Source organism: Nostoc linckia z4, from assembly GCF_002608075.1.
Lineage (GTDB): Bacteria > Cyanobacteriota > Cyanobacteriia > Cyanobacteriales > Nostocaceae > Nostoc > Nostoc linckia.
Genome location: NZ_LAHA01000002.1, coordinates 115344 through 173014, shown reverse-complemented (window position 1 = coordinate 173014; position 57671 = coordinate 115344). Strand labels below are relative to the sequence as shown.

45 protein-coding genes and 1 CRISPR repeat array (2 of these 46 cut by a window edge) are annotated in these 57671 nt (G+C 41.9%); of the genes, 24 read left to right on the top strand and 21 right to left on the bottom strand.

What is annotated here, in order from left to right:
• Positions 1 to 1242: the 5' portion of a DNA repair protein RadA gene (gene radA, locus VF06_RS03015; RefSeq protein WP_099069787.1), read on the bottom strand. Its footprint begins 285 nt before the window's first position; only the first 1242 of its 1527 coding nucleotides appear in the window; its start codon is at positions 1240 to 1242; its stop codon lies beyond the left edge, outside the window.
• A 170-nt stretch (positions 1243 to 1412) separates the two neighbouring features.
• On the opposite strand from radA, the gene rpaB reads away from it, so the two are divergent.
• Positions 1413 to 2141, top strand: coding sequence for a response regulator transcription factor RpaB (gene rpaB, locus VF06_RS03010; protein WP_096542480.1), 729 nt, complete (start codon positions 1413 to 1415; stop codon positions 2139 to 2141).
• Between the two features lie 113 nt (positions 2142 to 2254).
• Positions 2255 to 2896 carry a cofactor assembly of complex C subunit B gene (locus tag VF06_RS03005; protein WP_099069786.1) on the top strand — a complete coding sequence of 214 codons (642 nt, stop codon included), beginning with the start codon at positions 2255 to 2257 and terminating at the stop codon, positions 2894 to 2896.
• A 255-nt stretch (positions 2897 to 3151) separates the two neighbouring features.
• On the opposite strand, the gene VF06_RS03000 is transcribed toward VF06_RS03005, so the two are convergent.
• On the bottom strand, positions 3152 to 4057 hold the full coding sequence (locus VF06_RS03000; RefSeq protein ID WP_099069785.1) for a M48 family metallopeptidase: 906 nt from the start codon (positions 4055 to 4057) through the stop codon (positions 3152 to 3154).
• A gap of 275 nt (positions 4058 to 4332) precedes the next feature.
• Between VF06_RS03000 and VF06_RS02995 the strand changes: the two genes are divergently transcribed.
• Entirely contained in the window at positions 4333 to 4851 is a 519-nt protein-coding gene (locus tag VF06_RS02995) for a DUF456 domain-containing protein (protein ID WP_099069784.1), read from the top strand.
• Between the two features lie 264 nt (positions 4852 to 5115).
• On the opposite strand, the gene VF06_RS02990 is transcribed toward VF06_RS02995, so the two are convergent.
• From VF06_RS02990 to dpsA, 9 genes are all read right to left on the bottom strand, one after another.
• Entirely contained in the window at positions 5116 to 5844 is a 729-nt protein-coding gene (locus VF06_RS02990; protein ID WP_099069783.1) for an LEVG family PEP-CTERM protein, read from the bottom strand.
• Positions 5845 to 6135: 291 nt separating this feature from the next.
• The gene (gene nblB, locus VF06_RS02985) at positions 6136 to 6801 is read right to left on the bottom strand and encodes a phycobilisome degradation protein NblB (RefSeq protein WP_099069782.1); all 666 of its coding nucleotides are present in this window, start codon (positions 6799 to 6801) and stop codon (positions 6136 to 6138) included.
• Between the two features lie 92 nt (positions 6802 to 6893).
• Positions 6894 to 7358, bottom strand: a complete 465-nt coding sequence (locus VF06_RS02980) for a CBS domain-containing protein (RefSeq protein WP_180267237.1) — start codon at positions 7356 to 7358, stop codon at positions 6894 to 6896.
• Positions 7359 to 7871: 513 nt separating this feature from the next.
• Positions 7872 to 8282 carry an 8-oxo-dGTP diphosphatase MutT gene (mutT, locus tag VF06_RS02975; RefSeq protein WP_099069781.1) on the bottom strand — a complete coding sequence of 137 codons (411 nt, stop codon included), beginning with the start codon at positions 8280 to 8282 and terminating at the stop codon, positions 7872 to 7874.
• 846 nt (positions 8283 to 9128) lie between these two features.
• Positions 9129 to 9473: a DUF760 domain-containing protein gene (locus VF06_RS02970; RefSeq protein WP_099069780.1), complete on the bottom strand. Its 345-nt coding sequence runs from the start codon at positions 9471 to 9473 to the stop codon at positions 9129 to 9131.
• A gap of 326 nt (positions 9474 to 9799) precedes the next feature.
• Positions 9800 to 10756 carry an RNA polymerase sigma factor, RpoD/SigA family gene (locus VF06_RS02965; RefSeq protein WP_099069779.1) on the bottom strand — a complete coding sequence of 319 codons (957 nt, stop codon included), beginning with the start codon at positions 10754 to 10756 and terminating at the stop codon, positions 9800 to 9802.
• Between the two features lie 439 nt (positions 10757 to 11195).
• Positions 11196 to 11420 carry a hypothetical protein gene (locus tag VF06_RS40220; protein ID WP_180267238.1) on the bottom strand — a complete coding sequence of 75 codons (225 nt, stop codon included), beginning with the start codon at positions 11418 to 11420 and terminating at the stop codon, positions 11196 to 11198.
• A gap of 3 nt (positions 11421 to 11423) precedes the next feature.
• Positions 11424 to 14705: a carbamoyl-phosphate synthase large subunit gene (gene carB, locus VF06_RS02960; protein WP_099069778.1), complete on the bottom strand. Its 3282-nt coding sequence runs from the start codon at positions 14703 to 14705 to the stop codon at positions 11424 to 11426.
• 552 nt (positions 14706 to 15257) lie between these two features.
• Entirely contained in the window at positions 15258 to 15812 is a 555-nt protein-coding gene (dpsA, locus tag VF06_RS02955; RefSeq protein ID WP_099069777.1) for a DNA starvation/stress protection protein DpsA, read from the bottom strand.
• A 271-nt stretch (positions 15813 to 16083) separates the two neighbouring features.
• On the opposite strand from dpsA, the gene VF06_RS40215 reads away from it, so the two are divergent.
• The 3 genes from VF06_RS40215 to VF06_RS02945 all read left to right on the top strand — a co-directional run bounded on the left by VF06_RS40215 (position 16084) and on the right by VF06_RS02945 (position 17300).
• Positions 16084 to 16320 carry a hypothetical protein gene (locus VF06_RS40215; RefSeq protein ID WP_180267239.1) on the top strand — a complete coding sequence of 79 codons (237 nt, stop codon included), beginning with the start codon at positions 16084 to 16086 and terminating at the stop codon, positions 16318 to 16320.
• Positions 16307 to 16564, top strand: coding sequence for an Asr1405/Asl0597 family protein (locus VF06_RS02950; protein WP_099069776.1), 258 nt, complete (start codon positions 16307 to 16309; stop codon positions 16562 to 16564). Before VF06_RS40215 ends, VF06_RS02950 begins: the two co-directional genes overlap by 14 nt.
• Positions 16565 to 16640: 76 nt before the next feature.
• Positions 16641 to 17300 carry a (2Fe-2S) ferredoxin domain-containing protein gene (locus VF06_RS02945; protein WP_099069775.1) on the top strand — a complete coding sequence of 220 codons (660 nt, stop codon included), beginning with the start codon at positions 16641 to 16643 and terminating at the stop codon, positions 17298 to 17300.
• Between the two features lie 213 nt (positions 17301 to 17513).
• Here the strand turns inward: VF06_RS02945 and VF06_RS02940 are convergent, their stop codons facing one another.
• On the bottom strand, positions 17514 to 18848 hold the full coding sequence (locus VF06_RS02940; RefSeq protein WP_099069774.1) for a TrkH family potassium uptake protein: 1335 nt from the start codon (positions 18846 to 18848) through the stop codon (positions 17514 to 17516).
• 462 nt (positions 18849 to 19310) lie between these two features.
• Here VF06_RS02940 and VF06_RS02935 point away from each other — a divergent pair, with 462 nt between their 5' ends.
• Positions 19311 to 20153 (top strand): methyltransferase domain-containing protein, encoded by an 843-nt coding sequence (locus VF06_RS02935; protein WP_099069773.1) that lies wholly within the window; start codon positions 19311 to 19313, stop codon positions 20151 to 20153.
• A 458-nt stretch (positions 20154 to 20611) separates the two neighbouring features.
• Here the strand turns inward: VF06_RS02935 and VF06_RS02930 are convergent, their stop codons facing one another.
• Both VF06_RS02930 and ald read right to left on the bottom strand, forming a co-directional pair.
• Positions 20612 to 21004 (bottom strand): hypothetical protein, encoded by a 393-nt coding sequence (locus VF06_RS02930; protein ID WP_099069772.1) that lies wholly within the window; start codon positions 21002 to 21004, stop codon positions 20612 to 20614.
• A 322-nt stretch (positions 21005 to 21326) separates the two neighbouring features.
• Positions 21327 to 23014: direct repeats of the CRISPR family, unit length 37 nt; unit sequence GTTTCAATCCCTAATAGGGATTTTAGTTAATTGCAAT.
• 303 nt (positions 23015 to 23317) lie between these two features.
• Entirely contained in the window at positions 23318 to 24409 is a 1092-nt protein-coding gene (gene ald / locus VF06_RS02925) for an alanine dehydrogenase (RefSeq protein WP_099069771.1), read from the bottom strand.
• Between the two features lie 581 nt (positions 24410 to 24990).
• On the opposite strand from ald, the gene VF06_RS02920 reads away from it, so the two are divergent.
• The 3 genes from VF06_RS02920 (at position 24991) to VF06_RS02910 (ending at position 27139) form a co-directional block, all read left to right on the top strand.
• Positions 24991 to 25161, top strand: a complete 171-nt coding sequence (locus tag VF06_RS02920) for a CAB/ELIP/HLIP family chlorophyll-binding protein (protein ID WP_099069770.1) — start codon at positions 24991 to 24993, stop codon at positions 25159 to 25161.
• Positions 25162 to 25505: 344 nt separating this feature from the next.
• Positions 25506 to 25799 carry a hypothetical protein gene (locus VF06_RS02915; protein ID WP_099069769.1) on the top strand — a complete coding sequence of 98 codons (294 nt, stop codon included), beginning with the start codon at positions 25506 to 25508 and terminating at the stop codon, positions 25797 to 25799.
• Between the two features lie 266 nt (positions 25800 to 26065).
• The gene (locus tag VF06_RS02910; protein WP_180267240.1) at positions 26066 to 27139 is read left to right on the top strand and encodes a WD40 repeat domain-containing protein; all 1074 of its coding nucleotides are present in this window, start codon (positions 26066 to 26068) and stop codon (positions 27137 to 27139) included.
• 857 nt (positions 27140 to 27996) lie between these two features.
• Here the strand turns inward: VF06_RS02910 and rsmH are convergent.
• On the bottom strand, positions 27997 to 28887 hold the full coding sequence (gene rsmH / locus VF06_RS02905; protein ID WP_099069768.1) for a 16S rRNA (cytosine(1402)-N(4))-methyltransferase RsmH: 891 nt from the start codon (positions 28885 to 28887) through the stop codon (positions 27997 to 27999).
• Between the two features lie 422 nt (positions 28888 to 29309).
• On the opposite strand from rsmH, the gene VF06_RS02900 reads away from it, so the two are divergent.
• From VF06_RS02900 to VF06_RS02870, 7 genes are all read left to right on the top strand, one after another.
• The gene (locus VF06_RS02900) at positions 29310 to 30494 is read left to right on the top strand and encodes an NAD(P)H-quinone oxidoreductase subunit H (protein WP_099069767.1); all 1185 of its coding nucleotides are present in this window, start codon (positions 29310 to 29312) and stop codon (positions 30492 to 30494) included.
• Positions 30495 to 30865: 371 nt separating this feature from the next.
• Positions 30866 to 34294 (top strand): helicase-related protein, encoded by a 3429-nt coding sequence (locus VF06_RS02895; RefSeq protein WP_099069766.1) that lies wholly within the window; start codon positions 30866 to 30868, stop codon positions 34292 to 34294.
• Positions 34295 to 35055: 761 nt separating this feature from the next.
• Entirely contained in the window at positions 35056 to 38586 is a 3531-nt protein-coding gene (locus VF06_RS02890) for an Eco57I restriction-modification methylase domain-containing protein (protein WP_099069765.1), read from the top strand.
• Positions 38587 to 38940: 354 nt separating this feature from the next.
• Positions 38941 to 39477 (top strand): GAF domain-containing protein, encoded by a 537-nt coding sequence (locus VF06_RS02885; RefSeq protein WP_099067221.1) that lies wholly within the window; start codon positions 38941 to 38943, stop codon positions 39475 to 39477.
• A gap of 177 nt (positions 39478 to 39654) precedes the next feature.
• Positions 39655 to 40044 (top strand): VOC family protein, encoded by a 390-nt coding sequence (locus VF06_RS02880; RefSeq protein WP_099067220.1) that lies wholly within the window; start codon positions 39655 to 39657, stop codon positions 40042 to 40044.
• A gap of 101 nt (positions 40045 to 40145) precedes the next feature.
• A complete protein-coding gene (locus tag VF06_RS02875) occupies positions 40146 to 40994 on the top strand; it encodes an OST-HTH/LOTUS domain-containing protein (RefSeq protein WP_099067219.1) in 849 nt (282 codons plus the stop codon).
• Between the two features lie 102 nt (positions 40995 to 41096).
• A complete protein-coding gene (locus VF06_RS02870; protein WP_099067218.1) occupies positions 41097 to 42377 on the top strand; it encodes a class I SAM-dependent methyltransferase in 1281 nt (426 codons plus the stop codon).
• A 72-nt stretch (positions 42378 to 42449) separates the two neighbouring features.
• Here the strand turns inward: VF06_RS02870 and VF06_RS40210 are convergent, their stop codons facing one another.
• Complete coding sequence (locus VF06_RS40210) at positions 42450 to 42620, bottom strand: hypothetical protein (protein WP_180267241.1); 171 nt, start codon at positions 42618 to 42620, stop codon at positions 42450 to 42452.
• 157 nt (positions 42621 to 42777) lie between these two features.
• Here VF06_RS40210 and VF06_RS02865 point away from each other — a divergent pair, with 157 nt between their 5' ends.
• The gene (locus VF06_RS02865; protein WP_099067217.1) at positions 42778 to 43656 is read left to right on the top strand and encodes an NAD(P)-dependent oxidoreductase; all 879 of its coding nucleotides are present in this window, start codon (positions 42778 to 42780) and stop codon (positions 43654 to 43656) included.
• A 203-nt stretch (positions 43657 to 43859) separates the two neighbouring features.
• Here the strand turns inward: VF06_RS02865 and VF06_RS02855 are convergent, their stop codons facing one another.
• On the bottom strand, positions 43860 to 45932 hold the full coding sequence (locus tag VF06_RS02855; protein ID WP_099067215.1) for a coiled-coil domain-containing protein: 2073 nt from the start codon (positions 45930 to 45932) through the stop codon (positions 43860 to 43862).
• A gap of 154 nt (positions 45933 to 46086) precedes the next feature.
• Positions 46087 to 46992: an Hsp33 family molecular chaperone HslO gene (hslO, locus tag VF06_RS02850; RefSeq protein ID WP_099067214.1), complete on the bottom strand. Its 906-nt coding sequence runs from the start codon at positions 46990 to 46992 to the stop codon at positions 46087 to 46089.
• A 70-nt stretch (positions 46993 to 47062) separates the two neighbouring features.
• Between hslO and VF06_RS40205 the strand changes: the two genes are divergently transcribed.
• Positions 47063 to 47203 (top strand): hypothetical protein, encoded by a 141-nt coding sequence (locus VF06_RS40205; RefSeq protein ID WP_180267242.1) that lies wholly within the window; start codon positions 47063 to 47065, stop codon positions 47201 to 47203.
• A gap of 178 nt (positions 47204 to 47381) precedes the next feature.
• Positions 47382 to 47768 (top strand): hypothetical protein, encoded by a 387-nt coding sequence (locus VF06_RS02845; RefSeq protein WP_099067213.1) that lies wholly within the window; start codon positions 47382 to 47384, stop codon positions 47766 to 47768.
• Between the two features lie 312 nt (positions 47769 to 48080).
• On the opposite strand, the gene VF06_RS02840 is transcribed toward VF06_RS02845, so the two are convergent.
• Both VF06_RS02840 and hisD read right to left on the bottom strand, forming a co-directional pair.
• A complete protein-coding gene (locus tag VF06_RS02840) occupies positions 48081 to 48506 on the bottom strand; it encodes a universal stress protein (RefSeq protein WP_099067212.1) in 426 nt (141 codons plus the stop codon).
• A gap of 572 nt (positions 48507 to 49078) precedes the next feature.
• Positions 49079 to 50380 carry a histidinol dehydrogenase gene (gene hisD / locus VF06_RS02835; RefSeq protein ID WP_099067211.1) on the bottom strand — a complete coding sequence of 434 codons (1302 nt, stop codon included), beginning with the start codon at positions 50378 to 50380 and terminating at the stop codon, positions 49079 to 49081.
• A gap of 817 nt (positions 50381 to 51197) precedes the next feature.
• Between hisD and rpsT the strand changes: the two genes are divergently transcribed.
• The gene (gene rpsT / locus VF06_RS02830; protein WP_099067210.1) at positions 51198 to 51494 is read left to right on the top strand and encodes a 30S ribosomal protein S20; all 297 of its coding nucleotides are present in this window, start codon (positions 51198 to 51200) and stop codon (positions 51492 to 51494) included.
• Between the two features lie 24 nt (positions 51495 to 51518).
• Here rpsT and VF06_RS41925 read toward each other — a convergent pair whose 3' ends face one another.
• On the bottom strand, positions 51519 to 51797 hold the full coding sequence (locus VF06_RS41925) for a hypothetical protein (protein WP_143863005.1): 279 nt from the start codon (positions 51795 to 51797) through the stop codon (positions 51519 to 51521).
• On the opposite strand from VF06_RS41925, the gene VF06_RS02825 reads away from it, so the two are divergent.
• From VF06_RS02825 to VF06_RS02810, 3 genes are all read left to right on the top strand, one after another.
• A complete protein-coding gene (locus tag VF06_RS02825; RefSeq protein ID WP_099067209.1) occupies positions 51771 to 52556 on the top strand; it encodes a TatD family hydrolase in 786 nt (261 codons plus the stop codon). The genes VF06_RS41925 and VF06_RS02825 overlap by 27 nt on opposite strands.
• A gap of 757 nt (positions 52557 to 53313) precedes the next feature.
• Entirely contained in the window at positions 53314 to 56613 is a 3300-nt protein-coding gene (gene rpoB / locus VF06_RS02815; protein WP_099067207.1) for a DNA-directed RNA polymerase subunit beta, read from the top strand.
• 152 nt (positions 56614 to 56765) lie between these two features.
• Positions 56766 to 57671: the start of a DNA-directed RNA polymerase subunit gamma gene (locus VF06_RS02810; protein ID WP_099067222.1), read on the top strand. It continues 972 nt past the right edge of the window; the window shows 906 of its 1878 coding nt (coding positions 1-906); it begins with the start codon at positions 56766 to 56768; the stop codon falls past the right edge of the window.

The following is a 57671-nucleotide window of genomic DNA, read 5'->3' as shown; positions in this document are numbered from 1 at the left end:
TGCTACTCCTAAGTCTACTGCTGGTTCTTCAACATTCAATCCACCAGCGGAAGCAACATAAGAATCTAATTTCGACATGGGAATTCCGACGCGTTTTTCTAAGACGGCGAGAATTTGCACGAGGCGGTTGTAGTCTATCCCTGTGGCTGCACGTCTAGGTGAGGGGTAGCTGGTGGGACTCACAAGGGCTTGCAGTTCCACAACGATGGGGCGAGTACCTTCACAAGCAACTACAATTGCTGTACCTGGCGCTGGGTCGTCACGGTTCCCTAAAAATAACTCTGAGGGGTTAGGAACTTCCCGCAATCCATGTGAGACCATTTCAAAGATGCCGATTTCATGTGTTGCCCCAAAGCGGTTTTTCACTGTGCGTAATAACCGATGGGAGGCGAAGCGATCGCCTTCAAAATACAACACTGTATCTACTAAGTGTTCCAACACTTTCGGCCCGGCGATCGCTCCTTCTTTGGTGACGTGTCCCACAATCAACATGGTAATATCTTCGTGCTTGGCCACCTTCATCAAAGCCGCAGTACATTCGCGTACCTGAGCCACGGAACCAGGCGCAGAAGTCAAAGCCGGAAAGAAAATTGTTTGAATACTATCAATTACAGCTACATTGGGTTTGAGGGAATCCACTTCCCGCAAAATCTCCTCTAAATCTGTTTCTGGCAATACGTATAAATCCGCGCCTACATTGTCTTGTGGTTGCGATTCGGGAGGATTTTCTACTGCTGATTCGTTGTCATCACCAACAACACTTAGAGGTTTTACTACTCCTAAACGAGAAGCTCTTAATTTTATTTGTTGTCCTGATTCTTCTCCAGAAATGTAAAGAATGCGGTATCTTTGCGCCAATTGATTTGATACTTGCAGTAACAAAGTAGACTTCCCAATTCCTGGGTCGCCACCAATCAATACCATCGAGCCGGGAACTACTCCACCACCTAGTACTCGATCCAATTCTCCATAACCAGACTCCCAACGAGTGACTTGGCGATCGCTAATTTGATCGAATGTCAATGAAGCCCTTTGTTTAGGAGCTTTAGCACTAGATTTACCATTATTCGGTGCGCTTTGCCAACCACTAACTCCTCCGCGAGTAGGTATATCTACAGAAGATTGGATAACAATTTGTTCTTCTAGAGAATTGTAAGTACCACAGGCGGGACACTTACCAAACCATTGAGGGGATTCTGCCCCACAATCGTTGCAAACGTAGAAAGTTTTTGGCTTTGCCATTCGTAAATCTTATTAAATAATCTTAATATTTACTTAAGTTTTTGAGAATACTAAAATCCAATCATAGTGGTATTCAGAGCATTTTCCAAATCAATTTATGGAATGATATCTTAATATTATGGTATTAAAAATTAATCATGTAAATTTTTAGTGAAGGAGCGTTGATTAACTTGGAAAGTCATAAAGAAAAAATCTTGGTAGTAGACGATGAAGCCAGCATTCGCCGGATTTTAGAAACGCGCCTTTCAATGATTGGCTACGATGTGGTCACCGCTGGTGACGGCGAAGAAGCTTTGGAAACTTTTCGCAAAGCCGATCCTGACCTGGTAGTTTTAGATGTAATGATGCCAAAGCTAGATGGCTACGGTGTTTGTCAAGAATTACGTAAGGAATCGGATGTCCCTATTATTATGCTAACAGCCTTGGGGGATGTAGCCGATCGCATCACTGGACTAGAATTAGGCGCTGACGATTATGTAGTGAAACCATTTTCCCCCAAGGAGCTAGAAGCCCGGATTCGCTCAGTGCTAAGGCGAGTAGACAAAACCAGTGCTACTGGTATTCCTAGTTCTGGTGTGATTCATGTCGCCAACATCAAAATCGATACCAATAAGCGACAAGTTTATAAAGGCGACGAGCGGATTAGATTGACGGGTATGGAATTTAGCTTACTAGAGTTGTTAGTCAGTCGCTCAGGAGAAGCTTTTTCCCGTTCCGAAATTTTGCAGGAAGTTTGGGGTTACACACCAGAACGCCATGTAGATACCCGTGTAGTAGATGTGCATATATCCCGTTTGCGGGCAAAACTAGAAGACGATCCCAGCAACCCAGAATTAATATTGACAGCCAGAGGTACTGGTTATCTTTTCCAGAGAATTATTGAACCGGGAGAGGAGTAGGAGGGGGACAAGGGGACAAGGAGACAAGGAGACAAGGAGACAAGGAGAAAGACTAATGCCCTGTTTAGCCGATGCCCCATGCCCAATGACCAATGACCAATGACTAATGACTCATGACTAAATCCGATCCCAATCGAGTTTTGCGGCGTCTACCCATTGTTGTAGGTGGACTAGGCGCTGTACTTTTGTTAATTAACCGCTTGTTGACGCCGCAACTAACTGAATCTCAAGCGCGTGGTGATGTGTTGGGTGTGATTTTGAGTGCGGTGTTAATTTTGACGGGTTTAATTTGGCAGCAGGTACAGCCCCGATTGCCGGATAGTGTAGAGCTAATTGGAGAAGAAGGTTTTGTACTCGCGCCAGATTTACCAGAAGCCGTAAAAACTGAACTAGCTTGGGCATCTCATTTATTGTTGACTAATACAGTCACGCGATCGCTAGTAGTTTTTTATCAAGGTAAAGTTTTGTTGCGTCGGGGAATTTTGGGTACAAAATCTGAGGTTGTACCAGGGGCAATCTTAAAACAGGTACTCGAAAAGCAAAAGCCGATTTATTTAGTGGCGCTAAATGTTTATCCAGGTAAGATTGAATTTGATTATTTACCAGAAAATACTCAAGGTGTCATTTGTCAACCCATTGGCGATAAAGGTGTTCTAATTTTAGGAGCTAATGCCCCTCGCAGTTACACCAAACAAGATGAAAAATGGGTCGCTGGAATTGCTGATAAATTAGCTGTTACTCTCAGTCAATTTTAGATTTTAGATTTTAGATTTTAGATTTTAGATTGACTATTTTCAATGGAAGACGCTAACATCCTTGATTTATCGTTGTAGAGACGTTGCACTGCAACGTCTCTACAGGGCACACAATCCTTGATAATTCGTTGATTTAGATAATTCACATCAGACGTAAATTATTTGGGATTGCTATATGTTTTTATTTGTCAATTCCCAATCCAAAATCTAAAACTTGTACTGAGCCTGTCGAAGTATCTAAAATCTAAAATTAAATCACCAAGAAGTTAAAAAATTCCACCCTTCTGTTTCTTCTGGTGTATTTTCTTGTTTTTCTTCTGATGTATTTAAATTTGGCTGTTGAATTACATTATTATAATCTCCAGAATCATACCATTTTAATAACTCGCCAGCCCGCATCACAACCCAAGGAATTGTGGCTTCTGTGTAACTTAATATTTTGGTTAACCGGTCTGCTGTATCAAGATTCTGAGATGCAAATTCACGCGCTTGAGTGAGGAAATCTTCAATTACAGCAGCACTCAAGTATTCTTCTGGTAAACCTGCAATTTTGATCAATGCGGTGGTTGCAACATCAATATCTTGGCAAGCTAATAAACCAGCGCGATCGGCGGTGAACCGAGCCATCATTTGCCAATTATATAAAGCCAATTCCATACCACTGGCTACCAAGCCACCAACTCCCAATGTAGTACTGCTCAACAAATTTTTTAAAGTCGGCATCACAAATGCCATTTGGTGATAAACCATGTGTTGACTTTTAATGCGAGCAACTTCATGTCCCAAAACATAAAGCAACTCATCTTGATTAAGCCACTCCATTCCATCTAAATTAATACCAATGAGAGGTTTTTCTACTCCCACAATATAAGTAACAATGTGCCCTGTAGCCCGAAACAGATATAGTTCAGGAAGTGGTTTAACATCAAGAATTTCACAGGTTTCTACTAATGCTTGATGCAATTGTGGAAAATTCCGAGGGGTAACTCTGATACTACTGCCAAGGCTTTGAATACGGAGTAGGCGATCGATACCGTATTCGTTAATTTTTTTGAGTAGCAGAGAGACACCAGGCATTTTTTGTAAAGATGCTAAGGCTTTGCGATCGAAAGGGTGTTCGTAAGTTTGTGAATTTAGTCCAGTTAATATTTTTCTCTGCATTGATTTCCTATTCCCAGGGCTAAGTGCTTTTATTTGCAGTTTAGTTTTTTAAATAGTATAAATCGCGTCTTTGAGAGGTGATTTATAAAGGTAAAGCCGTCCTGCACTTCGCTTAAGTACGGGGTTTTATACCCAAATTTTCGATAAAATTGTTAAACTCCGCCCTTAGGGTGGGGTCTCATAGATGGTGTTTTTTGGATGTAACACGTTCTGGGGTAGTACAGAGGTGCTACCCTACAAAAGACTAACTGATTGGGAAATTTCAAATTTTATCTATGCAAATTATCTATTGGCTATTAATTGCCGTAATGGTTGTGGGCATTATCGGCGCGGTAGTTCCTGCAATTCCAGGTGCTAGCTTAATTTTAATTGCAATTATCATCTGGGGAATCGTTAGCAGTTCCTTTGCAGTTATCAAGATTCCATTAATCGTGACAATTGTTGTTTTGTTACTCAGTGTCGGCGTGGATTTTTTAGCTAGTTATCTAGGAGCAAAACAAGCCGGAGCTAGTCAGTGGGGACAAATTGGCGCAGTTGTCGGTTTAGTACTGGGATTTTTGGGATTATTGCCGGCTTTACCCTTTGGAGGCCCGCTGTTAGGAATTTTACTAGGGCCACTATTAGGAGCAATTATTGGTGAGTATCTTTACCGACGTGAATTCGGTTTAGCGGTGAAAGCAGGTATCGGAATTGTCGTCGGTACACTGGTAGGGAATTTGATTCAAGGTTTGTTGGCGATCGCTGCTGTTACAGTATTTATAATTACAACGTGGTCGCAGGTTTACGGCGCTTAAAATTCATCGATTTATTCAACTTTCACCGCATTTACGTACATAAGAAAATTGAGTAGATAGAATAACTAAGTGGCGTAATTAGTTATTCATCTACTCAATATAACCGTGAAAAGCTTAATTTACTGGGAATACAATTTTGAATTTTAAACGAAAACAATACTTCCTATCCCAATTAGGTCTAAAACATACACACAAGCATTAAATTTTCGTCTACAAGTTGGGAATTCAAAATTAGACCCTACCCTCAAGGGTGGGGTTTAACAATTACACTGTTTGTGAATTTTTTATCCGCTTTTGCAAACCAAACAATGCTACTAATCCTAAAAGACCTAAGCTGATAGTTGTTCCTGGTTCAGGTACAGTTTGATTAACATCCAAACGCACACCATCACCAGTGATGAATTTACCACCAATATTACCAAGTTTGACTTCAAAAGAACTAACATTTGTCAAAGTCACTTTCTTGATATTGGCGTTATCTCCTGGAGTAACTGTTCCTGCAAAAGCACCGCCATTAACGCTCAGAATCGCAGTACCTATATCTTCGACATCGAAGAATGATAGTACTAACTCGCTAATTGTATTAGTAAAATCAAACTTGAACACACCAACTTCTAATTGACCATTTTCTGGGAAAGTTCCGTCTGTTTTGATAGCTACCGGACGGAACCAGTTTTCACCTGCAATTGTGTTAGTTCCTGCATCTGGGTTAGCGAAGGAAATACCAAAACCATAAGAATTTGGGGTTGCGCTATCATCACTAAATAACAGACTTGGTTTGTAATTTGCGTTGTAATTCTGACTGGTAACTGTGTAACCATAAGGAATTGTATCAATACAACTACCAGTTAAACAAGCAACGTTTGTTAGTTGAATTTCCCCTTCCACTGGAGGAACTAAAGAAGCAGCTTCAGCTTTAGATATACCAGCAATTAAATTTAAACCAATAGTAGATGCTGCAAATGTTGTTGCTAAGATAGTTAAATTTTTCATTAGACTTTCTTCCTCTAATTAGTAATGTTTTAGATGAAAAATTTTGTTTTCATTGTTTCTCTGTATTTGTATGTTAACCGCGCAATTACGTAAGTGCATCTACTCGCGTCTTAATTCACACAATCTTTATTGGTAAATCGCTATATATGAATATTTGGAAAATGAAAAATTTTAAAGGTTATTTTTTATACAATTTAGTGGCAACTTCGTGGGGTATACACATTTTTAGGGGCACAACATGTTGTGCCCCTAAGTTCGTATACTTCGTGAAATGTGAAGTAACTTATAAGCCTAAGCTGATTGCAAATATTTTCTAGCTTCAGTGGCGATCGCTTCTATATCATCATCAACAAGACTTTCTAATATAGATTTAGCTTCTGGAGTACCTAAATGAATTAAAGCTTGGACAAGTCTGTAGCGGACTTGGGAATCTGGATTGTTCGCAAAAGGAGCTAAGAGGGGAACGGCTTCTATATTTCCCAATTCACCTAAAGAACTAATAGCCGCAGTTTGGATTAATTCATTCTCTGAAGAGAGTGCCTGTTTAAGTAGTTCAAAAGCTCGTGGATCGCCCAACTCCCCTAGAGTGGCAATGATACTGAATTGTACTAGCCATTCATTGGTTGTATTGTAAACTTTTTCTAAGTCTTCCAGAGCTTCACCTAACTTCAGAGCGCCCAAGCAATCTGCTGCTGCTGCTTGTACATCTACTTCCGGGTCATTGAGCAAGCGATCGCGTAAAATTGTCCAAGATAACTGTAAATCCTCTTTTCCCAGTGTATCCATTTGACTCACAGCCGAGTACCGGACACGGGCATTGCGATCGGCAATTGCAATTTGAATCAATTCAAAACCAACAGCTGTTTCTAATTGACGAATTTGATTGACTGCACGCAAGCGATCGCCTACATCCTGAGAACTAAGCAATTCCTTAACCGACTCTGGAGTAATACTCATTTAATTATCCTTGATTTTCAAATGTATAAAAAACAGTCAAAAGCGAAAAACTCTTGACCAATGACTAATGACCAATGACTAATGACCAATAACTAATCTTGACTTGCTGCCATTGCCCGAACAATATCACCACGAGTGAGGATACCAATTACTTGCCCTGTGCTGTCAAGTACTGGCAAGCGGTGAACACTGCGATCGTGCATAACTGTAGCAGCTTCCCTTAAAGTTTTCTCAGGAGAAATAGTGATGGGGTTTTTACTCATCACTTCCCCAACCGTTTGCCCTAAAGCTTTATGCAAGTCACGTTCGTATGCAGCAGGGTTTTTCAAATAGATAACGCTATCAAGAAACATGATGTATGCAGGTGGAGTGACACCAGTTTCTTGCCACATTAAATCGGTTTCTGAAATAATGCCCACTAACTTACCGCCATCATCCACAACAGGTAGCCCACTGATGTGGCGTTCTGCGAGAATTTGGATAGCTTCCTTGAGTGGAGTTTGTGCCTGAACCACAATCGGATCGCGGCTCATCACGTCGCCAACGGTTTTAGGCATTTGTTTACTGACACCATTTATCAAAGTCCCTGGGATTATTGTAGAAAATTGCGGCACTCAACCTGATGCAATTAATAGATTGTTACGGGATTGGAAATGGGGATTGAAGAGTGGTGACTGGTCAATATGGTTCGGATAAGCACTATGAACTTCTCTTGTGGTCTGGGAAAAGGGGAAGGGGTAAGGGGGAAAGGTGAAAGGGGAAGGTGAAAGGGGAAAGGTGAAAGGGGAAAGGGGAAAGGTGAAAGGGGAAAGGTGAAAGGGGAAAGGTTTCAAATACATCAGACCTTTTGTACAAGAGTGCAAAAAGCACTCTTGTGGTCAAAGAGATGCATCTTTATTGGGGAAAGGGAAAATACCAAACATGCAACCCCTTTTCCCAACTTCTCTTAGAAGTCTATCCTTTCCCCCTTTCCCCTTCCCCTTTTCCCGACTTCTCTTAGAAGTCTATCCTTTCCCCTTTCCCCTTTCCCCAAACCATACTGGGTGAGTGGGGAGTTATTATTCTCTCCCTCATCTCCCCTTAAGAGCATCAATAATTTGAATATTTGCTTTCGGAAAATCAAACTTTTCAAGTTCTTTCAAGCTTACCCAGCGAATTTCGTCGCATTCTAAAGGTTGGGGAACACCTGCAACATGACGACACTGATGTACTGTTAGGGTAACGCGCAAATCTGTATAAGTATGATCGACAGTAATTAAATGTTCTCCCACTTCAATTGCTATTCCCAGTTCTTCTGTTATTTCTCTTTGAATACACTCTTGGATGGTTTCACCAGGCTCAACCTTACCACCAGGAAATTCCCACAAACCACCCATCGCTCCTTGTGGACGACGGCGGTCAATTAAGATTTGCTTTTGGTCATTCCAAATTACGGCAACACCAATGATTTTATGAGGCGGGAAAGAAGTAGTTGGATTCATGGTTTATGGAAGTGGAAGATGGGAAGTGTGGGGGATGTAGCTTTAGCTTCTCTTTAAGAGACGCTAGCGCCAATCCGTAGGGTGGGAGACAAGGGAGATGTGGTAGAGGGGCAAGGGAGTAGGGGAGAATAATAACTCCCCACTCATCCAATACGGTTCGGTTAAAGGGGAAAGGGGAAAGGGGAAAGGGAAAGGTTTCAAATACATCCAAATCCCCTTACGCCTTAACCTTTTCCCAGACCACAAGGGAAGTTCATACTACTGCTTATCCGAACCGTATTGACCAGTCAACAGTTAACAGTCAACACTCAACACTCCCAACACCTTATAACAAAACTCGGCAGACTAGTTTTAAATCTGCCGAGTTTGTATTGATTGCGAATCTGATTTATCGCTGATTGTTTATGCACACGTTTTTGTTATTCATTTAAAAATGCGCCTCTGATTTGACTAATTCCCAAATTAACCAGGTTTCGAGAAAAATGAATTAAAAATTCTGCATTCCTCTGCACTGTTTGAGTATCAATTTCAATTCAAGTTCGCTTGTACTTTGCTTTTGGTCAAATACTTATGTAATGCATTAAGGGAAATTCTATGCTAGCCATGACTGTGAGTGACTTTAGCCCAATCATATTAAATTTCCTGAATTTTACAGCGAACTATAGCCACAAACTGGAGATTGGGGACTGGTGATTGGGTAAAAAGTCTTTTGTGTCTGAGTTTTAGCATATGTTTGATGTCCTAAACACCTTGGTTGTTGCTATACAACTCAGGTCAAATACACAACCATGAGTCTCAAAATTAAGTGATAAATCTGTTTGACTTCCCAATTCTGCTGTAATGCTTTTAGTCAATTTCGCTGTTGTTAGTTTCAGTTCCTTGTAAGGCGATTTCAAAATTCATTCTTTGTTCAGCGTTACGCAAGAAATAACCGCTAATCATCGCAGAGGCCAAAAGCCGACCCAGACTTTCGCGACTTGTGGTTATTGCAACGCCAAAGTGTTCTGAAGGTAGGTTTCCCAATAGTCCTGTGATGTTACGTTCCATCACTTGAAAAACTTCGGGAGAAGTAGGTTTAGATAGTTGGGTAACTGTCTCAGGACTTAAGGATTTAACGTATTGCCATAGCAAATCGCTAGTTTCTGATTCCCCATTGAAAAATTCTGAAACGCGATTGGATGGATTATTCATTTTCTATCTCCTTGGCTAGAATTTTTAGCTACGGTATTGGTAATTTGGAGACTAAATGCCTTTTGGGTATTTGTTGTAACTAATTTACTTAGTCTTCCTGTTAAATAATGTAACAGGCTCTCCTATTGTTGAAAGTGGGTGTAACCGTACCAAAACCAGCGTATTTTCTCACCAATTGGTCAGTAGTTATGAGACATTGGGTATGGGGAGATAGGGAGATGAAGCAGAGGAGCACAGGAGAATATAATTCCCCAGTCACCAGTCAACAGTCAACAGTCAACAGTCAACACTCTAATGACTAATGACTAATGACTAATGACCAATGACTAACTTGCCAAGTATTCATCTATGTTGGCTTTGGATTTACGAAGTTTGGTCAAGGCTTCCCGTTCGATTTGGCGGACTCGTTCCCGGCTAATATTGAGGATTTCACCAATTCTTGCCAGAGTCAGTGCTTGGCCGTCAGTTAATCCAAAGCGCAGTGTAATTACTTCCCTTTGTTGTGGCGTTAGATCGCCCATGAGGCGTTCTAAGTCATAAGATAAGGAAGATTGCATGACAAATTCTTCTGGAGATGCTCCTGGATCTTCCAGCATTTCACCAAGTTCGGTGTCGTAGTTATCACCCAAGCGCAAATCCAACGAAAGAGGCAAACGCGCCTTTTCTAGATACTCTCGCACTTGCTTCGGGGTCAATTCCAATTCTTGAGCTAGCTCGCTGGCTGTGGGAGCGCGTCCCAATTTTTGAGACAATTGCCGCTGTGCTTTTTTAATTTTATTTAATTTTTCAGTTATGTGGATAGGCAGTCGAATAGTACGCGCTTTTTCCGCTATGGCACGGGTGATAGCTTGGCGAATCCACCAATAGGCATAGGTAGAAAATCTATAACCTTTGGTGGGGTCAAACTTTTCTACACCGCGTTGCATTCCGATACTACCTTCTTGGATTAAATCCAGTAAATCGACGTTGCGCTTAATGTACTTTTTAGCAACGGACACCACTAGCCGCAAATTGGCTTCTACCATCTTGCGCTTGGCAATTTCACCATCAGCGATCGCTTCGTTCAACTCTTCTGGTTCTAATAGTGCTGCTTTCGCCCACTCTTCTAGAGTTGGTTCGCGACCTAACTGGTTGGCAAGACTTTCCCGCGATTCGTGCAAAGCCGTTGAACGTTGCACCTGCTTACCATAGAAAATCTCTTCCTCGTGGGTTAAGAGTGGCACACGGCCAATCTCACGCAGGTAAGTCCGCACGAGGTCTGTGGCTGTCTGAGCGGTCTTCATGGCGCTACTCTTTGGTGATGATGGGTTTGATGGTAGGGTCATTCAGGGATAGATGCTCTCTATGGGTGCTACCCAGTGTGAGTGGGAACCCATACTTATGCTTTGCAACTTACGCGCCGGATAAATTCGGCTGCTCATAAATAATCAAAATTGAGCTTCTTAACTGCTAAAAGTTACAGTTTTTTCCTACTTTCCACAAGTATCTACAGTTAGATAAAAGGTAATTTCTTAAACATTCTTCTATTAGATTAATATTAACAATTGTAACCTTTCTGATAAGGTTTTGGCTATATATCTGAATAAATTTCCTGGTTATTCCAGTTTATGAAGTAGTTTTTTCCTTTCAATAAAGCCTCAAAGAGGATTTCACTACTTATCTGGCAAAAAGAAACTTCCTCATATTTGTTAAAATATCTCAATGAGAACTATAGTCATTCTCTTATAACAATTGTTTAATTTTTGGGCATGGGGCATGGGGAAAGGGAAAGGGGTAAAGGGTAAAGGGAAAGGGGTAAAGGGAAAGGGGTAAAGGGTAAAGGGTAAAGGGTAAAGGGGAAAGACTAAATTTATTCCTTTTCCCTTTAACCTTTTCCCCATCTCCCCATCTCCCCATCTCCCCATCTCCCCCATCTCCCCCATCTCCCCCATCTCCCGATCTCACCACTCCCTACTTTTTCGCAATCTTGCAATATTCTTGGATGACTTTTACATCCAAGGTCGTATTTTGTAAGGAACGAATGGCGGCGACGGTAGCTTTTGCGCCTGCAATGGTGGTTATGATAGGGATTTTGTAAGCCAAGGCTGTGCGGCGAATTAACCTGGCATCGGTTTGGGCTTCTTCTCCTGAAGGTGTGTTGATAATCAGTTGGATTTTCTGATTTTTGATTGCATCTAGGACGTGGGGTCGTCCTTCATGGAGTTTCAGTACTAATTCAACATCTAAGCCCTGTTCGCGAAGAACCCGGCGCGTACCAAGTGTGGCCATCACGTTAAAGCCCAAATCGATAAATTCTTTCACCACAACTGCGGCAGTTGCTTTATCGCGATCGCTCATTGAAACAAAGACGGTTCCGCTTAGTGGTAAACGCTCTCCAGCACCCAATTCCGCTTTGGCAAAGGCTCGGCCAAAGTCGCTGTCAATCCCCATCACCTCACCAGTGGAGCGCATTTCTGGGCCTAATATTGTATCAGTTCCAGGGAATTTATTAAAGGGTAATACAGCTTCCTTAACAGCAATGTGGGTGGGGATGATTTCCTCGGTGAAGTTTAGCTCCTCTAAGGTTTTCCCTGACATGATTAAGGAGGCTAGTTTGGCTAACTGGACGCCCGTTGCTTTAGAAACAAATGGCACTGTACGGGAGGCGCGGGGGTTGGCTTCGAGAATGTAAACTTGGGGAGAATAGCCGCTTGCACCAATGACGGCAAACTGAATATTCATCAATCCCACCACTGACAAGGCCTGGGCTAGTTGCACTGTCCATGTGCGAATTTGGTTGAGAACTGCTGGTGGTAAGGAAATGGAAGGTAGGGCACAAGCAGAGTCTCCTGAGTGAATTCCTGCTTGCTCGATGTGTTCCATAATACCGCCGATGACAACTCGTCCTGTATGGTCGGCGATGGCATCAACATCGACTTCAATGGCATTTTCTAAAAACTTATCAATTAAAATTGGATGGTCTGGTTCTACTTGCACCGCAAAGGTCATGTAGCGTTCCAACTCGGCATCGGAATAAACGATTTCCATCGCTCTTCCCCCCAACACATAGCTAGGACGCACCACCACTGGATAGCCAATGCGTTTGGCCACAATCAACGCATCTTCGTAACTGCGAGCAATACCGTTGGGTGGTTGAGCAATATTCAACTCCTTGAGAATTTTTTCAAATCGCTCTCGGTTTTCTGCCATATCAATGGAATCTGGGGATGTACCCCAAATTTTGGGAATTGGGCATTGGGAGTTTTCCTCAGTCCCCAGTCTTTGCAAATATTGTTGCAGTGGAACAGCTAACTTCAATGGTGTTTGTCCGCCAAACTGGACTATTATGCCGACAGGATTTTCAGCTTCGATGATATTTAGGACATCTTCTTTTGTTAACGGCTCGAAGTAAAGGCGATCGCTGGTATCATAATCAGTGGAAACTGTCTCTGGGTTTGAGTTGACCATAATCGTTTCGTATCCCGCAGCCTTCAATGCATAGGCAGCGTGACAACAACAATAGTCAAACTCAATTCCCTGTCCGATGCGGTTAGGGCCACCACCCAAAATCATGACTTTGGGCTTGGTTGCTGGTAAAACTTCTGTTTCTTCTTCGTAGGTAGAATAGTAGTAAGGAGTAAACGCTTCAAACTCCGCTGCACAGGTGTCCACAGTTTTGTAAACTGCGATGACTCCTAATTGTTGGCGATAGGTGCGGACTTCATCTTCGGTGGTTTTGGTAGCATAGGCAATCTGGCGATCGCTAAATCCATTCCGCTTCACTTCATAAAGTTGCTCTTTTGTCAATTCCTTTAATGATGTGCGCTTGAGGAATTTCTCTATATCTAAAATTTGCTGCATTTTATCCAGGAACCACGGGTCAATACCTGTGAGTTCGTAAATTTCCTCAGCAGTGATTCCTAGTTGTAGGGCATGACGCACAGCAAAAATGCGATCGGGGTTTGGTGTCCGTAGCAGCGCCCGAATTTGTTCGCCACTGGGTAATTTTTCGGCTTTGTCGCAACCCCAGCCAGCACGTCCGGTTTCCAGAGAACGCAGTGCTTTTTGGAAAGATTCGTTAAAAGTCCGCCCAATTGCCATTGCTTCCCCCACTGACTTCATTTGCGTTGTCAGCACTGGTTCCGAACCAGGGAACTTTTCAAAAGCGAAGCGGGGGATTTTTGTAACTACGTAGTCAATTGTTGGTTCAAAGGACGCCGGAGTTTTCTTAGTGATGTCATTTTTAATTTCATCCAAAGTGTAGCCTACAGCCAACTTTGCTGCCATTTTGGCAATGGGGAAACCCGTAGCTTTAGAAGCTAAAGCCGAACTACGGGACACGCGGGGGTTCATTTCAATCACCACCACATCTCCGGTGACAGGATTAACGGCAAATTGAATATTAGAACCGCCAGTTTCCACACCTATCTCGCGGATGATTTTAATTGCCATATCCCGCAGCCTTTGATATTCTTTATCAGTGAGGGTTTGGGCGGGAGCCACGGTAATGGAGTCCCCGGTATGGATGCCCATAGGGTCAAGGTTTTCGATGGAGCAGATAATCACCACGTTATCTGCAAGGTCGCGCATCACTTCGAGTTCGTATTCTTTCCAACCGAGTAAAGACTGGTCAATGAGAATTTGAGAAACAGGGCTAGCATCGATACCAACCTGTGCCATTTCCTCAAATTCCTCTTGGTTGTAGGCAATACCGCCGCCACTTCCGCCCATTGTAAAAGCAGGACGAATAATCAGGGGATAAGTACCAATTTCGCGAGCGATCGCTTTTGCTTCATCCAAGGATTCGGCTGTACCACTAGGACATACAGCTACGCCAATTTTTGCCATTGCCTCACCAAAAAGTTTTCTATCTTCGGCTTTTTCAATGGCTGGCAGTTTGGCTCCGATTAACTCAACGCCGTACTTTTCCAAAGCGCCATTTTTGGCTAAAGCAACAGCGATATTCAGAGCAGTTTGTCCTCCCATCGTTGGGAGTAGAGCATCAGGGCGTTCTTTGGCGATTACTTTTTCGACCAATTCCGGGGTCAGCGGCTCAATGTAAGTGCGATCGGCCGTTTCCGGGTCGGTCATAATCGTTGCAGGGTTAGAGTTGACCAACACCACCTCATAGCCTTCTTCTCGCAACGCTTTGCAGGCTTGAGTGCCAGAGTAGTCAAACTCACAGGCTTGTCCAATCACAATTGGGCCAGAGCCTAACAGTAGAATCTTCCGGAGGTCATCACGGCGGGGCATAGTATTTGCCTTGGAGTACGAGAATACAAATCCTGATTATTTTAAGGGTGTTTACCCCCTATCGTACTTTTTATTATTAAGTTTTCTAACTTGAACGGGGGCGGGGAGATTAGAGAGATGACAAAGATGAGGGGACAAGGAGAATAATTTCTCTGTCAACAGTCAACAGTCAACACCCCCATACCCAATGCCCCATACTCAATAGAGTATTTCCTATTTCTAAATTTTATTGAATTATGATGCTAAATTACTCCTGGCTCTTGCAAATAGTTTTTATTTACTTTGATGAAAATTTTCAATAAATGCCGATTGATGATGACAAATATTTGGCTGTTTATTTATAACAACTAGTTTAGCGATATCAAAATATATGTTGAATAACTAATTGCTAAATATTTTCAAGGTTAAATTCTGATGTAAATATGTTGACTTAGATTAAAAATGGCAGAGAAATAGGAATCCTACTCTCTGCCACCTTTTATAATCTTTTAAGAGTTAATACCGCTGATTTTTTCTTGCGCTGTAGGTAGAAAAATCTAGATTATGAGAGTTTTAGCTTTGAGCAGCTTGAACAAAGCCCAAGGTTAAGCTGTCTTTAGCGAGGAAGTGGGACAAATGATAAGCACGTTCCTCAGTTTTTAACAAAATCTTTTCGTAGAGATAGCGTGTAGCCCGATCCCCTAAACTCTCTGCCTGAGCAGCTTGGCGACGAATCACACCAATGATTGCTTGTTCGGCAGCTAGGTCATTTTCTACCATTTGGCGGGCAGAATATACGCCATCTGGTTCTTGTTCAAAACAGGTTAATTCTGCTAGTTTACTGAAGGTCGCAACTGGCACACCACCCAGTCCATCCAAGCGCTCTCCAATTTCGTGGATGTGGTCTTGCACTTCATTGTAGCTTTCGTTAAAAAACTCATGCAGAGAGTAAAATTCTGCACCTTCCACTACAAAATGATGCTTTTGGTACTGCAAGTAAAGTGCTTGAAAACTAGCTAATACAACGTTAAATCCTTCTGTAACTGGGGCAGTTACACTGCGATCTAGCAGTACAGGATTGTCATATACATGACCAAAATTTCGTAACAAAGTTTGCGTTTCAGACATTGTTCTCCTCGCTCTTTAACAGTTACAGTTTTTAACTGCTTAGTCTTTATATACTAACATTTTCATAATAATGGCAAGGCCTATTTGCTATGACGAAATTTTTAATTATTAGCTAGAAAAATTATCATTTTATTTATTTGTTGAATGTCAGAGATTGGGGCATGGGGCATTGGGCATAGGGCATGGGGAGGGAGAGAAGAGGACAACGGGACAAGGAAAATAATCCTTAACTCCTCACTCCTAACTCCTAACTCCTAACTCCTAACTCCCAATGCCCAATGCCCAATGCCCAATGCCCAATGCCCCATACCCAATGCCCAATGCCCCATGCCCAATGCCCCATCCCCAGCAATTATTTTTTTTCAAAGTTAATGAGAATTGTTTGCACTTAAGGTATGCTGGTTTTAAGAGGTTAAACTCCCATGACTTTCCAAAAGTAAGAAGTTATATCGCGGTATTTACTGCAAGTTTGTTGCACTTTGAGGGCAATTCTCTTGAAATCGTCTAGTTCAGAAGTCGAAAAAAAACACGTTGTAGAAGTTAATTGGGCAGACCGTTGGCAAGTCTATCAACGGCTACAGGAGTTGGACATTCCGTGTAGTTGTGTGACTAATCAGCCATTACAAGTTGAAATTAGTTCTCCCACTGCGGCTATTCAACTTTGGAGTGTGATGCGGCGATTTGCAGTTTCTCGTCAAGACCAAATCTCGACTCTTGAATGCTGCTGGAAAAGTCGTTATCAAAAGCCTTAATCTACGTGGCCAATTTTTACCTGGTGCTGAAAAAATCGCTGTAGCTAGCTTGTATGAGTTAAAAGGAGGTTAAAAAATGGGTGCATGTCAGAGTTTAGAAGTATCGGAATTTTGCCTTGAGGGCAGGTTTATTGATTTTGTTATGAAAGATGGTTATAAGCTAAAGGGCTTATTGCTGAGTACTCATGAGGGTGAATGTTATGTGAAACTGGCTAAACATTTACGGGCTGCTTTTGATTTGCGGCTACCACGAGGTACTTGGCTACAAGTTTTTGGTTACAAAAAATACGATATAAAAAAAGACAAAGTTACACTGAAAGCCGAACGAGTGATGGCGGCGCGTTCTGAAATGGCGAGAGTTCAAGCTATTGCTGCACCACAAGAACCCCCATCAATTGATAGTGGGAAGGTAAGACCACCGAAGACGAAAGCAACAATTTTGGTGTGTCAAAAGTCTGATTGCATGAAACGCGGTGGTAGAGGAGTTTGTCAGGCTTTAGAAGCTGCTTTAAGCGATCGCGGTTTAGAAGACCAAGTTACAATCAAGGGCACTGGTTGTATGAAAAACTGCAAAGGCGGGCCAAATGTAGTTATGCCCGATAAAACCCGCTACAGCCAAATTCAAGCATCACAAGTCCCAGCACTGATGAATAAGCATTTTGCTGACAAAGGTTTAGACCCCCAACCACCAGAAAGTTTTAAAGAAGTACCAATAATTAACCCCAAGTTTTGCTGAGGTCGATAGTAAGACCTGAACTACTTAATGAGAAAATCTAATAGTAAGTTTTTAGTGTGTTCCCTGGATACTCGGCAGTAGTCTTTGAAAGATTTTTGCAAGAGTTTGGAGTTTGGAGTTAGGAGTTATGAGTTTGGAGTTTGGAGTTAGGAGTTTGGAGTTATTCTCCCTTGTCTCCCCATCTCCCCATCTCCCTCGTCTCCCTCATCTCCCTCATCCCACCAGTAAGTTTTCTTCCGGATAATGAATTCTAGTAGGCCGCGGATCTCCTAGTATGGCGGACATTAGTAGCAAAACACCTACTCGTCCAACGTACATGGTGATAATTAAGATTAGTTTGGCTGCTATGGATACGGTTCCTGTGATACCTGTGGAAAGTCCTACGGTGGCGAAGGCTGATACTACTTCAAACAAAATTTGAATAAAATCCAAAGTTGGATCTGTGAGACTGATTAAAGTAGTCGCTAAAATCAGTGTGGTTACCGAACCCACTAATACACCCACGGCTTTCAAAATTAAAGATATTGCTATCTTGCGTTCGTATAATAAAACTTCTTCTTTGCCCTGTAGAATTGCTTTGGTGCAACTAGTTAAGACTCTCAGGGTTGTTGTTTTCATACCCCCTCCCGTACCACCTGGACTCGCACCAATAAACATGAGGGCAATTGTAATAAATAAACCAGCTGTGGTCATTTTGCTAATGTCAATGGTGTTAAAGCCAGCAGTTCTCGGTGTAACTGATTGAAACCAAGCTACTAATATTTGGTCGTAGAAATTTAACGAACCAAATGTTGCAGGATTTCTTACTTCTATACAGAAAAACGCAATAGTTCCGAGAATTAACAAGATAATTGTTGTGCTGGTGGCAACTTTAAAGTCTAGGGAAAATATTTGGCAACTAGTTTTTCTTAAAATGCGATCGCGCAACCAAAGATACATTTCTAATATTACTTGATAGCCTATGCCACCAAAAATAATCAACGTTGTGATGGTGAAGACTACTAAGAAAGATGACTGATAGCCAATCAAGTTATCTTTAAATAAACTAAATCCGGCATTATTCCAAGCATTGATACTATGAAAAATCGCTAACCACAGTCCATTTTGCCAACCATATTCAGGAACAAAAGCCAGCAAAAGTAAAAAGACACCAGTAATTTCAAAAATCAATGTTGTGGCAATAATTGAGCGGATAACTTGGCTACTACCACTCATTCCCGGTCGGTCTAAAGCCTGTTGAATTGCGATTTTTTGCCGCATATCAAACTTACGCCCTATGAGCAAAATCAGAAATGTGGTAGTTGTCATATAACCCAATCCGCCAACCTGAGCTAATAGGGCAATAAACAACTGACCCCAAAAGGAAAAATAAGTACCAGGGTCAACTACTGATAAACCTGTAACGCAAACTGCGGACGTAGAGGTGAATAATGCCACAATAAAGTTATTCCACGTACCACTGCTAGTGGAAAAAGGCATCATCAATAAGATAGTCCCTATAGCAATGACAGCCAAAAATCCCAAACAAATTGTCCGAGCAACAGTCATAATAAATTTAAAATTCAAATTTCAAAATTCACACATTAATAAAGCTAAATTAATATCGATTGGTACATGCTTGAGTTTTTAGCATTATTTGTAATTATCAAAAAGAATTCAGAAGTCAAGAGTCAGAATTCAGTCGGGTATTTTGTGCGACTGGCGTCTGAATAATCAGCGTTTTTGCACCCCCACAAAATCGTAGATTTGGTGGTCTACAATCAGTATTGGGTCTTCGAGCGTCTTGATTCTGAATTCTGAATTCTGAATTCTGTATTCTGTATTCTTCTTCAATGGTATAAATTAAGCTCAGAACAGTTGATTGAGGTAAAGTTGAGAAATGTTTCCCATGAGGATATATCATGGCTTACTTTCTCTGGAACAAAAATACCCTTATTTAATTAAAAACATACATGGTAGCCTAACGAATATGTTTTTTTAAACAATGCTTTATCTTGAGACTACTTTTTCATGAGTGCAACACCATACCAGCAAATTCAACAATTCTACGATGCTTCCTCTGGTCTTTGGGAACAGATTTGGGGAGAACATATGCACCACGGCTACTATGGGGCTGATGGTGGGGAGAAAAAAAACCGTCGTCAAGCACAAATTGACTTAATTGAAGAATTACTCAGTTGGGCAAAGGTGGAGGCGGCTGAAAATATTTTGGATGTGGGTTGTGGCATTGGGGGTAGTTCTTTATACTTGACAGAAAAGTTTCATGCTGAAGCTACAGGGATTACATTAAGCCCCGTACAAGCCGCCAGAGCAAAAGAACGTGCCCTAGAGGCGAATTTGGGTGAAAGAACCAAATTCCAGGTGGCCAATGCCCAAGAAATGCCTTTTGATGATAATTATTTTGACTTGGTTTGGTCGTTGGAAAGTGGCGAACACATGCCAGATAAAACCAAGTTTATGCAAGAGTGTTATCGGGTGCTGAAGCCTGGTGGTACGTTTATTATGGTGACTTGGTGTCATCGACCAACTGCTGAGTCACCACTAACGCCAGATGAGGAAAAGCACTTACAGGATATTTATCGAGTTTATTGTTTGCCTTATGTAATTTCTTTACCGGAGTATGAAGCGATCGCCCGTGAATTACCATTAAACAATATCCGCACTGCTGATTGGTCGCAGGCTGTAGCACCATTTTGGGATGTAGTCATTGATTCCGCTTTTACTCCCCAAGCCCTTTGGGGTTTACTCAACGCTGGTTGGACTACCATTCAAGGGGCGCTTTCACTGGGGTTAATGCGTCGCGGTTATCAGCGCGGGTTAATTCGGTTCGGCTTGCTGTGCGGTAGTAAATAAATCAGCTAATGCGCGCTAAAAAAAACTACTGGTGGTAGTTGACTGTTGACTGTTGACTGTTAACCGCAAACACATTTCACTGATGGGTTCGGTAAACATTGAGATAAAGCTTTTTTGCTTTGTTCTAAGAGCATGTTTGAAAAGTCATGATTGATGTATCAAATCTTTTTTACCCCTCCCTAGCCCTCCCCTTGGAAAGGGGAGGGGACTGGATTTTTCTTGTTTCCCCCCTTTACAAGGGGGGACTAAGGGGGGTAAGAACGTAATTAAAATCACAGCCAATCACTTTTCAAACAACCTCTAAAGCAGCCAGCATAAATATCTCATGCATTTTTTTGTATCAATTATTATAAGATATAGCGTTTCCTAGTGTGCTGAGGTAGAAATCTCCGCGTCCCTGGAGGGTTTAAAAATATTATCGATACCTCAGTTAACTGGGAATCGCAGACTTTTTATAATTAAAATTGAGTCACTGTTAGTTTAATGCCAGAATCAAGTTTAGGAACCTTGAAATATTCAACTGGTTCATAATTTTGATTTCTTCGGGCGTTTGTTAGCTGCGGACATTCCTTGAAGAATGACTCCGGGTTATTGAGGATTTCCAGGGGGTTGATTTTTGCACATTCTTGGTCTTGGACTCCTGAAATAGATTGAGAAGTTGGTCTGAGATTAAAAGTCTGTCCGCTAAAATTTCTCCACTTAGTATTAATGGAGGCGGGTTGAGTCAATAAAGCTTCAGCCTGATTGCCATCGCTTGTTGCATTTGGGACATTCTGTTCGTTACCATAGGCACTCTGGGGAAGAGCAAGTGCGCTCATTACAACAATTAAGGGAATAGAAAAGGATTTCATTGTTAAATTTCTCAAGTTTGTCAGTTTAATAATTACAATCGCTCAGATACGGATACCGAAAAATAGGAGCCTAGTTTTAATACTTCTTAAAGCATATCCAAAGAGGAAAGCGATCGCCATACACTGAATGGGTGAAATATTGTACTAAGTCTGAGGGCGATAAGGCAAAAATGACCTCAAATGCCAGTACTCCACCGATACAATCATAATGGCGATCGCTATTCAATAGACCTCTTGTTCTCAAATGCTTGCTATATCTTCCTCTGCATTGAGAATCCGCGTAACTTCAAGGCTTTTATTTCGTACAAACTCAAAAATCAGAGTTTCAATCCCTAATAGGGATTTTAGTTAATTGCAATCCGCCTTAAATTTTTGGCGATAAGTATTAAAATCGTTTCAATCCCTAATAGGGATTTTAGTTAATTGCAATAGTGCCAAGTATCGATCCGATGCTCGTGCTTTATGTTTCAATCCCTAATAGGGATTTTAGTTAATTGCAATTAGTAGTCGGTTTCTGCTTAATTCTGGTTAGCCGTTTCAATCCCTAATAGGGATTTTAGTTAATTGCAATCCAAAGCGCTAGCAACACTCGCTCGCATAAACCCTATGGTTTCAATCCCTAATAGGGATTTTAGTTAATTGCAATTGGGGGCCGAGGAAGGAGATGCCACACAAGATGTTTCAATCCCTAATAGGGATTTTAGTTAATTGCAATAATTGGCTGCACTTAGATAGGGTGCTCAACATGATGTTTCAATCCCTAATAGGGATTTTAGTTAATTGCAATTTTGATGTCAGGGTCGAACAGCGCAATTTGTTCTACAAAGGTTTCAATCCCTAATAGGGATTTTAGTTAATTGCAATGGCAATGCCCTCAAATCATTCCTGGTGGTAGGTGTTTCAATCCCTAATAGGGATTTTAGTTAATTGCAATTCGCTCCCTCGACGATTCTAATATCATCTTCCAAGTTTCAATCCCTAATAGGGATTTTAGTTAATTGCAATATTTTTGTGGTGATTAAGTGGCAGCCTGAGCCAGGTTTCAATCCCTAATAGGGATTTTAGTTAATTGCAATCTTCCACGGGTTACAGGTACACTTGTAAGGTCTGTGTTTCAATCCCTAATAGGGATTTTAGTTAATTGCAATCCGATCGTAGTAGCCAGGGAACCGCTCAGTACTTGTTTCAATCCCTAATAGGGATTTTAGTTAATTGCAATGAAGCGGGAACAGTTTCTCAAGTAAGAGCAGATGTTTCAATCCCTAATAGGGATTTTAGTTAATTGCAATATTTAGAGATTGCTAATACAGCAGATTTGATATTGTTTCAATCCCTAATAGGGATTTTAGTTAATTGCAATGATTGGGGATTTGAGTATATTAATTTTTCTGATTTGTTTCAATCCCTAATAGGGATTTTAGTTAATTGCAATTTGTGATAAATTGTCCTCTCCTTGCAAGTTAATATTGTTTCAATCCCTAATAGGGATTTTAGTTAATTGCAATTTAATAATTTATATTAAAAGGATAATAAATATGGGTTTCAATCCCTAATAGGGATTTTAGTTAATTGCAATCAGATTCATCAAGTATAAGTCCTCTGCATTCTCTGTTTCAATCCCTAATAGGGATTTTAGTTAATTGCAATAGCAAGGAAGGTTCCATTAGCCATTATCCTTTTGTTTCAATCCCTAATAGGGATTTTAGTTAATTGCAATTGCGCCTAAAGGTCATGTAAGCAACCCAGAGGGGCATGTTTCAATCCCTAATAGGGATTTTAGTTAATTGCAATCCTACAATCGCTACAAAGATTTGATTAATCCCTACCCACAAGTTTCAATCCCTAATAGGGATTTTAGTTAATTGCAATAACTGGCTTAAGTTGTGTCATTAGAAATTATCTGTTTCAATCCCTAATAGGGATTTTAGTTAATTGCAATAATGTTGTTGCATTGCCTGAAGCTCTGGGTCATTGTTTCAATCCCTAATAGGGATTTTAGTTAATTGCAATCGCCGGCACTAAAAAGACTTGCTGTATTTGGTTTTCAAGGTGCAGTTGCGCGGATGTACAGAATGATAACACAGGAAATGGTAGTCAAACAATTCAAAATTGCTGAAACTCAGTCTCCGTAAGGTGCGCGGATGGTTTAAAAGTTCTATAGTCGTCAAAACCTTGTACACATTGAGATGCAGCCATTTTTTGCTGGCTTTGATTTTCTACAGCTACCCATCCGCGCATTTGGTAACGAAATTAGTCTAATTGATGAAGATTGCCACCATTAGCATAGGCGATCGCCCAACACTTGCACAGCTTCTAACTCACTAAATCAGGAAAAACCTCTTGCACAGCAGGATGCACTAATTTATGATTTTGCACATTCACACCTTTAGCTAAAGCTGGGTTTACTTCTAATGCTTTAATTCCCAAGTTCGCTAACTGCACAACATAAGGTAATGTACTGTTATTGAGTGCCTGAGTTGCTGTCCAAGGTACGGCTCCTGGCATATTGGGAACGCCATAATGCACCACACCCTCTTCAATATATACAGGATTTGTGTGAGATGTGACATGTAACGTTTCCACACAACCACCTTGATCTACAGCAACATCAACTATTACTGACCCAGGATGCATTTGTTTGACCAATTCGCGGGATACTAAAGTTGGTGCCCTACGTCCCAGAACTAAAACTGCACCGATGAGCAAGTCGGCTTCTTTAACTGCGGCTTCAATATGAGCTGAGTTGCTGTAAAGAAATTCCACTCTAGAGCCAAATAAGGTTTCTAAATAAGATAACCGCTCGACGTTCACATCTAAAATTTGGACGCTAGCACCCATACCCACAGCAATTTTAGCTGCTTCTGTGCCCACAACACCGCCACCGAGAATTACCACTTTACCCGGTTTGACTCCAGGTACACCACCCAAAAGCACACCTCTACCGCCTTGCTGACGTTCTAGAAATCTGGCTCCAAATTGGACTGCAAGCCGACCAGCAATTACGCTCATGGGACTCAGCAGAGGTAATTTGTTAGCACCTGGTTGTTCTACAGTTTCGTAGGCAATGGCGCAAGTGCCACAATCAATTAAATGTTCTGTTAATTTGCGATCTGCTGCTAAGTGTAAATAAGTAAATAATACTTGCCCTTTTTGCAAAAAACTATACTCTGATTTTAACGGTTCTTTGACTTTTACCACCAATTCCCGATTCCAAGCCGCTTCTGCTGTGGGGACAATTTCTGCTCCCGCACTGACGTAGTCCTCATCTGTAAATCCAGCACCATCACCTGCTTGAGTCTGGACAAAGATACTATGACCATTTTCTCGCAACACCCGCACACTCGAAGGACTTAAACCCACCCGAAATTCTAAATCTTTAGTTTCCTTCGGAACACCAATTTCCATATACCGCCTCTGATAATTTTTTTGTTTAACTGTAGCCTGCCAATCTCAAGCTTGCTACCGATCCATAGGCGATAGCTGTATTAGAAATAGCTATTCTTTCTCTGGAGCCTGTAAATTTAATCTAAATAGCTGCAAATTCTCACTCTTGACTATTGCCTCAGTATTAATACAATATATAAAGAATAGTAACGATTTATTAAAAAAGTGGCTGCAAGCTGCTCTTTAGGAAGCCTTAGCTAAACTTATCGAGTCATCTTGCATCCCAGAACTGTCAAAATCAGCTAGGGAACTCCAAAAAATCAATTATTCCGATTTAGGTCGTTGACTGTTGACGGTTCACAGTTCACCGTCAAGAGTTAACAGTCAACGGTCAACACCAGCAACGGAATATTCTTTTACTTGGAAGTCCCCCAAAGGTGGAAGTTTTCTAAACAAGAACAGGGTCTAGGGTAAAGGATCTTGTTCGCACCTTAACCTTTGACACTCAACAGCCAACACCAAAAGATGTGCAATTTAAATGCACGACACCTAAGACAAAGTCCGATATTAAGTCCCGTTTGCCGAAAAGAGGTTTCTAAAAAATGACACAATCACAACCGACAATTACACCTAAACTAGACGAACCGAAGTTTGGCTTTAACGAATATGCTGAGCGGTTGAATGGTCGAGCTGCAATGATTGGCTTTGCCTTAATGTTGGTGATTGAATACGTCACTAATCAAGGGGTGTTATCATGGCTTGGTCTAAAATAGTGCCACCAAGAAACACGCAACAAACACACGTACAAATTGTAAGCTAGTATTTAGAGGAGTTTTAACCAGCTGGTATAACCAGTTGGTTTTGACTTTCAGGGCTGATATTTGTAAATTGTTATCCTAGAATGTAACCAAGAGAGGAATCTAAATATCTATTATTGACTAAAATATCCGAAAAGTTGCAATTAGCACATGTAACAACATTAAAGAGTAGACTTCCTCCCCTACTCAAGAAAGTCATAAATATTAGTTTATGCCTTCCATGAAAAAGGCAAAATATGGGTGAGGTATTCTTGGTCAAGAATATACACAAAAGGTGAACTGGAACCAATCAACCTGTGATGAATGCTGTATTACCTCGTTTTTTGAAATCAACCTACCGCAAAGAACCACTAATCACTATATTGATTACGATGGGACTGGTAGATGCCCTGATTGGCGGATTGGATGATAGCTGGTCGTTGTTTGCTTTTGGTTTGGGAACGGCGGGGATAGCGCTAGGCTTAAAGTTGTGGCGTATCCAACAGCGTCGTCCTCTACCAGAGGAGCCTATAGTACAACATTACTTGCCCTCTCGTTCCTCTAGTCCACCTTTACCAATGCTAAGTGTTTCTAAGAAAAAACCACCTCTTTAGGGAGTGTTGAGTTAAAAATTAGGAGTTAGGAGGTAGGAGTTAGGAGTTAGGAGTTATACCAATTCACCAAAATATTGATACACATACAATAACCTGTAGGGGCGAACGGCTGTACCCTGCGGGAAAACAGAGCCTACGCCCTTACCCTTGTATTTGTATCATTTATAAAGTGAAATGGTATTAGGAGTTATGAGTTATAGTTCATAACTCTCAGATTTTTGTATGTATATGTTTTTTTATACCTAATCAAAAAGTGAGGCAAAGTAGTGAGGAGTGAGGGAAGAGGAGGGGGTAATTTCCGGCGTAGGTATATTATTCTGGCATCAATAATAGCTGTTGCCCTTCCAGTAATTACTTGGGAAGGGTTTTATAGTCATCAAGCTAATGCTGTCATTGAATTTGCACCAAACTCCGAAACTACAAATAGGTTTGCCAATTTTCAATTACTTTATACCCTCAAAGGACATACCGGAACTGTTAAATCCCTAGCATTCACTCCAGATAGCAGAATTCTTATCAGTGGTGGTGCGGAAAATGAAGGTATAATTCGTCTGTGGAATCCAGCAAACGGCAAAAAATTCGGGGATATTAACAAAGCACACAAAAGTGCCGTGGAATCTTTAATAATTTCGCCAGATGGTCGAACCTTGGTTAGTTGTAGTACTGACAACACCATTAACCTCTGGAATGTGAAAAATTTTAAATTTAAATTTAGCCGCTCCTTTGTAGGACATACCAGTAACGTATTATCTTTAGCGGTATCCCCTGATAGTAAAGTTTTAATTAGCGGTGCTTTAGATGGAATTCGCTTGTGGGATTTATTGCAGCAGCGCCCACTGGGTAGTTTAGCACGCTTCAACAATTTGATTTATGCGGTGGCTATTAGTCCTGATGGGCAAACCTTGGCTAGTGGTGACGATAAAGGTGTGATTAAGTTGTGGAGCTTGAGTAGTGGTAAATTAATCAGTGAATCAGTGGCTCATACTAATTCCGTAACCGCAGTTGCTTTTACACCGGACGGAAAAACATTGATTAGTGCTAGCCGCGATCGCACTGTTAAAGTGTGGAATGTCAATAGTGGAGAATTATTCCGCACCCTCACAGGACACAATAACTGGGTAAATGCGATCGCCATTAACCCAGACGGACAAACCCTAGCTAGTGCTGGTAAAGATGGTATTAGATTGTGGAATATCACTTCAGGTGAGTTAATTAATACATTCAGCGCACATACAGACTGGGTAAGTGCGATCGCTTTTAGTCCAAATGGGCAAATTCTAGCCAGTGGTGGATTCGATCGACAAATCAAAATTTGGGGAATTCCAGTCCAACGTAAGTAATAGCAAATTACACAGAATGCGTGTCATAACTGTGGTAAAGATAACTTATTTCTTGACTTCAGATAACTCTTCACTTTGGATACCAATTTAAAGAATTCAGCACCCAAGAGTCACAATTTAGAAGTATCTAGTAGAACAGTAAATTTGTTTATCAAATATTTATCAAGAAAGAATTCAGGAGTCAGGAGTCAGAATTCAGAATCGAATTAAAGTCCGACTGGTGAATGAATAAGTGGGTTTAAGACCCCCTCCAAATTTAAAATTTGGTGGACTGCAATCAGTCGCGGGTCTGAATCCCCGACTGATAGCGCAGCGTTAGCGAGTCCGCGTTCGCGTAGCGTCTTGTAGGGAGCGTCTTGATTCTGACTCCTGTTAGCGGTAGCGGGGCGTTTAGCCCATTCTGACTTCTGAGTTCTTCTTCAATCTCGTTCTTTAACCCTTTTGAATCCTGGATTCTGACTCCTGAATTCTTACAAATTGCAAACTTCGTTACAGCAATTTCATTTATTAGCAAAGTAATCTGTAATTACCCTCCGATTGCTTAACCAAACCGTCCTAATTAATATAGTGGCGGTTTTTTTAATTGATTAATATTAATTTGGTTATTGCTGATTTCATCTATGAAAACGATTGTGTATATAAGTAGCTCAACCTAAAAAAACGTCATACGTAGATGTCAATAAATGTAGGGTGTGTTATGCCGTAGGCTAACGCACCTCTGTAGACTGTACTATAGCAATTGAGGTGCGTTACGCTTTGCGATAACGCACCCTACCATTGTTTTATGTTTAATTAAGTTGACCTACTTATCAAAATCTTTGTAGAGACGTTGCATTGCAACTTCTCTACATGTCGATTCACTCTTGCTTTCTTTCTGCTATCCTCAACTTGGCCGATCGCGATCGCGGATTCTTATTAATTTCTTCTTCAGATGCAATAATTGGTTTTTTTGTCAAGACTTTTAATAAAGGTGAATTTCTCAAACCATGTTTTACCAAACGGTCTTCTAGGCTGTGAAAACTGATAATTGCAATTCTGCCACCGGGGACAAGGGCGTTTGGTGCTTTATCCAAAAAAGTTTCTAAGGATTTTAGCTCATCATTGACCACAATTCGCAGAGCTTGAAAAACACGAGTAGCAGGGTGAATTCTACCATAACGGTATTTGGGGGGAACGCAACCGGCGATCGCTTGGGCCAACTCAACAGTGGTGTGAAACGGACGGCGTTCGATGATGCGTCTAGCAATACGGCGCGATAATCTCTCTTCACCGTACTCAAAAAAAACTTGAGCTAATTCGGCTTCATCCCAATTATTAATCACATCAGCAGCAGTTAGCGATCGCCCGCGATCCATTCGCATATCCAAACTCGCATCCTGGCGAAAGCTAAAACCCCTCTCTGGCTGGTCTAAATGGTAAGAACTCACCCCCAAATCCGCGAGGATACCATCGAAAGTGTGAGGGGAAAACTCGTAGGTAGCAAAATTGCGATGAATAAATTGTACGCCATGACTAAATTCAGCTAAATTCTTTCGCGCCGCAGCTAAAGCATCTTCATCTTGGTCAATTGCCGTTACCCGCACATCCGCAGCAGCTTCTAAAATTAGCCGACTGTGACCGCCACCACCTACTGTTACATCTAAATAATGCCCGCCGGGACGCACCGCCAGATTTTCAATTATCTCCCGACCCAACACTGGCACATGAAAAAATTCCTGCGCCTCAAGTTCTTGATATCCAGCTTCCATATAATAGTTGAAGAAGTGCAACAAAATGAAACATCAAGTAAAACCTCTCCTCTGTCACCCCCTCTCAAACATACCCCTGTATGGGCAATAGATTTAAGGGAACTCCAAAAAATAAATTGTTCCGATTCAGGTCGTTGACTGTTCACTGTTGACTGCTGACTGTCAACGGTCAACGGTCAAAAGTTAACAGTTAACAGTCTTCTGTGGAATATTTTTTTACTTGGAAGTCCCTAAAAGTATTGCCTCTAATAGTCTGTCAAATTGAAAGTTGAGGCTAATGTCAGGACATGGGAAAATTTTGATTCTCCTCGTCCTTGCGTCTCCCCATCCCCCCGTCAATCCCTGACAGACAAAATAATTGTGTCTAGTTGGCATCTTAGCGGTTCGATTCAAAATTGTCACAACGGGAGAACACTAAATCTATGACCAGAATAGAAACCCGCACTGAACCGATGGTGCTAAATATGGGGCCACACCACCCCTCAATGCACGGAGTTCTGCGGCTAATTGTCACCTTGGACGGCGAGGATGTCGTTGACTGCGAACCAGTTATTGGCTACCTCCACCGAGGAATGGAAAAAATTGCTGAGAACCGCACTAACGTCATGTACGTCCCCTATGTTAGTCGCTGGGACTACGCTGCGGGAATGTTCAACGAAGCCGTCACCGTCAACGCACCGGAAAAACTAGCAGGTGTCGCTGTTCCCAAACGCGCTAGTTACATCCGCGTAATTATGCTGGAGTTGAACCGCATCGCCAACCACTTGCTGTGGTTCGGCCCCTTCCTCGCTGACGTTGGCGCTCAAACTCCCTTCTTTTACCAATTCCGGGAACGGGAGATGATTTATGATTTGTGGGAAGCCGCCACAGGTTACCGGATGGTAAATAATAACTACTTCCGCGTCGGTGGCGTGGCGGTTGATTTGCCTTATGGCTGGGTAGATAAGTGTGCGGAATTCTGCGATTACTTGATACCCAAAATTGATGAATACGAACGCTTGGTAACCGATAACCCCATCTTCCGCCGGCGTGTTGAAGGTATCGGGACTATCACCCGTGAAGAAGCAATTAACTGGGGACTTTCTGGCCCGATGTTACGCGCATCTGGCGTGAAATGGGATTTGCGGAAAGTTGACCATTACGAATGCTACGACGATTTCGACTGGGATGTACAATGGGAAACTGCTGGCGATTGCTTTGCCCGTTACGTGGTGCGGATGCGGGAAATGCGCGAATCTGTGAAGATTATTCGCCAAGCAATTAAAGGACTTCCTGGCGGCCCTTATGAAAATCTCGAAGCCAAGCGTTTAGCCGCAGGTAAAAAATCTGAGTGGGACGCTTTTGATTATCAGTACATCGGTAAAAAAGTTTCCCCCACCTTCAAAATTCCCAAAGGTGAAATCTACGCCCGTGTAGAAAGTGGCAAAGGTGAACTCGGAATTTATCTAGTAGGCGATGATAACGTCTTCCCTGCACGCTGGAAGATTCGCCCTGCTGACTTCAACAACCTCCAGATTCTCCCACATTTACTGCGTGGAATGAAGGTTGCTGATATTGTGGTAATTCTCGGCAGTATTGACGTGATTATGGGTTCTGTGGATAGGTAGAAAATCTCCATCCAAGTATTTTTTAGAGCAGTTGTATTACAGTGCAACTGCTCTATTTTTTTGATATTCGTAAAACTGGCGATGATATAGCCCAATAGGGTTCGGTTAAAGGGGAAAGGGAAAAGGGTAAGGTATTTAAAACCTTTCCCCTTTGCCCTTTACGCCACCAAGTTCACTTGACGTACTACTAGTAGTCTGGCAAGTCAACTTTGCTGGATAAGGGCTGGGGAAAGGGAAAGGGGAAAAGGGTAAGGGATAAAAAACCTTTTCCCTTTCCCCTTTACCCTTGACCCCGCCAAGCTGCCTTGGCGTACTACTAGGTTGGGAAACGCTTATAACATAAGTACGAAATATTCATAGAGTGTTAAATAATGCCCCGGATTTTTGACAACATTGATTTACAACTGCTACCGATTTTACGAGAAACCCTGAAAGTCTCTTATCGGGCAGATTTTTGTGTTGGCTACTTTAACCTCAGAGGTTGGCGAAGAATTGATGATTTAATCGAACAGTATGTTGGTAGTGAAAATGCTTGTTGTCGTTTGTTAATAGGGATGCAAAGTTTACCGAGTGATGAAGTTCAAGCGGCATTTACCCTTGGTAGTAGTGATGGACGGATTGATAATAGCGCCATCGTGCGGTTTAAAAAACGCATGGCGGCGGAATTTCGCCAACAGTTGACTATTGGTGCGCCGACTAATCTGGATGAAGCGGGGTTGCGGCGGTTAAGTCATCAGCTAAAAACTCAGAAACTAATTATTAAACTTTTCCTCCGTCATTCTCTACACGCCAAGTTATATCTTGTGCATCGCAATGACCCTAATACCCCAACTGTGGGATTCTTGGGTAGTAGTAATTTGACTCTTCCCGGACTGGCAAAACAAGGGGAATTGAATGTTGATATTTTAGACCACGATGCTTGTAATAAACTGCAAAAGTGGTTTAGCGATCGCTGGCAAGATTACGGTTGTGTAGATATTTCCCAAGAATTGGCTGAAATTATCGATCGCAGTTGGGCAAGAGCAGAATTAATCCCACCATACTACATCTACCTGAAGATAGCTTATCACTTATCCCATGAAGCGATCGCTGGACTTTCAGAATTTCGCATTCCCCGCGAATTTAATAACTTATTTGATTTTCAAAAAGCCGCCGTGCAGCTAGCAGCACGTCATGTAACTAAGCGTGGTGGCGTCTTAGTTGGGGATGTAGTTGGTTTGGGTAAAACTTTAGTTGGAACCGCCCTAGCCAAGATATTACAAGAAGATTGTTATTTAGAAACATTAATTATTTGCCCAAAAAACTTGGTATCAATGTGGCAAGAATATGTCAATAACTATCGGTTACTCGCCGAAGTTATGCCAATTAGTCAAGTACAAAACAAATTACCAAAACTCCGCCGTTACCGAATTGTATTAATTGATGAAAGTCACAACTTACGTAACCGGGAAGGTAAACGTTATCGAGCAATTACAGAATATATTACTGCTAATGAAAGTAAATGTATTTTATTATCTGCTACTCCTTACAATAAAAGTTATCTTGACCTTTCTGCCCAACTGCGGCTATTTGTGCCAGAAGACCAAGATTTAGGATTAAGACCAGAAGCTTTAATTAATCAACTTGGTGGCAGTTCGGTAGGAGAATTAGAGTTTATTAGAAAACATCAATGTTCTGTACGTTCCTTAGCTGCCTTTGAGAAAAGCGAACACCCTGATGACTGGCGAGAATTGATGAAACGCTACATGGTGCGACGCACTCGCTCTTTTATTAAAGATAATTATGCTTGCACAGATGAAACAGGACGTAAATATTTAGAATTTGCTGATGGGAGACGTTCTTATTTTCCCCAGCGCCTACCCCGGAGTCTCAAGTTTCCTTTAGAAGGTGCTGACACTGACTTTTATTCTCGTCTTTACTCAGAGTCAGTCATAGAAGTAATTAATCAACTTAATTTACCTCGTTATGGATTAGGAAATTACTTGATTGCTAAACCCAAACAGCCGCTTACAGATATAGAACAACGTTTGATTAATAGTTTATTTCGTGGCGGTAGGAGGTTAATGGGTTTTTCTCGAACTAATTTATTTAAACGTTTAGAAAGTAGTGGTGTTGCTTTTATGCAATCAATTGAACGCCACATTTTACGGAACTTCATTTATTTATATGCCTTAGAGCAGGGGCTTAATATTCCGATTGGAACTCAGGATGCAGAGTTATTAGATACAAGTAACAATGATGAAGATGCCGATTCTGTGGCAGCAGCTTTGTTTGATACAGAAACGGAAGAAGATGATTCCAATACTTTGCTGCCAGTGGAAACAGAAGAAGCAACTGTTTTTTTAAAGGAGGATGAAAAATTATCTAAAACAGAAAAAGTATTTCGTCAAAGAGCAGAATTAATTTATCAAGAATATATAACTAAATACCAACGACGATTTAAGTGGTTACCTTCTACAGTTTTTGATATTAAAAAATTGAAGCGGGATTTATTAGAAGATGCCAAAGCATTGATTAATGTCTTGCAACAGTGTGGTAATTGGAATCCCCAAGTAGATGAAAAACTTGCTGCTTTAATCAAACTGCTAACAGAAACTCACCCCCAAGATAAAGTCCTAATTTTCACACAGTTTGCCGATACAGTCCGCTACCTTGTAGACAATTTGCAATTAAACCATATTATTAATGTGGCAGGGGTAACAGGTCAATCTAAAGACCCGACAATAATCACGGGAAGATTTAGTCCTGTAAGTAATGGTAAACGCGAACAAATTTCATCATCAAATGAGTTACGTATTTTAATCGCCACGGATGTTTTAAGTGAAGGTCATAATTTGCAAGACTGTGCAATTATTGTTAATTGGGATTTACCTTGGGCGATTATTCGCTTAATTCAACGTGCAGGAAGAGTAGACCGCATTGGACAAAATGCTGATAAAATTCTTTGTTATTCTTTTTTACCAGCCGAGGGAGTAGAACGAATTATTAATTTGCGGGGACGACTCCGTAAACGACTGCAAGAAAATGCGGAAGTCGTGGGAACTGATGAAGCATTTTTTGAAGATGATGATGCACGAGTAATTCTCGACCTCTACAACGAGAAATCTGGAATTTTAGATGGCGAAGAAGATACAGAAGTAGACTTGACTTCAGAAGCATTTCAAATCTGGAAGAAAGCCACCGATGGAAATCCCGGCTTGAAAAAAACCATTGAGGAAATGCAAAATGTGGTTTATTCTACCCGCGCCCATACTCCGCAACCTGTCCAACCGGAGGGGGTATTGCTTTATATGAAAACCACCGAGGGAAATGATTCTTTGATTTATGTTGACCGCGATGGTAACAGCGTTACTCAATCACAATTAGCGGTTCTGCGGGTAGCAGCGTGTGAAGAATCTACCCCAGCCATACCCAAAGATAAACAGCATCACGAATTAGTAAAAAAGGGTACTGAACTGATTGCTGAAGAAGAGAAAAATGCAGGCGGTCAATTGGGGCGACCATCAGGTGCAAGGTTCCGCACCTATGAACGGCTGAAAAGTTATGTTCAAGAAATGCAGGGAACACTATTTGTCAGCGAAGAACTTTTAAAAGCAATCGATGAGATTTACCGTTATCCTTTGCGACAGTCAGCCATTGATACTCTCAACCGCCAACTAAGAAGCGGTATTAATAATCAGCAGTTGGCTGAGTTAGTTGTGGCGTTACGAATGGATGACCGTTTGTGTATTGTGACTGAAGAACTAGAAAAACGAGAACCTCAAATTATTTGTTCTTTGGGATTATTTTGTAATTCGTAATTAATGTAAGAGACATAATAAATCGCCGTCTTTACAATAAGAAGTCTTTAATAGCAATACAGTTCAGTTAAGCATTTCTTCCCTCTCTTTCTCTCTTCTCTCTGTGCCCTCCGCGCCTCTGCGGTTCGTTAAAAAAAAGAGTTATAGCCTTAAGTGAACCGTATTGTCTTTTGTAGACACGGCGATTTATCGCGTCTTTGTTATGTTGCGGAAAACACCGAAATTAGAAAGCAACCTGGGGTTTGAGAAAGTCAAAGCTTATTTTACTTACGGAAAACACCAAAATGAATAAGCAAAAGCTTCTTTTGCTTGCGGAAAACACTAAAATGAGTAAGCAAACTGGGGTTTGAATAAGTCAAAGCTTATTTTACTTGCGGAAAACACCAAAATGAGTAAGCAAAAGCTTCTTTTGAGTAAGTAAAAGCTCATTTTGAGAAAGCAATTAGAGATTTTGAGTAAGTAAAAGCTCATTTTAAGAAAGCAATTAGAGATTTTGATAAAGTAATCAGCAAATATACCTGACAATTAAAAACTACGCCCGCACAAAACTAAGTCGGCCTTTAGATAACTCAATAATATCACTGAGCCGAATTTTGTATAAAGGATTTATAAAGTATAAAAAGCATGGGTAAAAATTTAACTCGTATAAAGAGCGTTTCTTAAAGTCCGCGCTGGCGGACTTAATTTTTTATAGCCACAGATTTATTTTCTGAGTGGCAAATTTACCATGCTGCTTTTCTATTTTCTAAACATTGTAAATTATGTCGCTTAATTTTCAACGAACACGCGATTTACTCCATAACTTTCAATTTGGTGATTTATTTATAGAAGAATTAGGTTGGTCTAAACCTTCAAGGCAAAAGGCTGTTGCGTTAAAGATTGAGAATAAGACGTATCAATACAAAAAGATTGCTGAACTTTCAGGTGTTGCAATCTTTGAAATCACTGCAACTGATGGAAAAATACCAGAGGCGAAAGTTAGAGTTGCTATTCATCAAGAAATTACTAAACTGATAGCTGAAAATCTGCTAATTTTTATTACCGAAGAACGCACGCGTAGTCTTTGGTATTGGGTTAAAAGAGAAGGAAGTAAAAGTTACGTCCGCGACCATTTATATGTAAAAGGTCAACCAGGAGACTTATTTTTAAGTAAGCTTGGTTCTTTAGTTATTGATATTACTGAATTAGAACATGGTGAACCGACTGTAGTCGAAATTGCTTATAAGCTACAACGCGGTTTTGATGTTGAACCTGTAACTAAAAAATTTTATAAGGAATTTCAAGAACAACACCAGAAGTTTTTGCAGTTTGTGAAAGGAATCGACAATGAAACAGATAGACGTTGGTATACATCGGTAATTCTCAATCGCTTGATGTTTGTTTATTTTCTTCAACGTAAAGGTTTTATTGATAACAAGGATTTAAATTATCTGCAAAATAAGCTTGAACAAAGCAAGCAAAAAGGTGAAAATCATTTTTATGCTGAATTTCTCAAGGCTTTGTTTTTTGAAAGCTTTGCTAAACCTGAGATTGAACGCGATTTATCTGTACAACAATTGGTAGGAAAGGTTAAATACCTGAATGGAGGTTTATTTCTCAAACATCATATTGAAGAAAGATATCAAATTTCTATCATTGATGAAGCGTTTGAGCAAGTTCTCGATTTATTTGCGCGTTATTCTTGGAATTTAGATGATACGCCGGAAGGAAAAGACGACGAAATTAACCCCGATGTTTTAGGATATATATTTGAAAAATACATTAATCAAAAGGCTTTTGGAGCTTATTATACTAGACCACAAATTACAGAATATCTTTGTGACAGAACTATTCACAAATTAATTTTAGACCGCGTAAATAATGCATTACCTGATAAATATAAGCCTTTTGAGGATATTAACGAACTTCTCATCAAACTGGATACAAATGTCTGTCGTTCACTAATGGAAGATATTCTTCCTAATTTATCAATTCTTGACCCAGCTTGCGGTTCTGGTGCTTTTCTTGTGGCGGCGATGAAAACGCTAATCCAAGTTTATAGTGCGGTGTTTGGAACAATTCAGTTAATGGGTGATGACACTCTTAAAAAGAAGCTTGAAAATATAGAAAATTCCCATCCCTCACTACCTTATTTTATCAAAAAGCGGATTGTTTCTGATAACCTCTATGGTATAGACATCATGGAGGAAGCAACGGAAATTGCTAAACTGCGTCTTTTCTTAGCTTTGGTTTCTTCGGCTAATGAAGTGGAAGAATTAGAACCATTGCCTAATATTGATTTTAATATTATGGCGGGTAATTCACTGATTGGGTTGATTAAAGTAGATGACACTGCTTTTGATGCAGTGGGAAATTCACTACAAGGAAATCTATTACAGTCTTTAGCAGCAGATAATTATAAAAAGATTTTAGAAGAAAAGAATAAATCTGTTGAATTGTACAAAAAACACGCCTTTATTCCTGGTGAGGAAAAACTCTCTGGTGGAGAACTGGGAACCCATCAAGATGCAAGGTTATTGAACTTACGTAAATCTATTGACAACCTTAATCACGAATCACAAAAGAAATTAAATCTTTTATTGTTGGATGAGTTTAGTCAAAAGTTGGGCATTAAATACGAGGAAGTTCAGTTAACTGGTAAATCAAAAAAGCGTGTTTTAAAGATTGAGGATATTACAGCTTTGAAGCCGTTTCACTGGGGTTATCACTTTGACAAAATTTTAGAACGTGGCGGCTTTGATGCAATTATCACTAATCCACCTTGGGAGATATTTAAGCCACAAGCTAAAGAGTTTTTCGCACAATATAGTGACTTGGTGACAAAAAAGAAGATGGACATTCATACCTTTGAGCAGGAACAAGAAAAACTTCTTAAAGATATAGAAATTGCTGCGGCTTGGCTAGATTATCAAAAACAGTTTCCTTACATCAGTGATTATTACCGTTTATCTCAACAGTATAAAAATCAAGTTCCTATTGTAAACGGTAAGAAGATAGGCACTGATATTAATCTTTATAAAATATTTTTAGAACAGTGCTTGAATTTATTAACTCCGGGTGGTGAATGTGGAATCGTTGTCCCTAGTGGTATCTATACTGACTTAGGAGCAAAAAAACTACGAGAAATGTTGTTTAACCAAACTCAAATATCTGGATTATTCTGCTTTGAAAACCGAAAAGAAATCTTTGAAGGAGTTCATCGTAGTTTTAAGTTTGTTGTTCTCACGTTTGAGAAGGGCAATAAAACGGAAGATTTCCCAGCGTCATTCATGCGCCATGATGTACAAGAACTGCAAAAATTTCCTAATGATGAAAACTTCTCTATCAGTGTTAAATTAGTACGCCGTTTCTCACCTGATTCTATGTCAATAATGGAATTTAGGAGTAGAGAAGACTTAGAGATTACTGAAAAGTTCTTGAATTATCCGTTGCTTTCTGATTCCAAGTTGGGTTGGGGACTTGAGCTTTACGGAGAAGAACTTCACATGACTCGCTCAAAAAAATATTTTCAGCAATTGCCAACCAAGTATACCTTATATGAAGGAGGAATGATTTGGCATTTTCAGCATGATTATGATAAACCTCATTACTGGATTAAAGAATCAGATTTAAGAGAAGTGTTTTTGGAGAAACGCGCTAAAAGAATAAAATTTAGTGGAAAAATTACTAAAGATTTAAAAAATGATTATGAGGTTTATAGACTGGCAATACGCAAAATAGCTTCTAACACCAATGAAAGAACCTTAATATCTACTGTAATTCCAGCTTGGTCATTTGCTGGTAACTCGCTTACAGTAAATTTTCCTTTCCATCACGACACGGATAGATATAATGAATTAAGAATATCAAATTCAGAGTTAGTCGTTCTTTCTTCATTACTAAATACCTTCGTAGTTGACTATACTCTACGCTCACGTATGACTACGAATCTTAACTCTTTTTATTTATATCAACTACCAATCCCACGCTTAACAAAAACCGATCGCTACTTCAACGACATTGTACAACGCGCCGCCAAACTCATCTGCACCACACCAGAATTTGACGAACTCGCGCAAGAAGTCAATTTAGGTTCCCATCAACAAGGCGTTACCGACGAAACAGAACGCGCCAAACTCCGCGCAGAACTCGATGGCATGGTAGCACACCTTTACGGTTTAACCGAAGATGAATTTAGCTACATCCTCACTACCTTTCCCATTGTGAGTGCAACCGTTAAAGAAGCAGCATTGTCAGCTTACCGTAACTTTATTCCAATGTTTAGAAACTTAGAGTACCCATGCTCTGCATAAAAACTAGGAATATTAACAGCATCACAAATATCTGTAACTATGAATACAAATTGACTTTTTATATTGCAGTCTTAAGTATACTTATTGGCTCAATTCTTATAAAAAAACACTAAACATATTATTTGTAATTTTATCAAAATCTTAACTTTGAATTTATAATTTTGATTTTTTAATGGTATGAATTAAAAATTTTATTTTCTTAATAATTTATTTAAATTTTATCAAAGTGCTTGACTAGTATTATGTTACGTTAAAATTGAATTGCTGCTATAAATACAAAAATGTATTTAAATAAGGTCTAATAAATTACTATATTAAGTGCGGCAGCATTTACTTAGTCGTAATTTTAAAACCGTGCAAATTCATCCTCACTCAGAATCAAACCAAAGCCACAATCGCCGCGAGCAGGGTTTGGAAAAATTACTCTCTCGCCTTGTCAGAAGGATACGCCGGGATGAGTTAGTCAGGGAAACGACGAATCAACTCAGAGAAATGCTTCAGGTCGATCGCGTAGTTTTGTATTATTTTTATGGTCAGTGGGAAGGACAGGTAACTTTTGAATCGTTGAGTTCTGAAGAATTTTCAATTCTTGGTTCCACTGGGCCAGATGATTGTTTTAACGATGAATATGCTGCTTTATATCTGGCAGGACGGGTAAAGGCGATCGCTGATATTGAATTAGAATCAATGGAGTCTTGTCACCGAGATTTTCTCCGCAGTCTCCATGTTCGCGCCAACCTCGTTGTCCCAATTGTGATACCTAGAGGATTATGGGGATTATTAATAGCACATCACTGCCAAGGGCCTCATAATTGGTCGCAATCAAATATGGAAATGATGCAAACAGCAGCCCAAACTCTAGCAACAGACCGTAATATTCTCGAAAGTTAAGCCACAGTGCCTTCAAATGGCATACAGTTATAGGAGAATTCAGAATTCAGAATTCAGAATTCAGAAGTAGAACAGGCTTTATTTATACCTGGCTTTGGGATTTAGTTTCCTTGCAATCTGCTGTAAGTAGCAAAAATATTTACCAGCGCTGATTCTTCTCAACAAGGAGAAAAAACTGTGAAATTTGGTTACACGGTCATTTGGGTAGACGATGTAGTTAAGACCGTTGAGTTTTACGAAAAAGCATTTGGTTTAGTTCGTCGCACCGTGGAGGATCGGGGACAGTTTATCTGGGCTGAAATCGAAACAGGAAACACCACATTGGCTTTTTCTTCCACCAGCCAAGCACAGAAATTATTTCCCGGTGGTTTTCATCCCAACGACGCCACACAACCACCGACATTAATTCAAATCTCATTCATCACTCCTGATGTTGGTAGCGCTTACATCAAAGCCATCGGAGCAGGAGCCAAACCATTAGACCCCCCAAAAATCCAACCTTGGGGACAAACAATAGCCCGCGTCCGCGACCTCAACGGCGTGCTGGTTTCCTTGGTGAGTGGTTAGTACCACTAACTACCTCGGATTTTGATTGATTAGGGCATCAAAAAGCAAAGCTATAATTGCCGTACCCTCTAGCTACGTTTGACTAGCAGGTTAACACGACAATGAAAAGTGAGCTTCCAGACTTAGTAAATGAAGTCCTAAGAAAAATAGGACGAAATATATTGATGTTTCAGCAAATCGAAAAAGGCTTGAAACTGCTTCTTCCATATATACACTCAGATGGTAGTGCAAAGGGTATCGATAGCTTTCGGAAGTACAGAGAAACAGCTAAGTTAAAGACTCTAGGATATTTAATAAATGCCTTTATTGAGTCTGTGGATTACGACATTATTGACTTTGTTGACTATAGCACTATTGACTCTGTGGATTATAACCCTGATTACTTTGCCGATAAATTAAGAGAGATGGTTGCCGAACGGAACAAACTCGTTCATCACTTTGGTGGGTCGGAAGGTTTACATATCTTAGAGAATCAAGAAGATTGTAGAACTTGCATTAACGATTTAGAATCACAGTACCAAGAAGCAATTTCATTTTATAAAGAGATAACACCTTTTGTATTTAGTGTGCTTGTTTTTCTTCGGGAAAATTATGCCGAATCTAACCCAAAAATAGAAATTTTATATAAGCAATTCAAGGCAGATATTACTTCTTCTGGCGTTGAGTATATCAATCTGATTAATCCGTCTGAAACAACATGGGAAAATACAGAGATTGTAAAATTACTGCGTTTAGCAGAAATAAATATAGAAAAAATAGACGGTATGATTTTGTTGGCAAGAGCAGGCGAATTTATTAAGCTCCAAAACCCTACCTGCACGCCTAAGAAGTATGGCATTAAAACACTAAAAGGTGTTTTAAAAGCATCTGGCTTATTTGAAATTAGTGAAAGACAAAATCCAGATCAGAATAGCGTATTTCTTTTATATAAAAGTAAACTGCCGCAGTAACAAATAGCTGTAATAAACAACAGTTTAATTTTTACACTTCAGTTAAATTGATTGTGTTACTGGCAAGTATTTATTTTCTTTAGTCACTAATTTAAAATTTTTATGGATTCAAATCCAGCATTGTGTACAGCGATCGCTCATCATATTACCACCAGTCCGCAACAGCGAATTACTTTCGCCGAATTCATGGATATGGCACTATATCACCCCGAACACGGCTATTATTCCAGCGATGCAGTGAAAATTGGTTTTCAAGGTGGTGATTTTTTTACCTCTCCCAACCTCAGCGCTGACTTTGGCGAATTACTTGCAGAACAATTTTTGCAAATGTGGGAAATCTTAGGGCGACCCGTAACCTTTTCTCTGGTAGAAATGGGAGCAGGTCAAGGACTCTTGGCATTGCATATCCTTAAGTATTACCAGGTACAATACCCGGATTTTTTTACAGCCATAGAGTATGTAATTATTGAAAAGTCACCGACTTTAAGGCAACAACAGCAAAAACGTTTACAAGATTTGCCCGTGCGTTGGTGCAATCTAGAGGATATCCCATCAAATGCCATTGTGGGCTGTTTTTTTTCTAATGAATTAGTTGATGCCTTTCCAGTCCATCAATTCACCCTAGAAAACGGCGAACTGCGAGAAATTTATGTGACAACACAGAAAGATGAAGAAGACGCGGAGAGTGGGAGACGCGGGGACGCGGTGAAAGAATTCTCCACGTCCCCGCGTCCCGATTTCCCCGCGTCCTCAGTCCCCGCGTCCCCGCGTCCCTATGTCCCCGCGTCATCATTTATCGAAGTCACAGGAAAACCCTCTACGCCTCAACTAGCCGAGTATTTCAACTTAGTGGAAATCGATTTAACCTCAGGTGCATACCCAGATGGTTACCGCAGTGAAATTAATTTAGCTGCTCTTTCCTGGTTGAGTATAGTAGCAGACCGCTTGCAGCGTGGCTATGTGCTAACAATTGATTATGGCTACCCTGCGACTCGTTACTATAATCCGAGGCGATGGCAAGGAACGCTACAGTGCTATTACCAACACCGTTACCATGACAATCCTTATATCAACGTTGGACAACAAGATATCACTGCCCATGTTGACTTTACAGCTTTGTCACGCTGGGGCGATCGCTGCGGTTTAGAAAATGTTGGTTTTATCCAGCAAGGATTATTTTTGATGGCCTTGGGATTAGGGGAACGAATTGCTGCTATTTCTTATCAAAAGCAACCCCTCTCGCAATTACTACAGCGACGGGAAGCACTACACCAGCTTTTAGATCCCACAGGACTGGGTGGTTTTGGAGTCTTAATTCAGGGCAAAAATTTGGGAAAAACAGAAATTTCCCAACCACTCAAAGGATTGACCGTACCTGAGTAAAAGTAGATTTGAAAAGTTAAAACTCTATTTAAGAATGCAGTATTAGTTTTATTTGGACTAGCATAGCAGTGATTACTGTAAAGTTAAACACAATTGGAAAGTAACAATTATGTCAGCCCATGACTTATTAATGTTAGTAACACTACTTACCCCAGGTATTTTGCTTTCAGTTTTGATTATGGTGACTTTTGCCGCTGGCGGGTGAAGCGATCGCTGTTTACCAATAACCGATAATACTGCCATATTGCATTATTATCAATAACTGGGTAGGCATTGCCAATACAAAATCAGGCAATGTCCACCCAAAAAATTGCGATCGCTTAACTATTGTAAGATGTCAAAATAGACACGCAAATTTCACGAAGGATTAGGCCTACGCTGTACCAAAAGGAACGTAAAAATGAAGGTGGCATTTCTGGGAACCGGACTGATGGGACTACCAATGGCTCAAAGGTTATTAGCCGCAGATATACAGCTAGTGGCCTATAATCGCACCCCAGAAAAATTAGCACCACTACAAGCTGCTGGGGCTGAAATTGCCACACATCCCCGCCATGCCATTCGTGCTGCTGAGTGCGTAATCCTCATGCTTACTAATGCCCCAGCCATCTATAATGTCTTGCTTTCAGATACAGCTTGGCAAACTCTCAAAGGGCGCACCATTATCCAAATGGGAACAATTACCCCCACTGAAAGCCGAGAAATTCGAGACGCAGTGGTTGGAGGTGGCGGTGAGTACATAGAAGCCCCTGTGTTAGGTAGCATCCCTGAAGCAAAAGCTGGCAAATTAATTGTGATGGTGGGTGCAGAGCCAGAACAATATCAACGCCACTTGAAGTTGCTGCAAAATTTTGGCACAGAACCTTTACTCGTCGGCCCTGTGGGAACTGCGGCGGCACTGAAATTGGCACTCAATCAACTAATAGCTTCTCTCACAACTAGCTTTGCTTTGAGTCTGGCTTTTGCCCAACGTCAAGGTGTCGATGTGGATGTGTTTATGCAGATCTTACGGGACAGTTCACTTTATGCCCCCACCTTTGACAAAAAGCTCCAACGAATGTTGGATAACGATTTTGCCAATCCCAATTTCCCCACAAAACACTTGCTCAAAGACACAGAATTGTTTATCTCGGAAGCAAAATCTTTGAGTTTAGATCTCAGCAGCATTAAAGGAGTGCGACAAATTTTGCAAACAGCTGCGAAAATGTCATTTGCTGATGATGATTATTCCTCATTATTTGCTGTGATTAAAGAATGGGGAGAAGCGGTTGGTGATTGAGGATTGGGCATGGGGCAAAATCCTTCGGGTAGGGAAAAGGGAAAAGGCGCAAAGTCCAAACTTTGTAAGAGAGGACAAGCAGGGAGCTTTCCTTTGCCCTTTGCCCCTTGCCCTTTTCCCTTTTCCCTTTGGCATTCCCATCTCCCCTATCTCCCCATTTTTTCAAAGAATTGCTTCTCAACAATTACCCGAAACGTAGAAAATCATTGACTAATAGTAGTCGTTGATGGCGATGATTGTGGGGACTCCAGCGGCGGCGAAGGTTCTGGTCGAGGAGGATTGAGAAACTCTTGCCAACTTCTAATTTGGTCTTGGGCAGCATTGTAAGCTGCACTACCACGGGGAATGGATTTGGCAATCTCAATTCCTCTGGAAATATCAGACTGAGCTTGAGTACGTGCGATGTCTAATAACTGCTGACTCCATTGGTCAATGCCGAGATTGGCATCCATACGTAAAATGCTATTATTGGAAACGCGATCGGCTAACCGGATTGCCTCTGCCAAAGCTTCTGGCGTACCAGCCACCGCGATTTGCTGGGCTTGTCTCCAGTTTTCTTTCGTGCGGATTTGCCCTTGCCAATCATCAACAGCACTTTGCGCTTCCCCAGCCAGCGCCCTTCCTGACGATGCAATTTGTTGAGCTGCGGTAATGGCGGCGGGGAGATTGCCACTTAAAGCTAATTCTCGTGCTTGATCTAAGTAGGGTTGGTCTTCGATTCGCTGAATTTTTCCTATCCAAGTGCGAATTTTTCTACGTGCTTCTGGATATAATGCACGACCTCTACGGATTTGGCTAGCTTGGGCGATGGCCGCTTGCAAAGAATTAATATCGTCAAATATCGCTATTTGTTCGGCCCGTTCTAGGTAAGGTTGGTCTTCGATTGTCTCTACCTGGGCACGCCAACGACTCATTTCTTCCCTGGCTTCTGTGCCTCTGGGGTTACTAGCAGGGATGAGTTGCACTTGGGCGATCGCTGCTGTTAAATTATTGACTGTTCCTTGGCTAGCCAATACTCTCGCTTTTTCTAGATGGGCCACATCTTCGATTTCCAACTGCCAACGAGCAATTAACTGCTGTGCTTCCTCGTATATTGGCCTTGAAGGATCGATTTGTTGGGCTTGGGCGATGGCTGCTTCTAAACCAGAAACGTTACCTAACCAAGCACTTCTTTTGGCATCAGCTATGGCGATAAAGTCATCTGTTTCGGCTTGCAGCTTGGCACTTTCGGGAATTTGTCTAGCAATATCTAGTGCTTCGTCGGCATCTTGCTTATCTAACTTCGCCTGTGCCAATTCCAACATTTTACGTCCAAATGCCGGAATCGCCTCTTGAGCTTTTTGATAAAGGTAACTTTCCTGGCCAATGGACTCGGCTAGCTTGATAGCTTCTAGCAAATTATCAACAACTTGGCTTCTGGCTAAAATTTCCGCTTTTCCTAACTTATCGCCATCTTCGCGGGCTGTGGCGATGAGTTTGTTCAATTGGTCGTATTTAGTACTCGCCCAGTATTGATTGTCTATGCGTAGCATTCTCGCCGAAAGCATGAAGGCCGATTGCCAGCGTCGTTCCCGGACTTCAGTGATGGCATTGTTGTAAATGCTTTCAGCCTTCGACCAAGTTGTTTGCCATTTATCAATTTGTTCGTCTACTAACTTATAAGCCGCCAGTTCTTGGGGTATTTTACGGGCAGTAGCGATCGCTTCTTCTAAATTACCTGATTGGAAACTTGCATCGGCTAACTGCAAAATATCCCGCGACCATTCTTCTGTAAAACGATTGATTTCTGCGTGTAACGGGTGATTGTCTGGTAATTCATTCACCAGAGCAATAGCTTGCAGTAGGTCATTCACCGTTTGCTTAGAAGCCGCCAATTGAGCGCAGTGCAACCGGACTGAGGCACTAGCTAGAGGCCAGAAAATCGATGGACAATTAGGGGCTGCTGGTAATTTCAGCAGCATTGCCGTCGCTAAGAATGCCACGCTCCCAGGAATCAAAGTTAGCAGTAATGACCAGAAGATCCAACTTCTCATCCATCGAGGCAATTTCCAAGAACTTTTACTGACTTGGGTAGTTTCTGATGAATGACTATCTTTGCCTTTGCCAACGGAATTATTTTTTTTTCCCCGCTTCACTGACTCGGAGCTAGAACCAGTACCTGAAACATCAACTGGTTGAGTTTCACCGAATTGCTGTGTTCGGGATAATCTGGTATTTTGATCTGGCTCTCTTGCTCTGGCTCCTGACCAACTGTCTGGAATATCCCGTTCTGTCATTTCTCACACCAAAATAATTGAATAGCTTTCTGTTTTAAATCGATAATTCCATTGTTGCCATAGTAACTTTCTCATGCGTAAAAAGCTACATTTTTGATTATCTTTGTCCACAGATACCATTAAAAGTTTCAAATTTCAGTGGTGTTTTATACTTTCATCCTGAAATAGTAGATTCAGCTTGTAAATCGGCAATTAGCTGCGCCAAATGGTCACTACTTGCCTGATAAACGCTGCCGCAAAAATCGCAAGTCGCCTCGGCACCATCATCTTTAATAATCATATCTTGGAGTTCGGCTTCTCCCAAAATTTTGAGTGCCCCCAAAACGCGATCGAAAGAACAACCGCAGTGAAAGCGTAGTATCTGCCTTTCGGGAAAGATTACTAGCCCCATATCTCCTAGTAAGTCGTTAAAAATTTCAGGTAAAGTTTTCCCAGCTTGCAGCAATGGCGTAAAACCTGCTAAAGCAGCTACTCGTGATTCTAGCTTTTCTACTAAAGCTTCATCTCTTGCAGCTTTGGGTAACACTTGTACGAGTAATCCTCCAGCCGCAGTTACTCCACCTGCTCCCACAAACACACCCAACACCAAAGCAGAAGGAGTTTGTTCGGAATTCAGCAGATAATGAGCGACATCATCGCCAATTTCCCCAGAAACTAGTTCTACAGTACTAGAGTAAGGGTAACCATAACCGACATCCCGAACTACATACAGGAAACCGTTACCCACTGCACCGCCAACATCTAGCTTACCTTTGGCATTGGGAGGTAATTCCACAGATGGATTCGCCACATACCCGCGTACCGTGCCATCTAGACCTGCATCTACCAATATGCCACCCAAAGGCCCATCACCCTTAATCCTGACATTGACCCTCGACCCGGTTCGCTTCATACTAGAAGCCATCAACAAACCCGCCGCCATAGTCCGCCCCAGTGCTGCTGTTGCTACATAGGAAAGCTTATGGCGTTCCCGTGCTTCTTCTGTTAAACGTGTGGTAATTACACCTACCGCACGAATCCCACCTTCAGCTGCTGTTGCACGAATTAACTGATCCGCCATGAATAACCTTACATTTCTTAACAAGTCCACCTTTCTATTCTAAGTTCTGTGCTGGTAGAAAATGAACTTAGTGGGGAGATGGGGAGATGGGGAGATGGGGGAGATGGGGAGATGGGGGAGCAGGGGAAGAATAACTCCTAACTCCCAACTCCTAACTCCCAACTCCCAACTCCTAACTCCTAACTCCCAACTCCCAACTCCCAACTCCTAACTCCCAACTCCCAACTCCCAACTCCCAACTCCCAACTCCCAACTCCCCATCTCCCCATCTCTCCATCTCCTAACTCCTAACTCCTAACTCCCAATGCCCCATGCCCAATGCCCCATACCCTATGACTAATGACTAAATTAGAAATAGCAATGTCTAACCTTTAGGTAATCCTAGAAAAATGCTGGGTAATTTTCAACAAAGCCAACTGCGAATCGAAATCGAAGCACCAACAGATAAAATTCATGACAGTCTAGTGCATCCACCGCAATTAACAAAATGGCTTGTAGGGCAACGCTTTGCGCCAGGAATGCCAGAAGAATTGCTTCCTGGATTTGAATTTACTACCTGGACTGGGCCAGTTGCCATTCATCATCATGTGGATGTTGTCAAATCCAATTGCCTGCGTTTGTTGCTGTCCGGAGGTATTGATGGTTTTCACGAATGGTACTGGGGAGATGGTTGGGTACAGTCCCGCTTGGAAGGAGTGTCAGTTTTGCCCCTGAATTTGGGTCAAACCCTGAGTTTATTGAGTTTGCGTCAGTTTTTAGCAACTCAAAGACGTTGAATTAGGAATTAGGGATTGGGTATTTATTTTTTTTAGACAGTCCCCAGTCCCCTATTTTATTTGTAAGTTATGATTAGCGATCGCCCTCAATCAGCAAATAGCACTTGCTGGGCTGTTGATATTAAATCTGGAAAAATTTAGACTCAATATGTTGAGTATCAACAAACTCTACTGGTTCGTATAATTCTTCAATTAATGTCATTATTGTGCCGACTTACTTGAATCATTCCACTTCAAGTTGTTGACTGTTCGCAGTCAACAGTCAACTATCAACAATAATAAAATATTTTTTTACTTGGAAGCCCCTTGATTCTAGTTATGCTTTACCACCAATACTGAACAATTAGCTTCTTCTACAACTTGGCTGCTAACAGAACCCTGAACTATTCGCTTCATCCCTATCAATCCACGACTGCCAATTACAATCAATTCAGTTTTGTAGATGTTGGCAAGGCGAATAATTTCTTCCGCAGGATCGCCTGTTACCAGTTCTAATTCACTTTTAACTGCTAATTTTTCCTGATAAGATTGCAGCTGTTTTTCAATATGAAAATAAGAGAATGTCGGGGACTCTGACTGAGGGCGATCGGCAGGTAGCTCAATCTCTGAGTCTGGCGTGGGAAATACATGGCAAAGAATAACCTTGGCGTCTTGAGAAAAAGCCAAATCATCTAAAGTCTGGATTACTTGTTCTGCAATTTCCGAACCGTCCAGAGCTACCAAAACAGTATTTAGCACCCCTATCGTCCCCCTAAAGAGTAAACCGTTCTACAACACGTTGGCCAGAGTTAAACAGTGTTATAACTTTGTTTAACTTGCTCCTGATTGCTTCCTGCTTGATGTTAGCAGTATAGTCACTCGCCAGTTGCCAAGTTGAAAATCGGATAGAACTTATCCCATTTGAGGTTGTATGTTTGGAAGATTGAGAAACTTTGTGATTTTAATCCGTGATTTTCAGTCCTATTAAAATCTCTAGTTTTCTCGACTACCATACAACAGGCAGGACTACTCTGAAAAGTTTTTGACAGCTTCTCAAACCTTGATTTTTGCGCTTGGTTTTTGCGTTATCCCAAGTTTAACAAGTTTTGTCCAAGACAAAACATCGATTGTTGTCTAGTTTGATCTCAACAATTTAGTTTCAGCGATCGCCTTTTCGCAAGCAGTAGCCATCGTTAATACCCAATTTTAGTTGCAACTGCCATCAGCAATGAAAGGCAGGGTAACCAAACATTGTGCGTTAGCGTAACTTGCTGTAGGTATCGCTGTCCAAAGTTTTAGTTTGAAGCTCAGGGAAAATTCAGCATTCCCAATCACTCTTCTTGCTGAATTCGGCGTCGCACTGAATCAGCATGAGAAGGTAAACCCTCTGCTGTTGCTAGGACATCAATGGCATTAGCCATATTTTCCAGTGCGGTTTGGGAGTATTGAATAATACTAGAGTGTTTGAGGAAAGTTTCAACTCCCAGAGCTGAAGCATATCGAGCAGCACCAGAAGTAGGCAAGGTATGGTTGGGGCCTGCCAAATAATCCCCCACTGCTTCTGGTGTCGAGTAACCCAAAAAGATTGCTCCAGCATGGCGAATCTGTGGTAATAGCGCCCAAGGATCTTTGACTTCTAATTCTAGGTGTTCTGGGGCAAATTCGTTAGAGAGTTCTGCTGCGGCTGTCAAAGATTCCACAACGATAATCAAGCCGTAGTGAGCGATGGCTTTTTCTGTGTCTATGCGCCGTGGATGATCCACCAGCTGTCTTTCCAAAGCTACCTGCACATTCTTTGCTAAAGCTGCATCTGTGGTCAGCAAAATAGCCGCCGCCATCGGATCGTGTTCGGCTTGGGCTAATAAATCAGCAGCCACATGCACTGGATTTGCTGTTTCATCGGCAATCACTAGCACTTCGCTAGGGCCTGCCAAGGAATCAATACCAACAGTGCCGTAGACAAGTTTTTTCGCTAGGGTAACATAAATGTTACCAGGGCCAGTAATCACATTCACTTTCGGAATTGTTTCTGTGCCATAGGCTAAAGCAGCAATGGCTTGTGCTCCGCCTACACGATAAATTTCTTGTACCCCTGCTTCTTGAGCAGCTACCAAAACTGCCGGGTTAATTGCACCTCCTGGGCCTGGTGGCGTTACCATCACTATGCGAGGTACGGCAGCTACCTTTGCCGGAATTGCATTCATCAGTACTGTACTGGGATAGGCAGCACGGCCACCAGGTACGTACAGCCCCGCTCGGTCGACAGGGGTATAGCGTTTGCCTAGTACCACCTCATCATCGCCAAAATGCACCCAGCTTTTCGGGACTCGCTGACGATGAAATGCTTCAATTTGGCGGGAAGCTAGCCGAATTGCCCCCATCAACTCCTTTGACACCTGTTGGTAGGCTGCATCCAGTTCCGACCCTGTTACACGGAGTTCTTCTGGCTTGAGGGTTTGTTTGTCAAATTCGGCGGTGTAATGCAGTACAGCTTTATCGCCTTGGCGCTTGACTGCTTGCAAGACTTCCCGCACAGTTGCTTCTTTGTTGGGCACCTGTTCGTCATGGGTGCGATCGCAGATTCGTTGTAGTTCTGCTCTAACGTCTGCCTGCTGAGTAATGATTCGCAGCATGGAGTAAGGACAATGCCAAAATTATAATATTGCCACCTGAGATTTAGTGAAAGCTTTCCGCCCTACTGGGTGTGGAGGCTGACTTTAATTCTCTTCTCTAGCTTAACCTGGATTTTTTTGATACTCCTAAGGTTGCCAGCAGATGGTTGACTCGAAAAGGCTACTTGATTGTTTAATCTGAATCTGCCTAAGTTGCAGATCCACAGGAAAGGGGAGTGCCATTTCCCACTATCCTTATGCCGTTACCCTAACTCCTAAAAGAGGTAAAGGTTGTGTGGTTGCCCATTAAATCCCCTGCATTTACAGAGGGTAGGGTTTAACTATAACTAACTTTTACTGATTTTTCTAACTTTTAGTAGCTAACATGTGTACAGACATGAAATATCGGTTCTATAGTTAAAAGTCCCTGAAATTTAGCTGTATTACAGTTTTTTACCTTTTATTATCTGCTCTCATGACAGATGGTGTTGGTAATTACACTGCTCCATCGGGTGGTGAGTTAGGGTTACTATTTTATTCATAGATTTGATTTTAACGTATTTACTTAATTAGCGGCACACTGAATTGGAGACTTGGTAAATGGGGCATGGGGCTAATGAATGGGGAAAGGGAAAGGGGTAAGATTAAATTTATTGCTTTTCCGTTTTCCCTTTAACCTTTTTCCCTGCTCCCCTGCTCTTTCTACTCCTCCATCTCCCCACTCCCTACTACCCAATGGCATAATTTTTTTAGGAAATTCTAACATTGGCAATTTGGATGCTATATTAGTAAATCTAGTAGTGTGTGTACATATTAGTATTAGTTTCTGGAATTGACTGTGGCGAATACAAAGTCTGCTCTTAAGCGTGCCGAAATCGCAGAACGCAACCGACTGCGTAATAAAGGTTACAAATCAGCTGTAAAGACGCTGATGAAAAAATACTTGAATGCTGTAACTGTCTATGCTGCCAATCCTACCCCAGAATTAAAACAAGAAGTGCAGTCGAAGTTATCTGAGGCTTATAGCAAAATCGATAAAGCAGTAAAACGGGGTGTGCTTCACCCCAATAATGGGGCTAGGAAAAAGTCAAAATTGGCGACTAAGCTAAAACCCCTCACACAGACAGCTGAGTAGTCATTTGTCCTTGGTCATTGGTCATTAGTCATTAGCAAAGGACAAAGCGCCAAGTCGAGCCACTGCGTTACTGTCGCCTTGCGTCGGAAAGCAAGTGGCATTGAGCCAAGGCTTCCTTGGATCGGAACTTTGTAAAAGAGGACAACTGACAAATGACAACCGACAAAGCGCCAAGTCGAGCCACTGCGTTACTGTCGCCTTGCGTCGGAAAGCAAGTGGCGTTGAGCCAAGGCTTCTTTGGATGGGAACTTTGTAAGAGAAGACAAAGGACAAACGATGCAATTGATAGACACGCACGTCCATCTCAACTTTGAGAATTTTCAGCCAGATTTAGCAGCAGTGCGATCGCGGTGGCAGCAAGCAGGTGTAGTACGTTTAGTTCATTCCTGCGTTCACCCGGAGGAGTTTTCCAGCATTCAGTCCTTAGCGCGTCAGTTTCCAGAAATCAGCTTTGCTGTGGGATTGCATCCTTTGGATGCGGATCGATGGAATAGCGACACAGCTGAGAAAATCAGATATTTGGCGAGATCGGACTCCAACGTGGTGGCAATTGGAGAAATGGGACTGGATTTTTACAAAGCTGATAACTATCAGCAACAGTACATGGTGTTTGAATCGCAATTAGCGATCGCATCTGAACTCGATTTACCAGTAATTATCCATTGCCGCGATGCTGCATCCGTTACCAGAGAAATATTGCAAAAATGGCGATCGCTAAAGGGAGAAACAGTACGTGGTGTTATGCATTGTTGGGGAGGAACGCCAGAACAAACCCAATGGTTTCTCGACTTGGGCTTTTACATCAGCTTTAGCGGAACAGTAACGTTCAAAAATGCTAAAGATATTCAATCCTCAGCGGCGATGGTAAGTAGCGATCGGTTATTGATCGAAACAGATTGCCCTTTTTTGGCTCCGGTTCCCAAACGTGGCGAAAAACGTAACGAGCCTGCTTACGTTCGTTATGTTGCAGAGCAAGTGGCAAAACTGCGTCAGGAATCTGTGGAAGCCATCGCCCAAGCTACTACCCAAAATGCCTGCAAATTATTCGGTTTGTCATTATAAAGTGTTCTTTAGTCTATTTTATCCAGTTGCTTACAAACAAATAAAACTCTAGGAGGACAAAAATATGCTAAGATCATTCCCTCCAAAACATTTTGCTTGCGCCATAATGATAAAGGAAGGAACGTAAAACTTCTAAGTTTAATTTACCGTGCTGTTATTAGGCTTGGCCATCCTCCACAAATCTCTACAAGGGGATGCTCTCGACACATGACTGACCGTGACAACTCAGGTTGAGCCATAATTATGCACAATATCGGCTTAGTGTGTATTTAATCTATACAAAATCCTTAAATGAAATTGTCTTGTGATTACAATCCAGCAAAATAAAGTGATTCTGATTCAAAGCCGAGAAAATGCGGATAGTTTCCTCAAACTCAAGATATCTAGGATATCACTGAGAGTTAAATAGCGGTGTGGATTTGACACACACCGTGTAGAGCTGCGTCAGCAAATTAACGCGCTTTTTGGAGGGGAAGTGAGGAAAGTAGATCGAATTCAGGAATATTTTAATTGGGGATTGGGGACTAGGCAAAAGTTTTCCTACACCTATTTGTCTGTTCTCCACTCACCATTAGAAGCGATTACCCCTTTGGTAAAATCCTTGATTCCAGCTTTGGTCGCTGTGTTGGCTCCCACTTGTAAATAGATAGGTGTATAAAGAAAAGTTCCCAAACAGCTAGGACACTGGCTAGTAGTGGGAAGGATTAAACAGCAAGTGTCCAAGGGAAAATTTAACCAGGTTGACAAAGGTAGAGGCATGACTAAAGAAACATATATGGAACCCGCCTTTCTATTGCCCGACTTGATTGAAATCCAGCGCTCAAGCTTCCGCTGGTTTTTGGAAGAAGGTCTGATAGAAGAACTGAACTCCTTTAGTCCGATCACAGATTACACGGGCAAACTGGAACTACATTTTTTGGGTCAAAACTACAAACTCAAAGAGCCAAAGTACAGCGTTGAAGAAGCTAAACGGCGGGATAGTACTTATGCAGTTCAAATGTATGTTCCCACACGCTTGATAAATAAGGAAACCGGGGAAATCAAAGAGCAAGAGGTATTCATTGGAGACTTGCCTTTGATGACCGATCGCGGCACCTTTATTATCAACGGAGCCGAGCGGGTGATTGTCAACCAGATAGTGCGATCGCCAGGAGTTTACTACAAATCAGAAATCGATAAAAACGGGCGACGTACTTATTCTGCTAGCTTAATTCCCAACCGGGGAGCGTGGCTGAAATTTGAAACAGACCGTAACGATCTCGTGTGGGTACGCATCGACAAAACCCGCAAACTCTCAGCCCAAGTACTCTTAAAAGCTTTAGGCTTATCAGATAACGAAATCTTTGACGCCTTACGCCACCCGGAATATTTCCAGAAAACCATCGAAAAAGAAGGGCAATTTTCAGAAGAAGAAGCCTTGATGGAGTTATATCGCAAGCTGCGTCCCGGTGAACCACCCACAGTATTAGGCGGACAACAGCTTTTAGACTCCCGTTTCTTTGACCCAAAACGTTATGACTTGGGACGAGTTGGTCGTTATAAGCTGAACAAAAAATTGCGCCTTTCTGTCCCCGACACCATGCGCGTGCTGACCTCCAGCGATATTTTAGCAGCGGTGGATTACCTAATAAATCTAGAGTATGACATCGGCAACATCGATGACATCGACCACTTAGGTAACCGTCGCGTCAGAAGCGTAGGCGAATTGCTGCAAAACCAAGTACGGGTAGGCTTAAATCGCCTAGAGAGAATCATTCGGGAACGGATGACCGTATCTGATGCTGAAGTGTTAACTCCTGCTTCCTTGGTAAACCCCAAACCACTGGTAGCAGCAATTAAAGAATTCTTTGGTTCTAGCCAATTAAGTCAGTTCATGGATCAAACCAATCCCTTAGCAGAACTGACTCACAAACGCCGCTTGAGCGCCCTCGGCCCTGGTGGTCTAACTCGCGAACGTGCTGGGTTTGCCGTGCGAGATATCCATCCTAGCCACTACGGACGTATTTGCCCCATTGAAACACCAGAAGGCCCCAACGCTGGCTTGATTGGCTCCTTGGCCACCCATGCACGGGTGAACCAATACGGTTTCTTGGAAACGCCATTTAGACCAGTGGAAAATGCACGGGTCAGATTTGACTTGCCACCAGTCTACATGACAGCCGATGAAGAAGACGACCTGCGGGTTGCTCCTGGAGATATTCCCGTAGATGAAAATGGGCACATTATCGGGCCGCAAGTACCAGTACGCTATCGTCAGGAATTCTCCACCACAACGCCAGAGCAAGTGGACTATGTAGCGGTGTCTCCAGTCCAGATTGTGTCTGTAGCTACCAGTATGATTCCCTTCTTGGAGCATGATGACGCCAACCGAGCGCTGATGGGGTCGAACATGCAACGGCAAGCAGTACCCCTGCTAAAGCCGGAGCGGCCGTTGGTGGGCACAGGTTTGGAAGCCCAAGGTGCAAGAGACTCCGGGATGGTGGTTGTATCGCGTACCGATGGCGATGTCACTTATGTAGATGCGACAGAAATTCGGGTGCGTCCCAAACCCAACACCACAGAAATTAGATATCCACTTTCTAAATACCAACGCTCAAACCAAGATACTTGTTTGAACCAAAAGCCCTTGGTTCGCATTGGCGAAAAAGTGGTAGCAGGTCAAGTACTAGCTGACGGCTCCTCCACCGAAGGCGGAGAATTGGCGCTGGGGCAAAATATCGTCGTTGCTTACATGCCTTGGGAAGGCTACAACTACGAAGACGCAATTTTAATTTCTGAGCGACTGGTACAGGATGATATTTACACCTCAATTCACATTGAAAAATATGAAATTGAGGCTAGACAGACGAAACTGGGGCCAGAAGAAATCACCAGAGAAATTCCCAACGTTGGGGAAGACGCCTTGCGTCAGTTAGACGAACAAGGGATCATCCGCATTGGGGCATGGGTAGAAGCTGGGGACATCTTGGTGGGCAAAGTCACACCAAAAGGTGAATCCGACCAACCACCAGAAGAAAAACTATTGCGGGCAATTTTCGGTGAAAAAGCGCGGGATGTACGAGACAATTCCCTGCGAGTACCCAATGGTGAAAAAGGGCGCGTAGTTGACGTGCGCTTGTTTACCCGCGAACAAGGCGATGAATTGCCACCAGGAGCCAATATGGTAGTCCGGGTGTATGTCGCCCAAAAACGCAAAATCCAAGTCGGCGACAAAATGGCAGGACGCCACGGTAATAAAGGGATTATTTCTCGAATTTTGCCAGCGGAAGATATGCCTTATTTGCCCGATGGTTCGCCAGTGGACATCGTACTTAACCCCTTGGGTGTACCCAGCCGGATGAACGTCGGCCAAGTATTTGAGTGCCTCTTGGGTTGGGCTGGTCATACCTTGGGAGTGCGATTTAAGATTACTCCCTTTGATGAAATGTATGGTGAAGAATCATCCCGGAGAATCGTGCATGGCAAATTGCAAGAAGCACGGGATGAAACAAGCAAAGACTGGGTATATAACCCAGATGACCCAGGTAAAATCATGCTGTTTGATGGGCGTACAGGCGAAGCATTTGACAGACCAATCACCGTTGGTGTGGCTTACATGCTGAAACTGGTGCATTTGGTAGATGATAAGATCCACGCCCGTTCCACAGGCCCGTACTCACTGGTGACCCAGCAACCATTGGGTGGTAAAGCCCAGCAGGGTGGTCAGCGGTTTGGGGAAATGGAAGTGTGGGCATTGGAAGCCTTCGGTGCGGCTTACACCTTACAGGAATTGCTGACAGTGAAATCTGACGATATGCAAGGACGGAATGAAGCGTTAAATGCGATCGTTAAAGGTAAGGCAATTCCTCGACCGGGAACACCAGAATCCTTTAAGGTGCTAATGCGCGAATTACAATCCTTGGGCTTAGACATTGCCGTACACAAGGTAGAAACCCAAGCAGACGGTAGTTCTTTAGATGTGGAAGTCGATTTAATGGCAGACCAATCAGCTCGCCGTACACCTCCCAGACCCACCTACGAATCTCTTTCCCGCGAATCGCTGGAAGACGATGAATAGAAACTAGGGAATGGGGTATGGGGCATAGGGCATAGGGCATAGGAAATGGGGAATACAAAATCACCAATGCCCAATGCTCAATGCCCAATGCCCAAGACTTAAAGTTCCAAAAACTAAATATACTCATAACTCAAAACTCAGCACTTAAAGGTATGAGACCAGCCCAAACTAATCAGTTTGATTACGTAAAAATCGGCTTAGCATCACCAGAACGTATTCGCCAGTGGGGCGAGAGAACTTTGCCCAATGGCCAGGTTGTTGGTGAAGTCACCAAGCCAGAAACGATTAATTACCGGACTCTCAAGCCAGAAATGGATGGCTTATTCTGCGAGCGCATCTTTGGCCCTGCAAAAGATTGGGAATGTCATTGCGGCAAGTATAAAAGAGTCCGTCACAGAGGTATTGTTTGCGAGCGCTGTGGTGTAGAAGTTACCGAATCACGGGTGCGTCGTCACCGGATGGGCTATATCAAACTCGCTGCACCAGTAGCTCACGTATGGTATCTCAAAGGCATTCCTAGTTATATTTCCATCCTGCTGGATATGCCCTTGCGGGATGTGGAACAAATTGTCTATTTCAACTCTTATGTTGTCTTAAGTCCAGGCAATGCCGAAACTTTAAGTTACAAACAGCTACTAAGTGAAGACCAGTGGCTGGAAATTGAAGACCAAATTTATAGTGAAGATTCTCAGCTACAGGGCGTGGAAGTGGGCATTGGTGCCGAAGCACTGCTGCGCTTGCTTGCGGATATCAATTTAGAGCAAGAAGCTGAAAGCCTGCGGGAAGAAATTGGTAATGCTAAGGGACAAAAGCGAGCCAAGTTAATTAAACGATTGCGGGTAATTGACAACTTCATTGCTACTGGTTCTAAACCAGAATGGATGGTGATGGCAGTTATTCCCGTGATTCCCCCCGATTTGCGCCCAATGGTGCAGCTAGATGGCGGACGGTTTGCCACTAGCGATTTGAATGACTTGTATAGGCGGGTAATTAACCGCAATAATCGTTTGGCACGCTTGCAAGAAATTTTAGCGCCAGAGATTATTGTGCGGAACGAA

What these genes read in the sequence shown, in the direction of transcription:
- VF06_RS03005 (WP_099069786.1), top strand. Translation starts at nt 2,255, where the DNA reads ATGACTAAATCCGATCCCAATCGAGTTTTGCGGCGTCTACCCATTGTT.
- VF06_RS03000 (WP_099069785.1), bottom strand. Translation starts at nt 4,057, where the DNA reads ATGCAGAGAAAAATATTAACTGGACTAAATTCACAAACTTACGAACAC.
- VF06_RS02995 (WP_099069784.1), top strand. Translation starts at nt 4,333, where the DNA reads ATGCAAATTATCTATTGGCTATTAATTGCCGTAATGGTTGTGGGCATT.
- VF06_RS02990 (WP_099069783.1), bottom strand. Translation starts at nt 5,844, where the DNA reads ATGAAAAATTTAACTATCTTAGCAACAACATTTGCAGCATCTACTATT.
- nblB (WP_099069782.1), bottom strand. Translation starts at nt 6,801, where the DNA reads ATGAGTATTACTCCAGAGTCGGTTAAGGAATTGCTTAGTTCTCAGGAT.
- VF06_RS02980 (WP_180267237.1), bottom strand. Translation starts at nt 7,358, where the DNA reads ATGCCTAAAACCGTTGGCGACGTGATGAGCCGCGATCCGATTGTGGTT.
- mutT (WP_099069781.1), bottom strand. Translation starts at nt 8,282, where the DNA reads ATGAATCCAACTACTTCTTTCCCGCCTCATAAAATCATTGGTGTTGCC.
- VF06_RS02970 (WP_099069780.1), bottom strand. Translation starts at nt 9,473, where the DNA reads ATGAATAATCCATCCAATCGCGTTTCAGAATTTTTCAATGGGGAATCA.
- VF06_RS02965 (WP_099069779.1), bottom strand. Translation starts at nt 10,756, where the DNA reads ATGAAGACCGCTCAGACAGCCACAGACCTCGTGCGGACTTACCTGCGT.
- carB (WP_099069778.1), bottom strand. Translation starts at nt 14,705, where the DNA reads ATGCCCCGCCGTGATGACCTCCGGAAGATTCTACTGTTAGGCTCTGGC.
- dpsA (WP_099069777.1), bottom strand. Translation starts at nt 15,812, where the DNA reads ATGTCTGAAACGCAAACTTTGTTACGAAATTTTGGTCATGTATATGAC.
- VF06_RS40215 (WP_180267239.1), top strand. Translation starts at nt 16,084, where the DNA reads ATGCCCAATGCCCAATGCCCAATGCCCAATGCCCCATACCCAATGCCC.
- VF06_RS02945 (WP_099069775.1), top strand. Translation starts at nt 16,641, where the DNA reads ATGGGTGCATGTCAGAGTTTAGAAGTATCGGAATTTTGCCTTGAGGGC.
- VF06_RS02940 (WP_099069774.1), bottom strand. Translation starts at nt 18,848, where the DNA reads ATGACTGTTGCTCGGACAATTTGTTTGGGATTTTTGGCTGTCATTGCT.
- VF06_RS02935 (WP_099069773.1), top strand. Translation starts at nt 19,311, where the DNA reads ATGAGTGCAACACCATACCAGCAAATTCAACAATTCTACGATGCTTCC.
- VF06_RS02930 (WP_099069772.1), bottom strand. Translation starts at nt 21,004, where the DNA reads ATGAAATCCTTTTCTATTCCCTTAATTGTTGTAATGAGCGCACTTGCT.
- ald (WP_099069771.1), bottom strand. Translation starts at nt 24,409, where the DNA reads ATGGAAATTGGTGTTCCGAAGGAAACTAAAGATTTAGAATTTCGGGTG.
- VF06_RS02920 (WP_099069770.1), top strand. Translation starts at nt 24,991, where the DNA reads ATGACACAATCACAACCGACAATTACACCTAAACTAGACGAACCGAAG.
- VF06_RS02915 (WP_099069769.1), top strand. Translation starts at nt 25,506, where the DNA reads ATGAATGCTGTATTACCTCGTTTTTTGAAATCAACCTACCGCAAAGAA.
- rsmH (WP_099069768.1), bottom strand. Translation starts at nt 28,887, where the DNA reads ATGGAAGCTGGATATCAAGAACTTGAGGCGCAGGAATTTTTTCATGTG.
- VF06_RS02900 (WP_099069767.1), top strand. Translation starts at nt 29,310, where the DNA reads ATGACCAGAATAGAAACCCGCACTGAACCGATGGTGCTAAATATGGGG.
- VF06_RS02895 (WP_099069766.1), top strand. Translation starts at nt 30,866, where the DNA reads ATGCCCCGGATTTTTGACAACATTGATTTACAACTGCTACCGATTTTA.
- VF06_RS02890 (WP_099069765.1), top strand. Translation starts at nt 35,056, where the DNA reads ATGTCGCTTAATTTTCAACGAACACGCGATTTACTCCATAACTTTCAA.
- VF06_RS02875 (WP_099067219.1), top strand. Translation starts at nt 40,146, where the DNA reads ATGAAAAGTGAGCTTCCAGACTTAGTAAATGAAGTCCTAAGAAAAATA.
- VF06_RS02870 (WP_099067218.1), top strand. Translation starts at nt 41,097, where the DNA reads ATGGATTCAAATCCAGCATTGTGTACAGCGATCGCTCATCATATTACC.
- VF06_RS40210 (WP_180267241.1), bottom strand. Translation starts at nt 42,620, where the DNA reads ATGGCAGTATTATCGGTTATTGGTAAACAGCGATCGCTTCACCCGCCA.
- VF06_RS02865 (WP_099067217.1), top strand. Translation starts at nt 42,778, where the DNA reads ATGAAGGTGGCATTTCTGGGAACCGGACTGATGGGACTACCAATGGCT.
- VF06_RS02855 (WP_099067215.1), bottom strand. Translation starts at nt 45,932, where the DNA reads ATGACAGAACGGGATATTCCAGACAGTTGGTCAGGAGCCAGAGCAAGA.
- hslO (WP_099067214.1), bottom strand. Translation starts at nt 46,992, where the DNA reads ATGGCGGATCAGTTAATTCGTGCAACAGCAGCTGAAGGTGGGATTCGT.
- VF06_RS02845 (WP_099067213.1), top strand. Translation starts at nt 47,382, where the DNA reads ATGCTGGGTAATTTTCAACAAAGCCAACTGCGAATCGAAATCGAAGCA.
- hisD (WP_099067211.1), bottom strand. Translation starts at nt 50,380, where the DNA reads ATGCTGCGAATCATTACTCAGCAGGCAGACGTTAGAGCAGAACTACAA.
- VF06_RS02825 (WP_099067209.1), top strand. Translation starts at nt 51,771, where the DNA reads ATGCAATTGATAGACACGCACGTCCATCTCAACTTTGAGAATTTTCAG.
- VF06_RS41925 (WP_143863005.1), bottom strand. Translation starts at nt 51,797, where the DNA reads ATGGACGTGCGTGTCTATCAATTGCATCGTTTGTCCTTTGTCTTCTCT.
- rpoB (WP_099067207.1), top strand. Translation starts at nt 53,314, where the DNA reads ATGACTAAAGAAACATATATGGAACCCGCCTTTCTATTGCCCGACTTG.